The organism is Actinomadura rugatobispora, from assembly GCF_055379765.1.
This window is the reverse complement of sequence record NZ_AP029191.1, coordinates 2858088-2915758: the sequence shown is the minus strand read 5'-3', so window position 1 is coordinate 2915758 and position 57671 is coordinate 2858088. Positions and strand designations below refer to the sequence as shown.

The following is a 57671-nucleotide window of genomic DNA, read 5'->3' as shown; positions in this document are numbered from 1 at the left end:
CGGTTCCGTCGCGCCCTGCCATGCCCGACCGCCTTCCGTAGCCGTCCGTGCCCATCCTATGACTCGGCGCGTTCTCCCTGGTCGGAGAGGGGGACGCTGGACGCCCGCCGCACCAGTTCGGGGGCCAGCCGGCGGGACCGGGCGGGCCTGCCCTCGATCAGCTTGACGATGGCGGCCGCGGCGCCGCGTCCCATCTCCCGCATCGGCGACCGGACGGTGGTGAGCGACACCGGGAGGTCGGCGGCGATGGACACGTCGTTGTACCCGACCACCGAGACGTCCTCGCCGACCCGCAGGCCGGCCTCGCGGATCGCGCCCATCGCGCCGATGGCGGCGAAGTCGTTCACCGCGTAGATGGCGGTCGGCCGCGGGTCGAGGGCGAGCAGCGCCTCGGCCATGCGCCGTCCGCCCTCGGCGTCGAACGGCGAGTGCAGCACGTGGTCGTCGGGGACGGGCACGCCCGCGGCCGCGTACACCTCGCGGAACCCCCGGGTGCGCTCGATGCCGGTGGAGGCGTACGGCCGCCCGGCGATGACGCCGACCCGGCGGTGCCCCAGCTCCAGCAGGTGCCGCCCGGCCAGCCGGCCGCCGTCGAGGTCGTCGCAGGTGACGGAGGTGACGCCGGGGAGCCGCCGGGACGTGAGGACCACCTTGGCGCCGCTGTCGACCAGCCCGTGCACCAGGCCGGAGTCGGTCCGGGCGTCGCCCAGGATGAGGCCGTCCACCCGCATGCCCAGCAGCGTCTCGGTGCGCAGCCGCTGGGTCTCGATGTCGTCGCCGCTGTTGGCGACCACGGCCTGGTATCCGGCCGCGGCGGCGCCCTCCTCGATGCCCTCGTAGATCGTGGCCAGCACCAGGTCGGTGAGCCGCGGCACCACCACGCCGATCATGCGGGACCGGCCGGTGCGCAGGCTGGTGGCCGCCGGGTGGGGGAGGTAGCCGAGGTCGGCGGCCACCCGCCTGATCCGCTCGGCGGTCTCCTCGCCCACTCCCTCGCTGCCCCGCAGGGCGCGCGAGACGGTCGTGGTGTGCACGCCGGCGGCGCGCGCCACGTCGGACAGGCGCGGTCGGTCGGCCAAGTGGATCTCCTCCGGGTCGGGTCCCTCCACATTGTGGCGGACGGGCGGGTCGCCGGTGTTAAACCGCCGCATTCTCGGGAACCGGGGCTTGACGTGCGCCGATGCGGACCCCACTATGTACGCAATCGTTAGCGCAAACGTTAGCGGAGGTTGCGTGCGTCATCTGATCCTGCTGGGCACCGGGGGCACCATCGCCACCACGGACGGGCCCGGCGGCCGCCGGGTCGGCGTCCCCACGGCCGAGCTGCTCGCGGCGTCCACCGCCGTCTGGGCGGATCCGGCCGTGCGGGTCGAGGTGCGCGAGGTGCGCCGCACCGTCAGCTTCGCCGCCACCGTCGCCGACGCGCTGGCCCTGGCCGCCACCGTGCGCGAGCTGGGCGCCGCCGCCGACGGCGTCGTCATCACGCACGGCACCGACACCATGGAGGAAGTGGCCTTCCTGCTGGGCCTGGCGCACGGCTCGGACGTCCCCGTCGTGCTCACCGGCGCGCAGCGGCCCTACGGCCACCCCGGCGCCGACGGGCCCCGCAACCTCGCCGCCGCGCTCCGCTGGGCCGCCTCGCCCGCCGCCCGCGGCACCGGCGTCACCGTGGCCTTCGACGACCGGGTGTGGCCCGCCGCCGGGGTGCGCAAGGTCAGCAGCCTCGCGCTCGCCGCCTTCGCCGCCCCCGGGCGCGGCCCGGTCGCGCACGTGGACGAGGCGGGCGTCCGGCCGCACGCCGTCCCGCCCCGCCCCGCGCCGCTGCTCACCGGCCGCCACGACGACCTGCCCCGCGTGGACGTCGTCCCCCAGTACCTCGGCGCCGACGCCACCGCCGTGCACGCCGCCCGGCGGGCGGGCGCGCGCGGCCTGGTCGTCGCCGGGTTCGGCGTCGGGAACGCCACCCCCGAGGTCGTCCGCGCCTGCCTCGACCTGCTCCGCGAGGGCGTCCCGGTGGCGGTCGCCAGCCGGGTCGGGGAGGGCCCCGTGCTCGGCCTCTACGCGGGGGCGAGCGCCGAGCTGTCGGCGGCCGGGGCCCTGTTCGCGGGCGACCTGTCGCCCTGGCAGGCCCGGCTGCTGCTCGCCGCCGCCCTCGCCGCCGAGCCCGGCGCGGGCCCGGCGGAGGCGGCCCGCCGCTGCCGCGCCTGGCTCGCCGAGGCCGGGGCGCTCAGCCCGTCCGGCACCAGCACCTACACCTACACCGGCACCGGCACCGGCACCGCCGGGGTGCCCGGCCCCGTCCGAGAAGTCTGAGAGGGAGACAATGGCAAAGGAAATCCTGGTCGCGTACGGAGTGGACGTCGACGCGGTCGGCGGCTGGCTCGGCTCGTACGGCGGGGAGGACTCCCCCTGCGACATCTCCCGCGGGCTGTTCGCCGGCGAGGTCGGCGTGCCGCGCCTGCTGGAGCTGTTCCGCCGCCACGAGCTGCCCACCACCTGGTTCTGGCCGGGCCACTCGATCGAGACCTTCCCCGAGCAGTTCGACGCCTGCGTCGCCGCCGGGCACGAGATCGGCGCGCACGGCTACAGCCACGAGAACCCGATCGCGATGAGCCGGGAGCAGGAGGCCGCCGTCCTGGATCGTTCCATCGAGCTGATCGAGGACCGCGCGGGCCGCCGCCCCACCGGCTACGTCGCGCCCTGGTGGGAGTTCTCCCCGGTCACCAACGAGCTGCTGCTGGAGCGCGGCGTCAAGTACGACCACTCGCTCATGCACCGCGACTTCGAGCCGTACTACATCCGGGTCGGCGACTCCTGGACGAAGATCGACTACGACCGTCCGGCCGGCGCGTGGATGAAGCCGCTGGAGCGCGGCGAGGAGACCGCGCTGATCGAGATCCCCGCCTCCTGGTACCTCGACGACCTGCCGCCGATGATGTTCATCAAGGCCAGCCCGAACAGCCACGGGTTCGTCAACCCGCGCGACCTCGAGCAGATGTGGATCGACCAGTTCGACTGGATCCACCGCGAGTCCGAGTACGCGGTGTTCACCATGACGATCCACCCGGACGTCTCGGGACGTCCGCAGACCCTGCTCATGCACGAGCGGATCATCGAGCACATCAACCGGCACGACGCCGTCCGCTGGGTCGGCTTCGACGAGATCGCCGACGACTTCGCCCGGCGCAACCCGCGCTGACCGCCACCGGTGCGGGCGCCCCGCGCCCGCACCGCACCCGCCGTACCTGATCACGACGGCCCCAGCCTCCCCCCCGCAGTCCCTTTCCTTCTTTCACCCCTGAAGGCTGACCATGTCTGGAAACTCCGCGCCCTTCCCCCCTGGCGGCGCACCGCTCGCCCCGGCGGCCGTCCGCCGCGTCTCGATCGTCTGCTTCCTCGCCTGGGTGTTCAGCGTGTTCGACTACACCCTCTTCGGCACCCTGCTGCCCGCCATCTCCGACGACTACGGCTGGGACTCCGGCACCGCCACCGCCGTGACCACCTGGATCACCATCGGCACGTTCGTGGTCTCGCTGTGCGTCGGCCCCATGCTCGACCGCTGGGGACGCCGCCGCGCCCTGGCCGTCACCACCGCCGGCGCCGCGGTCGCCTCCGGCCTCACCGCGCTGGCCGGCGGCAAGGTCTCCATGGTCCTCATCCGGGCGCTGTCCGGCCTCGGCTACTCCGAGGAGGTCGTCAACAGCGTCTACCTGAACGAGGTCTACGGGAACAACCGGCGGCGCGGGTTCATGTACAGCTTCGTCCAGAGCGGCTGGCCGGTCGGCGCGCTGCTGGCCGCGCTGGTCTCGGCGCTGCTGCTGGACACCATCGGCTGGCACGGGGTGTTCCTGTTCGCCACGTTCCCCGCCGTGGTGATCGTGCTGCTGGTGCGCAAGCTCCCCGAGTCGCCGACCTTCGTCAACCTGACCCGGATCCGCGAGCTGCGCGCCGAGGGGCGCGCCGGCGAGGCGGCCGAACTGGCCCGGCACGCCGGCGTCGAGACCGGCGAGACCGGGCGGCTGCGCGACATCTTCACCCCCGAGCTGCGGCGCCACACGATCTGCCTGTCGGCGGCCTGGCTGCTGAACTGGATGGGCATCCAGGTCTTCTCCGTGCTCGGGACGACCGTGCTCACCGACTCCAAGGGCGTCTCGTTCGACAGCGCGCTGCTGGTGCTGATCCTCGGCAACGCGGCGGGCTTCGCCGGGTACATCGCGCACGGTTACGTCGGCGACCGCATCGGCCGCCGCCTGACGATCACCATCGGCTGGCTGATCGGCGGCGTGGTGATGACGGTGATGCTGATCGGCCCGTCGTCGGCGGCGTTCGTGATCCCCGCGTACGCGCTCGGCCTGTTCTTCCTGCTCGGCCCGTACGCCGCGCTGCTGTTCTACATGGGCGAGTCCTACCCCGCGAAGGTCCGCGGCATCGGCCCCAACACCGCGCACATCATGGGCCCCATCGGGGCGATCGCCGGATCGGCCGTGCTGTCGGTGCTGCTGAGCGCCGTCCTGCCGATGTCGGTGGCCGCCTTCTTCGCCGGCGCCGTCGGCATCCTCGGGTCCGGCCTGGCCATGCTCGGCACCCGCCGCGTCGACCAGGACGGCTCCGGCGCCGCGTCCGGCGGGCCCGTCCCGTCCCAGAACCCGCACGACCTGAGGAGCACCCTGTGAGCGAACCGGCCAAGGCGGCCGTCATCAGCGGCGGCGCCAGCGGGATCGGCCGCGCGCTCGCGGTCGCCTACGCGAGGGCGGGCGTGGCCAGCGTCATCGGCTACCACCCCGGCGACCCGCACGACCCGCGGGCCGCGGTGGACGAGGTGACCGCCGCCGGGGGACGGGCCGTCGCCGTCCCGGCCGACGTGCGCGACTCCGCCGCCGTGGACGGCCTCGTCCGGACCGCCGTCGACACCTTCGGCCGCCTCGACATGGCCGTGGCGGCGGCGGGCGTGCTGCGCCGCGCCCCGCTCGCCGAGCTCACCGACGACCGCTGGGACGAGATGCTCGGCGTCGACCTCACCGGCGTGCTGCGCGTCTTCCGCTCCGCCGCGGCGGTCATGGGCGAGGGCGGCGCCATGGTCGCGGTGTCGTCCATCGCGGGCGGCGTGTACGGCTGGGACGACCACGCGCACTACGCGGCGGCCAAGGCGGGCGTGCTCGGACTCGTCCGTTCCCTGGGCGTGGAGCTGGCGCCGCGCGGCATCCGCGTGAACGCCGTCATCCCCGGCCTGATCGAGACGCCGCAGTCGCTGGACGCGGAGAACTCGCTCGGGCCGGAGGGGCTGCGCGCCGCCGCCCGGGTCATCCCCGCCGGGCGGGTCGGGAGCCCCGAGGAGGTCGCCGACGTGATCAGGTTCCTGACCTCCGACGAGGCGGGCTACGTCACCGGCCAGCAGCTCCTGGTGGACGGCGGCCTCACCGTCCGGTTCCCCGACTGACCGAGGAGAGCGACATGACAGCCACTCCCGTCCTCGCCGGACGGCGCGCCCTGATCACCGGCGCGGCCAGCGGGATCGGCGCCGCGATCGCGCGGGCCTACGCCGAGGCGGGCGCCGCGCTCGCCCTCGCCGACCTGGACGCGGCCGGGCTGGAGGCGGTCGCCGACGGTCTGCCCGGCGGCACCGCCGTCACCCGGCACGCCCTGGACGTCACCGACGACGGCGCCGTCCGGGAGACGGTCGCGGCGGCGATCTCCGCGCACGGCGGCCTCGACGTCCTGGTCAACGGCGCCGGGATCCTCAGCGAGGTGCCGCTGGTGGAGATGGACACCGCCACCTGGGACCGGATGCTGGAGGTCGACCTGCGCAGCGTGTTCCTCTGCTGCCGGCACACCGTCCCGCACATGATCGAGGCGGGCGGGGGCCGCGTCGTCAACATCGCCTCCCAGCTGGGCCAGAAGGGCGGCGAGGGGCTCACCCACTACTCGGCGGCCAAGGCCGGCGTGATCGGCTTCACCAAGGCGCTCGCGCTGGAGGTGTCGCGGCACGGCGTGCTCGTCAACGCGATCGCGCCCGGCCCCATCGAGACGCCGCTGATCGGCGGCCTCAGCGCCGAGTGGAAGGCCGCCAAGGGCGCGGAGCTGCCGCTGGGACGGTTCGGGCGGCCCGAGGAGGTCGCGCCCACCGCCGTCCTGCTGGCCTCCGACCCCGGCGGCAACCTCTACACGGGGCAGACGCTCGGGCCCAACAGCGGCGACGTGATGCTGTAGGCACCGATGTGCGGAGCCTGCGGCACGGCCGCGACGTGGACCGAACGGATCGCCCCGCTCGACCAGGGCGGGGCGGTCCGCCGGGCGCGCGCCCTGAACGCCCTGCTCGCCGTCGGCCCGCCGCGGCTGCGCCGGGTGAAGGCGTCACCATGGCCGGGCGGCGGGTGGCGGCTGCACGCCCCGGACGGGTGGCACTTCGCCCGCTCGCTGGACGAGGCGATCGGCCTGCTGGCCCGCCGCTACGGGCCGCTCGTGGCGCCCGACCCCGGCGACGCCTCGACCGAGGCCCCGCTGCCGGAGGCGGTGCCGGGCCACGCCCTGGTGGTGTGGGCGGTCGCCGTTCGGCACGCGGGCCTCACCGCGACCGTGCGCACGCTGGACGTGAACCTCGCGATCGACCCGTCCGGGGTGCACGCCACCGCCGTGCGGCCCGGCGCACCGGACGCGGGCGTGCTGCGTTCGGGACGGGCGGCCCGCTCCCTCGCGCGGCACCTGGAGATTGCCTGCGCCTGACCTGCCCGGGTTCGCGCGGCTCAGGGCTTGCGGGCCACCGCGCAGTACGCGTCCACCGGCTCGATCGTCCCGACCTCCACCTCGTCCGGCCGCCACTGCGTCAGCGGCACCAGCCCCGGATCGACCATCTCCAGCCCCTCGAAACATTGGGCGAGCCGCTCCGGGGAACGCAGGTTGTAGGCGATGGGCGCATTGGCGTTGTAACCGTCGGTGCCGACGCGCATTCCCTCACTGGTGTCGGTGGCGTCCCAGAGCACCAGATAACTGCCCGAAGGTGCCGCGTCCATGACCCGCCGGACGATCGAGAGCACCTCGTCGAAATCGGGGGCGAAACCCAGCACGCCCATGAACATGGCGGCCAGCGGCTCGTTGAAGTTCAGCACGTTCCTGGCGTCGGCGATGATCTGGTCGGGCTGGTGGTAATCGGCGTTGACATAGGTGGTCACGCCCTCGGGACTGGTGTTCACCAGCAGCGCGCGGGCGTGCGCCAGCACCAGCGGGTCGTTGTCCACGTACACGACCTTCGACTCGGGCGCGACGCCCTGCGCGACCTCGTGGGTGTTCTGCATGGTGGGCAGGCCGGTGCCGATGTCGAGGAACTGGCGGACGCCCGCCTCCGCCGCCAGATGCCGTACGGCGCGCACCAGGAACCCGCGCGACTTCACCGCCATGTCGACGATCTGCGGGTAGGTCGCGGTAACGGCGTCACCGGCGACGCGGTCGGCCTCGTAGTTGTCCTTGCCGCCCAGCCAGTAGTTCCAGACCCGCGCCGCGTGCGCCACGTCCGAGCGGATCTCGGGAATCGACGCGAACTGCGAAGCGGGAGGCCGTTCTGTCATGGGGTCGGACTCCAAGTCGGGGTCGGCAGTCCATACGGACCTGGGAATGGTGTGATCGCATACTAGCGGCGGACTTTCCCGGAACCGGACGACGAACGCGCCGATTTTCCGACTCCGCGGTTTTCGTCCGGGCCTCCGCCCGGATCCCCGCCGGACCTCGGCCGGAGCGGCTCCGAAGTGCTATTTTCCGAGGGGGTCGGCCGGGAAATTGGTCCCTGATTCATGCTGAATGTCCGTGTCCCGCCGGTACCGAAGCGCCGGAGCTGGAGGAGCAGATGCGCGAGGTCGCCTTCTCGGTGCTGGGCCCGGTCGAGGTGACGATCGGCGGGAGCGCGGTGCCCCTCGGCGGCGGGCGGCAGCGCGCGCTGCTGGTCGCGCTGGTCCTCGACACCGGCCGGGTGGTGTCGGTGGAGCGGCTGGTGGACGAGCTGTGGGGCGACCTCCCGCCGGGGTCCGCCCGGACCCAGGTGCACACGCTGGTCCACCGGGTGCGGCGCGCCCTGGGCGAGGCGGGCTCCCTCATCGAGACCTGCCCGCCCGGCTACGTGCTGCGCGCGGGCCCGGCGCGAGTGGACGTCACCGCGTTCACCGAGCTGGTCGCCCGCGCCCGCGACGACGTCCGGCGGGGGCACCCGGACGAGGCGGCCGCCGCCTTCCGCGAGGCGCTCGGGCTGTGGCGCGGCCGGGCCCTGGACGGCGCGAACGCGGCGTTCGTCCTCCGCGAGGCCGCCCGCCTGGAGGAGCTGCGGCTGGCCGCGTACGAGGAATGCCTTGGCGTGGAGCTCGCCCTCGGCCGGCACGGCGCCGCCGCCGCCGAACTGGCCGCGCTGGTCGCCGAGCACCCCCTCCGCGAGGAGCTGCGCGCCCTGCTGATGCTGGCCCTCCACCGCTGCGGACGGCGGTCGGAGGCGCTGGAGTCCTACCGCCAGGGGCGCGCCCTGCTGGTCGAGGAGACCGGGCTCGAACCGACCGAACGGCTGCGCCGCGTCCACGACGCCGTGCTCCGGGACGATCCGGCCCTGCGCGCCGCCGAGCCGGACCCGCCCCCGACACGTCCGGAGCGTCCACCGCCACCAGCGCCTGCGCCGCCCCCGGCTCCGCGGAGAACGAGCAGCGTACGGCTCCGCCTCGCCGCGGCCGGCGTCGCGCTGACGCTGGCGGTCAGCCTGAGCGGCTCGTCGGTCACCGACCGCCACCGCGCCGAGGCCGGCACGCCCGACCGGCAGTGGGTCCCGGGGCCCGCGTGGGTGAACGACCCGCCCAAGCCGGTCCCCGCGACGTTCTTCGGCACGAGCGTCGGCACCAACAGCGGCGCCATGCCCGGCTTCCGCACCGGGGCCGTCCGGTTCTGGGACAGCCGCACCCGCTGGGCCAACGTCGAGCCGCGCCCCGGGGCGTTCGACTGGGCCAACCTCGACCGCATGGTCGACGGCGCCGAGGGCGCCCGGCTCCCGATGCTCTACACCATGGGCATCACGCCGTCCTGGGCGGCGCCCGACGGCCCCCGGAGCGCCTACGACGACGACTCCAGGACCGCGCCGCCCCGCGACCTGGCCCACTGGGACCGCTACGTCCGCGCCGTGGCGTCCCGCTACAAGGGACGCATCGGCGCCTACGAACTCTGGGACTACGCCAACACGCCCCACCACTACACCGGCGACCTGCCCACCCTGGCCGAGATGACGCGGCGCGCCTCCGCCATCATCCGGCGGGAGGACCCGCGGGCCACGGTCGTGTGCCCGTCCATAGGGGAGCTGTGGGAGGCCGAAGGGCTCCGCTACATCGCCCGGTTCGCGTCCCTGAAGGGCTACCGCCACTGCGACGCGGTGGCCGTCAAGCTGCACCCGCGCGACCCGGGCGGACGGCCGGAGGAGATGACCGAGCAGGCGACCCTCGTCTACAACGCCCTGCACGACGAGGGCGTCCACCTGCCGATGTGGGTCACCGGCCCCGGCCACTCCGGCCCGACGGACGCCTCGCTCGGGGAGGAGGACGCCAACAACTTCGCGGTGCGGTTCTACCTGGCGGGCCTCTACGCCCGCTACGCCCGCATGTACTTCTACAGCTGGGGCGTCCGGAACCTGCCCCTGGTGCTCCAGGTGGAGGGCAGCCCCCCGACCCGCGCCGCGTTGTTCGTCGAACAGCTGCAGGAGTGGCTGGACGGCGCCCGCATCCGGTCGTGCGGGCAGGGCCGCGTGGACGGCCTGCCCGAGGGCGTCCGGCAGTGCCGCTTCCGGCTCGCCGGTGGAGAGGAGGGCGCGGTGCGGTGGGCGATCAAGGGCGGCGCCGAGATGCGGCTGGAGCACGGCGCGTACCGCGCGGACCACCTCGACGGCCGGGTCGCGGCGGTGCACGGCGGGGTGAAGCTGCCGCTCACCGAGCGTCCCGTCCTGGTGCGCTTCCGCGCCGTGCGGCCCGCCGACCCGTGATGACAGGCGCCGCATAGCGGTCGGACAGCCCGCTCGGGCCAGGCGCCCCGGGCCGTCCAGCCGGGCCAGGCCGTCGAGGTCAACGGCAGCCCCGTCATCGTCCGCTACCGGACGGCGTAATGGACATGAAGACCATGGGAGGGAAGGGCCGCCGGAGAATCTCGCGGCGGGCGGCATAGGGAGTACGGGGCTCCGGTGTCTATTGGGGTGACATCGGAAGGAGGCGCCGTGAACCGAGAAGCCCGCGAGAGCTTCACCGCGTTCGTCGCGGCGCGGTCCGGCACCCTCATCCGGACGGCGTACGTGCTCACCGGCGACCAGCACGCGGCCGAGGAGCTGCTGCAGTCGGCGCTGGCCAAGACGGCGGCGCGGTGGCGCCACGTCCACGACAACCCCGAGGCGTACGTGCGCCGCGTGCTCTACAACGAGCAGGTCAACCGCTGGCGGCGGCGGGGCCGGGAGGCGATCGTGGCCGAGCCGCCCGACATACCGGTGGACGACGGCAGCCGCGAGGTCGACCTGCGCGTGACGCTGGAGCAGGCCCTGCTCGCGCTGCCTCCGCGCAAGCGCGCCGTGCTGGTGCTGCGCTACTACGAGGACCTGCCTGAGAGCGAGGTCGCGCAGATCCTCGGCTGCTCGGTCGGGACGGTCCGCAGCCAGGCCCACCGCGCCCTCGCCCGGCTGCGCGAGCTGGCCCCCGACCTCGCCGCCCACCTCGAGTTCACGGGAGCGTGAGATGACCGACGACATGCTCAAGGACGCGCTGGGCCGCATCGCCGACCGGGCCGAGCCCGTGGACGGCCTCGCCGAACGCGCGCTGCGCGCCGCCGACCGCCGCCGCCGGACCCGCGCCACGGCCGGTGCCGCGCTCGCGCTGGCCGTGGCCGTCGCCGTGCCCGTCACTTTCACGCAGGCCACCGGCTCCGGGGAGAAGGCCCCCGCCCTGAACACCACCCGGCCGGACAAGACCTCGCAGGGCCTCCCGGAGAACTCGCCCGAGGAACTGAACACCGCCCGCCGCTGCCTGCGGAACGGGGTCCCCAGGGGAATGGGGGGCGAGCACCGTCCCGAGTACGGCAGCGCGAGCGACTTCCGCTTGCTGGTGAAGTCACCGGTGGACAAGGGAGATTACCTGGCCGAGGTGGCGAGCGAGGCGGGCTTCGTGCTGTGCGCCACCAGCGAGAGGGCGGGGAATGTCGAGGTGCCGATCTTCCATGCCTGGCCAGGACGGACCTCCGGTGGCCTGTGGACGTTCGGCGCCCCGTTCCGCGTCGACGCGATACGGCAGGTGTCGCCCAGCGCGTGGGATGCGTACGCGCTCAGTGTCGTCCTCGTGGGCCGCGCGAAGCCCGGCGTGGCACGCGTGAGGATCGCCTGGGAGAACGGGCGCACGTCCGAGGCCACCGTGGACAACGGGTTCTTCCTCGGTCACACGCCCACCAAAGTGGTCCCGACCAAGGGCGAGGGCGACGCGATGTCGCGCGGTGCGATGAGTCCCGTGACGATCCGGGTCGCAACGGTGACCGGGTACGACTCGGCGGGCCGCGCCGTGCACACGTGGCGGCCCGAGAGCAAGGGCGAGGCCGGGGGCTTCGCGCCCGCCGACTGCCATGACGGCCTCACCAATCCGCCCCCGTCCCTCTGCTCGGACTGACTGCGACCGACCAATACTGGCAATTCGGGCAGCACCTTTTGAGAATATCGTTTAAGGAGAAGTCCGCCCTTTTGATGTCGGTTAGGGTTTACCTGTGGATCTGGGGCTGGTCCAGCGATGGTATTCCGTCGGCTCGGACGTTGTGGTGCATCTGATCGGGGGGCGGTCCACCCGCGGCCGGCTTGAGGCGATCGACGCCGACAGCCTGGTGCTGGTGACCGAAAAAGGACCCTCGCTTCTTCTGGCGACGTCGATCGAGCAGATCGAACTCGCGGACGCGTCGGTGGCGGTCGCGGCGCCGCCGCCCGCCGTCCCGGCCGCCGCGCGGGCGCCCGCCCCGCCCCCCGAACCCGAACCGGTCGTGCTGTCGGCCGACTGGGAGCGGCTGCCGGAGGAGTTCGCGGTCGACGCCGAGCAGGCCGAGCTGACCGCGCCCGTCTTCGCCCGCGACACCGCGATCCCGCTCTCCTACGGCATCGTCCAGGAGGTCGACGGGCATCTCAACCGCGTGCGCAACCGGCTCGCGTCGTCCAGCACGCTGAACGAGCCCGGCCGCGCCATCCAGGCGATCCGCGACCTGGTCACGGCGAGCGGGCGATGCGGGTACGCGCCCGCCGCGCACCTGGCCGCGCTGCTGCTCCTCGAACGCAGCGGCACGGAGGCGTCCCGGCGGCAGGCCGCGGAGTGGATGGCCGGAGCGGCCCGGTACGGCGGGCGCTACGCCTGGGACCTGGCCGTGCTGCGTATGCGCGCGGGCGAGCACGAGGCGGCCGCGGCGGTCCTCGGCGACGCGCTGCGCCTGAGCCCCGCCCAGCAGGCCGACGACCAGCCGCTGGGCCTCTTCCTCGCGCTGGTGCTGGACGTCGGCGACCTCTCCCTGCCCGCGTCGGTGCTCGCGGCGGCGCGGACCGGCGCCGCCGAACGCGCGGTCGCGGTACGGGCCGGCCTGTACCTGGTGTGGCGGCTGGCCACCGACCGGGCGTACGACCTGGAGCCGCTCCTGTACAAGACCGGCCCGGACGCCGACGACCTCGCGCGGGTGCTCGACGCCCTCGAACCGGGCGCGGCCGAACGGTACCGTCCCGAGGCGCAGGCCCCTCGCGGAGGCGTTGCTCCGCGCGTCCCGGCGCGTCCCGGCATGCCCGTCCCGCCGCCGGGGCCGGGGCGCACGCCCGCGCCGCCGGCGCCGTCCGAGACGGCCGCACGGCTCGTACCGGAACCCGAGTCGGCCCGGCCCGCGCCCGCCGCCTCGCGGCCAGGCTCGGCGGAGGAGACCGAGGACGAGACCGCGATCAGCCCCAAGGACCCGCGCCTGCACGTGTTCGCCGCCCGCCGCCAGCTCGACCTCGGCAGGTTCGCGGACGCGCTGAAGATCGCGCAGCGGGCGCTGGCCGACCACCCCGAGCATGCCGAGCTGCTGGAGATCGTCGACGTGGCGCGGCGCGAGAAGGCCCCCGCGCCGCGTCCCGCCACGGCGCCCGGCCGGCCGTCCAAGCCCCAGTCCGCCCGCGACCGGGGGTCGCTGTACGCGCGGGCGCAGCGCGCCGACACCCAGGAGAAGGACCCGGCCAAGGCCGAGGAGCTGTACCGCCAGGCGATCGCCAAGGGCGGCGACAACGAGCGCGCGGTGCGCTCCCTGGCCTGGCTGCTGCACCGGCAGAAGCGCAGCGAGGAGGCGCTGACGCTGCTCCGCGACGCCGACCACGAGGTGCAGGAGCACCTCCCGCACCAGAACATGATCATCACCATCGTCAGCGACCTCGGCCGGTGGGACGAGGCGGCGCTGCTGCTGGAGGCGCTGCTGGAGGGCGACCACTCCAAGCAGACCCGCACCGGGCTGCTCAAGCGGCTGATCGTGGCGTACCGGAAGCTGCGGGACGCGCGCAGCGCCAAGGACGCGGCCGAGCGGCTGCTCAAGCACGGCCCCCGCAACCCCGAGTTCCGCGACATCTGGGAGGAGCTGGAGAAGGCCGAGCGCACCGGCATGTGGGACAAGATCGACGTGCTGCTCGCCAAGAGCGACTGGAGCCCCGAGCAGCCCGGTTCGATCAGCCCCATCCTGCTGCTGCACCTGGACCGCTGCGAGTACGCGGGCGTCAACCCGCTGCGCGTCCAGGAGGGCACGCTCAGCGAGAAGGACGTGCACGGCCTGGAGGCGCTGATCCGCAAGCTCGGCTCGCGGCGCTCGGCCGACCGGGCCGCCTACAACCTGTCGGCCGCGCGGATCCTGCGCGACCTCAACCAGACCGACGACGACCTGTTCCGCCGGTCGCTGCGCGGTTTCGGCGCGGCGATGGGCGACCTGTGCGCCGCCGAGCGCCGGCACGGGGACGTGACCCGCACCTACTACGCGCAGGCGGTGGCCCTCGGCCCCTGGGACGAGATGGGCAGGCTCAAGGTCATCCAGTTCGTCCTGTCCTACCTGGACCCCGACTGGCAGCAGCCGCAGGAGAAGCCCCCGTTCGAGAAGGTCGTGGAATGGGTGCTGGAGAACGAGAGCCTGCGCCGCCCGCTGCTGCTCGGGCTGCTCAACCTGGCCGGCGGGTCCGACCCGGTGCGCAAGGAGATCGTGTCGCGCACGTTCCTGGTCGCCGAGATCCGCCGGGTGCTGTTCGACGAGGTGTGCGCCTACCTCGGCCGGGAGGCGGGCAGCTGCACCCGGGACGTGTACGTCACCGTCTGGCAGGAGGCGCTGCGCACGCTCCGCCAGCAGAACGACGAGCAGCGCAAGTCGCTGCAGCTTCCGCTGGACCGCAGCGAGCCGCTCGGCACGCTGGCCGAGGACCAGCAGCAGCTGGAGCAGGCGCGCACACTGGCCCCGACGACGCCGCTGGACATCGACCGGCTGAAGACCGTCGCCACCACGCTGGGCGACATCCGCGGCTACCTGGAGCAGACCTCCTACCTGGAGCAGGAGCGGCTGGAGTCCAAGATCCGCACCGCGGTGCGGGAGCTGGTCGCGGAGATCGAGGAGTACCCGACCCGGCTCTCCCTGGAGTACCTCGTACCGCTGCTGCGGAAGCTGGACGCCGCGATCACGGCGCACTTCGACGAGGTGGGGCGCGCCGCCGAGCCCAGCGAACTGGAGGTCGACCAGGTCCTGCCCAGCTACGCGCCCGACGCCGCGTCCACCATCCAGGTGCAGCTCAGCGTGAAGAACCTGCCGCGCCGCAGCCCGGCCGTGGACGTGATGCTGCGCGTGCTGGACAACCCCGACGACTACCGGCGCGTCCCGGAGCCCATCCAGGTCGCGCACAGCCTCCGGGACGAGCAGACCGAGAGCTGCACGGTGCCGCTGGTGGTGACGCCGTACGCGGTCGGGGAGCGGCTGGTGACGCTGCGCTACCGGCTGGAGTTCACCGTCCGGTCCGACCGGCGCGTCGTCACCGAGCCCGACACGCTGTCGCTGCGGCTGAACGACCCGCAGGACTGGAAGCCGATCCCCAACCCGTACTCGGAGGGCTCCCCGGTCGAGGACGTGGAGATGTTCTACGGCCGGGAGGAGCTGATCCAGACCCTGGTGGACGCGCTGGAGCGGCCCGACGCCAAGTGCGTGGTCATCTACGGCCAGAAGCGCGTCGGGAAGTCCTCGGTGCTCCACCACCTGCAGCAGGCCCTCGAACCGCCGGTGCTGGCGGCCAAGTTCAGCCTGCTGGAGCTGGCCACCAACCTCGACCACGCCCGCTTCCTCTACAAGATCGCCGACGCGTTCTTCCGGCAGCTGGAGGACCACGAGGAGGAGGGCCGGCCCGCCCTGGACCTGCCGCGCCCCGTGCTGCGCGACTTCATCGACAGCGGCGACCCGCAGATCTACTTCGACGACTACATGCGCGGGATCCAGCGCGGGATGCGGCGCAGCGAGGCCTACCGCGACTGGCGGATGGTGCTGCTCCTGGACGAGTTCACCGTGCTGTACTCGGCGATCGAGCGCGGCGGCCTGCCCCGCGAGTTCATGAAGGCGTGGAAGGCGATGCTGGAGAGCAAGCTGTTCAGCAGCGCCGTCGTCGGCAACGACCTGATGCCGCGGTTCCTGAAGGCGTTCCCGAACGAGTTCCAGGTGGCCCGCCAGGAGCCGGTGTCGTACCTGGACATCGGGCCCGCCGAGGCGCTGATCACCAAGCCGGTCCGGCTGGAGAACCAGGAGAACCGCTACCGGGGCGACTCCGTGCAGCGCATCCTCGAACTCACCGCGCGCAGCCCGTACTACATCCAGCTGTTCTGCAACCGCCTCATCCAGCACATGAACGCCGAGCGGCAACTCCTCATCGGCCCCGCCGACGTCGACCGGGTCGCCACCGCGCTGGTCAGCGGCGACCAGGCCCTCCTGCAGGAGCAGTTCGACAACCTGCTCACCCCGGGCGACGCCGATGTCAGCGACCTGCCGGGGGACACCGTCATGGCGGTGCTGAACGTCTGCCTCACCGGCCGCCGCCGCGACCTGCACCTGGACGGCCGCAAGGCGCGCGACCTGCCGGAGGGGCCGCGGGTCCTGGACGACCTCGTGCGGCGGAACGTGATCGTCCAGGAGGCCGAGGACCGCTACCGCATCCGGGTGGGGCTGTTCGCCGAGTGGCTGTGGCACAGGAAGGCGTAGCGGACATGACCGACAGCCGTGCGGGCAACCCGTTCGCCACGGTCGGGCACATCGTGCACGGCGACGCGCACGTCGGCCGGGCCGGGGCGATCGGGACGCTGCGGGAACGCGTGCTGGCGCAGCCGACCGCCGCGGCCACCGCCATCATCGGGCCGCCGCGGATCGGCAAGTCCAGCCTGGCCTACCACCTGTTCATGCGGCCCGAGGTCCAGGCCGAGCATCCGCGCCTGCTGCCCGTCTGGATGAACGTGAGCGTGCAGGGCGGGGCGCACCGGCTGTTCCGCCGCCTCGTCGAGGACGTCTGGGACCTGGTGTGCGAACGCGTGCCGGACACCGACGCGCGGATCGCCCGCGCCTACGAGCGCGCCCTCGCCCCGGACCTGGACTGGGCGGAGCTGCAGAGCGAGGCGCGCGAGTTCCTCCGGCTGGTGCGGCGGCGGGGCTGGCGGGTGGTGCTGGTCCTGGACGAGTTCGACGCCGCCCGCGAGGCGTTCAAGTCCCAGCCGGGCACCTTCCAGGCCCTCCGCGAGCTGGCCTACAACCTGGACTGCAACGTCGGCCTGGTCACCACCTCGCGCCGGGAGCTGCGCGAGATCGTCGACATGGCCGACCCGGACGAGTCCACCTTCCCGGGCATCTTCCGTTCGATCTTCCTGGTCTGCTTCGACCGTCCCGAACTGGAGGAGCTGGTCGCCCGCCTGCCCGTCCCCGGCGACCTGGCGGGCCGCCTGGAGGAGCTCACCGGCGGCCACCCGTACCTGGCGAGCGTCCTGCTGGAACGCGTCTTCGAGGCGCACCCGGACGGCCCGCCGCCCGGCGACATCCCGACGCTGAACGGCCCCATGCCCCCGGAGTTCCAGTACTACTACCGCGACCTGGAGGAACTCCTGCGCGCGGACGGCAAGCTCCGCGACATGCTGGAGGTCGTCTTCGGCCCCCAGCTCGTGGTGACCCCGAACGACGCGCTGAGCCTGCAGCAGCGCGGCCTCGTCCGGGTGCGGGACGACTCCTACGGCGCCTTCTCCGACCACTTCCAGCAGTACCTCGCCCTGCTGAGCCGCGACGTGGCCGACTGGGACAACTGGATGAGCGTGGAGCGCGGCCTCCGCGACCTCATCGAGCGCTCCTTCGAGGACCGCTACGGCCCCGACTGGCCGGACGAACTCCGCAAGACCCGCCCCAAGCTCACCGCGATGCTCGACAAGTGCGGCCAGCTCATGGACCGCGAGGTCGCCTCCTTCGGCTCCCGCGCCTCCACCCGCCTCCTCGACTTCACCTACCCGCGCGACCTCTACGACCTGATGGCCTCGCACTGGGACATCTTCGGCAAGGTCATCAACAAGGACAAGAGCTACTGGAGCGAGCGCTTCTCCCTGCTCGCCAAGGTCCGCAACCCCATGGTCCACAACAGGATGTCCGTGGTCACCCCCATGGACCAGCGCAAGTTCAAGCTCTACTGCGACGAACTGAGAGAACTCCTCAACCCCTAGAGCAGTCCGGCGAGCTTGTAGAGGACCAGGGAGCCGGCGACGGCCACGTTGAGGCTCTGGCCGGTGCCGACCATGGGGATCTCCACCGCCAGATCGAGCAGGTCGAGGGCCTCGGGCGGGATGCCGTGCTGCTCGTGGCCCAGCACCGCGACCGTACGCGTACGGGCGGCGGGGAGGTCGGCCAGGCGGACGGCCTCGTCGGCGAGTTCGACGCCGACGACCTGGGTGTCCTCGGCGCGCTGGTGCTCCAGCCAGGAGAGCGGGTCGTTCACCCAGTGCACGCAGGACGGACGGCGGAGCGTGTTGCCCCGTTCCAGGGCTTCGGGCACCCAGGGGAAACGCGGCACGGCCAGGCAGGCGCCCACCGCGTCGCAGGTGCGCAGCAGGGTGCCGAGATTGGCGCCGTGCAGCGGCCACAGCGGGGCGGCGATCAGATGATCCCAGCAGGAGTGCGCGCGGCGCCGACGGGTGCGGCGGAGTTCGCGGCGCGGCCTGGTGCGGATCTTGCCGGGGTTTCCTGCCCCGGTACGGGTCGTCACCGGGACGGGGCGGTCAAGCCCCCCTTGCACGAGAGAGAGTTCATGGAGCAGCGCACTTCTCGGTGTGAGCGGACCATCGCCGGTACGGATTTCGCCCCATTTTACGGCCTGGCGGACCAAAGGGGCCAGGGCCCGCCCCGCTGATCACAGCGGCTCGTCCACGACCAGCATGTCGGCCACGAAACATGCCACGCCGCCCCGCTCGTCCCGGCCGATCCACGTCGGGTACGAGCCGTCGCCGAATCCGGACCGGAACGCGATGAGGTTGGCGCCCGTGCCGGGATCGGTGAACTCGTGCGCCGGCCCGGTCTCGTCCCCCGAGAAGGTCTCCTCCCACGCCTCCTCGACGATCTCCGCCAGCGAGGGGAGGGCCGCCGCGTCCACGAAGCAGCCGAGCCCCGCGTCGACGCCGAAGCCGAAGAACTCGCCCTCGCCGAGCGTCCGGGGATCCTGCCCGTCGCGCAGCGCGAGCTCCCAGCTCGCGACGGGCTGCTCGCTGATCTCCAGCCTGGCCGCCGCGACGATCGCGGCCTCCGGGGGGTCGTCGAGCCGGAGCCGGGACAGCACCAGGTCGTACTCGCCCGGCGAGACCGCCGTGGTGAACGGCGCGACATCGGAGTCCAGCCAGCCGGGATCGGCGGCGGCGACCTTCCCGGACGAGAACCGCCCCGCCCCGGCCCGCCACACCTCGACGGTGACCTCCTCGCCGGTCGTCAACCGGTGGCGCGTGCCCTCGGTGAACAGGAGGTCGATCCGCCCCGGCCGCAGTGGCCGCGGCGGGTGCCAGGGCCGCTCCTCCGGGGGAAGCCCCTCGCCCTCCACCCCGGGCACCTCGCGCAGGACCACTTCCCCGGAAAGCTCCCCGCGAATGGCCAGGAACCCGGCGAGCGCTCCCCAGTCGCCGAACTCGGGGACGTCCATCCAGTAGTCGTCCGGTGAGACCTCGCGGCCGGTGTCCGTCCGCCCGCCGCGACTGCCGGACGGCTCGTGCTGCAACCACAGCTGCCCGTCCAGCCTGACCACCCAGGTGCGCCGCTCCGCGACGTCGTCGAACTCGGGCCGCCCCGCGTCCGCGTACACCCACTGGCGCAGCCGCTTGATGAAGAGGCGGCCCTCGGCGAGGACGCGTCCCTCGGCGACGAAGTCGCGCCGCCCCTCCTCGTCCAGGAGCCAGGTCGCGCAGTAGTGGGCGCCCCACGCGATCTCGATGACCGCGACGGGCCGTCCCGCACTCGACAGCAGCACCGCGTACTGCTCGCCCGCATGATCACGGCCGCGCGCGACCTCCGGGGACAGCGCCCCGACCGCCGCACGGGCGCCCGGATCCCACCCCTCGTGGTAGGAGACCTCAAGCTCATCCACCATGTTCGCCTCCTAGAGAGCCAGTGGTTCGCCGTCCATCCAGCGGGCGAGCGCGTCGCGGTCGACCAGGACCAGCGTGCCGTCCGCCTCGTCCAGCGCGTGCCGCGTGAACGTGCTGTTGGTGACCAGCACCCCGACATGACCCCGATACGTCGAATGCACGGCCCCGATGAGGTTGCGCACGCGGTCGGCGCCGACCGTCTTCTGCTGCCGCTTGCACTGCACGGCGACCTTGACACCGTCGCCGGTCAGCGCCGTCACGTCGACGCCCCGGTCACCGGCCCGGCCGACCACCTGGACGGCCCGGAACCCGTCCCTGCGCAGCAGCTCGGCCGTGAGCTCCTCGAACTGCGCGCCGGTCATCACGTCCACCCGTTCCAGATGGGCGAGCTCGCGCAACCGCTCCGCCCGCCGCCTCCTCTCGCGCCGCTCCATCACCAGCAGCACGGCCCCGCCCGCCGCCAGCAGCAGCGCGACGGTCAGGACGCCCACGATCCACGGCCAGTACTCGGCCACCAAGGGAGCGACCACGAACACGACGGTCATGGCCAGCGCACCGGCGACCAGCGCGCCCCCGGCGACAACGACGACATGCGGCCCGCTCCGGGCGGGCGGAGGAGCTGCCATCAAGAACCTCCGTTGACTGCGACCTGACCCGAGAATGACACCCCCCTCTGACATTCCGGTCGCTCTTCCAGGATTTCCCCCCTCAGCCAAGGGATTGGCGCAAGGAGGACGGCCGCACACTTCGGCCTACGTGCCGATCTCCTGCTTCCCGACGCCGACCCACTGGCCGACATCGCGCCACACAAACCGCGCCGTAGGCTCGGTGCTCGATGGACGGTGGACGCATGTCGGGTCGCGCCATCAGCGATCGCGTCGTCCTCTGCGGCGAACGGGCGGGCGTCCCCGGCCTGAACGGGCACAGCCTGCGTTCGGGGTTGGCCGTTTCGTCCAGGTGGAGTGAGCCGGAGCAGACCCGAGATCGCACGCTCGGCCCCCACCTTCGCGCCCTGGCCACCATCGCGAGGCTTGATTCGGAGGCTGCGCGGACGAGGTAGGCAGGCCCGGTGACGCGCTTCACAGTCGGCTCCTGTCAGGAATCGGGGCGCTGTCTCGCTCAAGGGGCAACGAACCAGACAGGAGCAACGCCATGAAGCACCGCATCCTCGTCCTCGGCGCCGGATACGCCGGGGCGTACGCCGCCGGGAACCTGGCCCGCCGCCTCTCTCCCGCCGACACCGAGATCACCGTCGTCAACGCCGAGCCCGACTTCGTCGAGCGGATGCGCCTCCACCAGCTCGCGGCGGGCCAGCGGCTCAGGACCCAGAAGCTCGCCGACATGTTCGCCGGGACCGGGGTGCGGCTGCGCCTGGCGCGCGTCACCTCCGTCGACCCCGAGGGAAAGACCGTCGCCATGACCGGCGGGGACGAACTCGCCTACGACACGCTCCTCTACTCGCTCGGCAGCCGGGTCGCCGACCACGGTGTCCCCGGCGTGGCCGAGCACGCCTTCAACGTTGCCGGGCGGCCTTCGGCGCTGCGTCTGCGCGAGCGCCTGGACAGCCTGGACGAAGGCGGGACCGTGCTGGTCGTCGGCGAGGGGCTGACCGGCATCGAGACCGCCACCGAGCTCGCCGAGTCACGGCCCGGTCTCTCGGTCGCGCTCGCCGCCCGCGGCGAGCTGGGCGCCTGGCTCTCACCCGGGGCCCGCCGCCACCTGCGCCAGGCGTTCGACCGGCTCGGCATCACGGTCCACGAGCACACCAGCATCGAGGCCGTCGAGCCGACGCGGGCGGTCGGCGCCGACGGCACCTTGTTCCCGGCCGAGGCGACCGTATGGACGGCCGGGTTCGCCGTCGACTCCATCGCGGCCGCCGCCGGCCTGAAGGTCGCCGAGACCGGTCAGATCGTCGTCGACCGCACCATGCGCTCGGTCTCGCACCCGGACGTCTACGCCGCGGGCGACAGCGTCCACGCGATCGGCGAGAACGGCCGGCGACTGCCGATGTCGTGCGCGTCGGCCGGCTACACCGGCGTCCAGGCGTTCGAGGCGATCGTGGGACGCCTGACCGGCGACCGGGTCTCGAACACCAAGCTGGTCTACGTCGGCAACCACATCAGCCTCGGGAGGCGGGACGGGATCCTCCAGATGGTCGACGGTGAGGCGCGATCGAAATCCTGGTACGTGGGCGGCAGGAAGGCCGCCCGTGTCAAGGCGGGCATCCTCAAGGGCGCCCGCTTGGGCGTGGCGCACCCGACCTTCGGCATGCCCAAGCGCAAGCGCCGCCTGGCCGCGGCACCCGAGAGGGTCGCCGCATAGGTTGGTCCTGATGGACAGCACCGCCATCGAACGGTTCGAGGCCAGCCGGGACCGGCTGGCCTCGCTCGCGTACCGTCTGCTCGGCTCGGCCGCCGACGCCGAGGACGCCGTGCAGGACGCGTTCCTGCGCTGGCAGGCCGCCGACCGGGAGCTGGTCGAGGTGCCGGAGGCCTGGCTGACCAAGATCGTCACGAACCTGTGCCTCGACCGGCTCCGCTCGGCGCAGGCACGCCGCGAGCGCGCGGTCGGCGCCTGGCTGCCCGAGCCGCTCCTGGAGGGCGACCCGATGCTCGGCCCGGCCGACACCTTCGAGCAGCGCGAATCGGTGTCGCTGGCCGTGCTGACCCTCATGGAGCGCCTCTCGCCGGTCGAACGGGCCGTCTACGTCCTGCGCGAGGCCTTCTCCTACGGCCATGCGGAGATCGCCGGGATCCTCGACATCACCGAGTCGTCGAGCCAGCAGCACGCCCACCGGGCCCGGCGCCGTGTCGCGGGCGCGCGCCGCGGCGGCGAAGTCGACCTCGCGTCCGCGCGCGAGGTCGTCGAGGAGTTCCTCGCCGCCGCCTCGTCGGGGCGCACCGAACGGCTGGTGGCGCTGCTCACCGATGACGCGACCGCGATCTCCGACGGCGCCGGACTGGCCAGGACGCTGCTGCGGTACGGGACCCCCGAACGCGTCGCCGTCGTCGCGCGGGCCGGGTTCACACCCACTCCCGCCAAGCGGCGGCTGGTCGGCGGTGCCCTCGCGATGCACTTCGGGCTGGTCAACGGCTCCCCGGCCATCCTCGCCGTGCTCGGCGACCAGGTCGTCGGCGCCGCGGCGTTCGAGATCAGCGGCGGCAAGGTCGCGACCGTCCGCGGCTTCGCCGCCCCGTCCCGCCTCGCCCGCCTCACCGAGACCTGGCGGCAGCACGAACCCGACGCGCCGATCATCGCCGAGTGGTGACCGCCGATTTGCTGAGCGCGTTCACAGGTTGGGGAGGGGTGTGCGTTCGTGGGGGCGGGGGAGGAGGGAGAGGAGGTAGGGGGGGCCAGAAGTCGTCGCGGTCGGAGATCATCAGTTTTCCGTTCCGGCGTAGGAGCCAGGTGATTTCTCCGGCGAAAGTCAGGAGAGCCGGGCCGTCGAATCGGTCGAGGATGGTCGTGGCCAGGCGGATCATGTCCCGGCGTTGCCGGGCGCCGTCTTCGAGCATGTCCAGGCGGAAGAGGACGTGGACGGTCGGGGTGAAGCCGAATTGCTCTTCGACGGGGTCGGGGAACGGGAGCGGGGACCGTTCGCCGGCCATCACCAGGAGTCCGCTGGGCAGGCGGGTCTGGGGCAGGACGCGGGCGACGCGGTCCGCGGGCTCGGGGCAGGCCAGTTCCAGCGCGTAGTCGATGGCCATGTGACGACCTCGCTTGCAGATGTGGGGCCCGCGGCTTTCGGTCAGTGCTACCGGGTGTTCTCCAGGTAGCGCAAGACGGCGGCGACGCGGCGGTCGGTGCGGTCGGCCGGGGCCAGGTCGAGCTTGGCGAAGATGTTGCGGATGTGCTTGTGGACGGCCCCGTCGGTGATGAAGAGGCGTTCGGCGATGGCGCTGTTGCCCAGCCCTTCGGCCATGACGGCGAGTACTTCCCGTTCGCGGGGGCTGAGGCGTTCGAGGGCGGTGTCGGGGCGGGTGCGGGTGAGGAGTTGCGCGACGACGTCGGGGTCGACGGCGGTGCCGCCCGCGGCCACGCGGTGCAGGGCGTCGATGAACTGCTCGACGCGGCCGACGCGTTCCTTGAGCAGGTAGCCGAGCCCGTCGGCGCCGCCGGAGAGCAGCTCGGTGGCGAACGCCTGCTCGACGTAGGCGGACAGCACGAGCACGGCCAGCCCCGGACGGCGGCGCCGGGCCTCGACGGCGGCGACGATGCCCTCGTCGGTGTGCGTCGGCGGCATCCGGACGTCCACGATCGCGACATCGGGTCCGTGCTCGTCGACGGCCTTCAGGAAGGCGTCCGGGCCGTCGGTGGCGGCGACCACGTCCAGCGACTCCGCGCGCAGCAGCAGCGCGAGGCCCTCGCGCAGCAGCAGGTCGTCCTCGGCGATCACGATCCGCATGGCAGCTCCACCTGGAGTGTCGTCGGCCCACCGGCCGGGCTGGTCAGGGTGAGGCGGCCGTCGTGCGCCTCGATCCGGCGGCGGATCCCGGTGATCCCGGAGCCGTGGCCCTCGTCGGCGCCGCCGGCGCCGTCGTCGTCGATCCGCAGGTGCAGCCGGTGGTCGTGCTGCCGGACGGTCACGGCGGCGTGCCGGGCGCGGCTGTGCTTGGCGATGTTGGTGAGCGCCTCGGCGACCACGAAGTAGGCGGTGGCCTCGACGGACGCGGCGCACCGGCCGGGCATGTCGACGTCGACGCGGCAGGGCACGGCGCAGTCGGCGGCGAGTCCGGCGAGGGCGCCGGTGAGGCCGCGGTCGTCCAGGACGGGCGGCAGGATGCCGCGCACGACCGTGCGGAGTTCGGCGAGCGCCTGCTCGGCGGCGGCCTGGGCGCGTTCGAGCATGGCGTCGGCGGTGGCGGGGTCGCGGGCGAGGGCGCGGCGGGTCGCGCCCAGCATGACGGTGACGGCGACGAGCCGGTTCTGGGTGCCGTCGTGCAGGGAGCGTTCGATGCGCCGCAGTTCGGTGGCGTGGGCGTCGAGCGCGGCGGCGCGGGTGGCCGACAGCTGCGCGATCCGGAGGGAGAGGTCGGTGTCGGAGGCGGAGGCCAGGAGCCGCCGTCCGGGCCAGGCCTGGAGGCGGGCCAGGACCGGGCTCAGGGCGACGAGCGCGGCCGCCCAGACCAGCCCCATCGGCACCACCAGCAGGGCGCCGGTGAAGTCGTGCACCAGCCACCATTCGGGTGACCGCTCCACGGGGCCGCCCGGGATCAGCCACCAGTACAGGGGGAAGGCGAGGTCGCGCATGACCCACAGCGGGAGGGACGCGCCGAAGACGCCGAGGAGCAGCCCGCAGGTGCCGTGGGCGGCGACCCAGCCCAGCTCGCGCCGGACGGCGGGGTCGGCGAGGGCGTCGCGCGCCCGGGGCGGCATCGGCGCGGGGCCGATGATCTCCGGGCCCCACCGCGACAGCCGGGCGCGTTCGCGTTCGGCGACGAGGCGCACCCCGCGCAGCGTGACGGGGAGCAGCAGGCGGCCCACGCCGATCAGGCAGGTCAGCGCGACCACGATCGCCCAGACCAGCGCGATCAGCGCCAGGACGGCGGTGCCGAGCCCGCCGACGATGTGCTCCAGCGCGTCCAGGGTGATCCGGGCGCGGGCCCGCACCCGCCGGCCGGTGTGGGTCGACATCCGCACCTCCTCGGCCAGGACGATAGGGCGCCGCGATGATCAGTGTCAGGCCGTCGCCGGAGGAGTACAGCCTGCTGTACCACGGGCGGAGGCCCGGACGGGCTCCGGGCCTCCGCCGCCGTGTCACCGGCTGGTGGGCTGGACGTTCCAGGAGTTGTCGCCCTGCAGCGTGGCGGTCACGTCGTAGACGTTGTTCGCGTAGTCCACCTCGGCGACGTTGGTGATGGTCTCGAGGTCCAGGATCTGGCCCTCGGTGAAGGTGCCGGCGGCCACCCAGTAGTTCGGGTGGGGCTGGAAGACCAGCTCCAGGTTGGGCTGCGCCTGCACCAGGTAGGTGCCGTTGCCGGACATTCCGATGCCGACGCCGGCGGTGTTCGCGGGCACCTCGGGCCCCTGCTTGATGTAAAGGCCGTTGCTGCTCGCGCCGGCCTTCCGCTCGAAGGTGAACGCCCCCTCGGTGTAGTCGAGGCCCACCGTGTTCAGCGCCGGGTCGGCCGGGTCGGCGTCCCAGGTCTGGGAGTCGTCGAAGATGACCCCCGGCACCAGCGTCCCGGGCTCGTTCCAGACGAACGAGTAGTCGATCGTCCAGCGGAAGGTGAGCTGGGTGGTCGGGTGCGCCGACTGGGCGAACCAGGCCAGCGAGAAGACGTCGCGCACGGTCGTGTCCGGCATCCGCTGGAACACGCAGAAGTCGAAGAAATTGGCCGACTGGTTGTCGACGCGCAGCACGTACTCGGTCATGGGATTCCTTCCAGATGATGAGGCCGGTCGTTCCGGCCGGGCGCCCGAATTCCTTTGCGGCGCCCTCTGCCGGACACTTCACCAAGGCCGTGTCACCGGTGCGTCACCGAATCGGTCCGCTCGGTGGTGATTCGTGATGGCGGCGGTAAAGGCGGCGGAAAAGCCGGCGTCCTAACGGCGGCGCTCCCCGTGCAGGATCTCCATGAGGGACAGCGGCGGGGTGACCCCGAGTTCGGTCTCCAGGAGATGCGCGTAGTGCCGGTAGCGTTCGACGGCCTGACTGTGGTTCCCCTCCGCCATGAGGGCCCGGATGAGGAGCCAGTGGGCGCTGTCGCGGAGATATTCGGCCTTGATCGCCCGTGCCGCGAGCGCGACCGCGTCGCCGGGGCGTCCGTCGGCCAGCAGCCTGTGCCCGGCCTCCTCCAGCGCCCGCACGCGCAGCCGGCGGTACGACTCCCGGTAGGGATCGACCCATTCCTCGAACCAGTACGGAAGCACGTCCCGGTCCAGGAGCCGCATTTCCTGCGCCCTTTCCGGCATGAGCCGTTCCTGGCCCGCCAGCACCCGGCGGGCCAGGTGCGCGCCCTGGCGCTGGTCCACCGAGACGGCGGGATCGATGCACATGCCGTTCCCGGCGGAACCGATCAGCACCGGGCCGATGCGCCTGATGCGCCAAAGACTGGTCCGCAGGTTGCCCCGCGCCCGCACCGGATCGCTGTCGGGCCACAGCGCGCTCACGACCGCATTCCGCGAGACGGGGGCGTCGGCGCACGCCACATAGGCCAGCAGCCGCTGCTCGGCCGGCGGGATGTTCACCGGACGTCCGTCCATTAAAAGGGCGAAGTCGCCCAGCAGTTCGAGACGGGCGGGAGCCGGCCCAGCGGCGGGTCCGGACGCCATTGCGAGGTGAATGGCCATGATGCTCCTCCTGTTCGGTTCCACGGCGCGGCGAAGCGGCGGAGCACAAAGTCATGCCGCCGGCTCCGAATAATGGCATTCGTCATCATCCGGGCTCGCCGAACGCTCCGGCCGGGTCATTCGAGCGTTCGGCAGGAACGTCCCAGCAGCATCCGGATAGGGCGTCACCGCCGCGTCACCGCGCGGTTCATTTGACGAACAAGCGAGCAATGATCTTGCAGTTATGGCTTTGCCGAATTAGCTGGACATGAAGTGATTTCACGGCGGCGGGCACGGCCATTCCGTGCCGTCCGGAGCGGTGACGGTCCGGTGACGGCCCGTTGCTGCGATGGCCGGGCGAGAAATTCTCCACGGCCGGACCGCCGAAAAGCCGCCGATCGCGCAGGGCGCACGGCGGCGAATCGAAAGGGCCGGCCGGACACAGAAGACGGAGACGAACACCCATGGCATCGAAAGCCCAGCTGCGGGCGGCGCACCACCAGATCAGCCGGCACATGGCCGGATCCGGCGCCGCCGACCTGCCGGTCCACACCTGTTACGTCGACGCGACCGCGCACACGGTCGTCGTGGGAATGCCGCATTCGGCGCTGCCGTCCGCGCCGGACCTGCGCGACACCCTGGACATCGACCCGGACGTGCCGCTGACGTTCGTCGCGGCCGAGCCCGCCGTGCGGCACGCCGGCAAGAGGCAGCCCAACTCGCCTCTGGTCGGCGGCCTGCTCATCTCGACCGACGGCGAGGGGACGCTCACCGTCGTGGGGAACATGAACGGCAGCAAGGGCTTCCTCACCGCCGGCCACGTGGTCGGGAAGACCGGGGTCCCGGTCTTCCAGCCCTACGAGAGCAACGACTACAACTACTTCGCGGGTACCGCGAGCAAGGTGAGCGACGTGGACGGGGGGACGACCGACTGCGCGTTCGTCGAGAGCCCGTCGGACCTCGGCGTGCGGCAGATCTGGAAGGCGGCGGACGCCTACTACCAGATCACCGACACCGGCGATCCCGCGGTGGGCGCGAAGGTCTACATGCAGGGCTCCCAGAAGCCCGACGAGCAGTCCGGCGTCGTGGCGCAGACCGGGGTCACCGTCACCTTCGACGACGGCACCACGAAGGTGAACCAGTGCTTCGGGACCTACACCGGCATCCCCGGCGACAGCGGTGCCCCGGTCTACGCCAAGACCGGCGGCGGCGACCAGGACGTCACGCTGCTGGGCATGCACATCGGCGGCCAGTCGGTCGACCTGCGCGGCATCCTGGACGACGTGAGCCCGCCGACCGGTCAGGGGGGTGACTACTCGATCTTCACCCCGTGGAACAGCATCGCCAATGACCTGCAGGTGATCCTGGACATCTGACCGCCGGCGGACGTCCGGTGAGGGGGACGTCCAGCGCGGGGGAGGCCCGAGGCCCCGGGCCTTCCCCGCGCCCTCATGCGGTCGGGGGGTCCCCGGCCAGGTCGGCGGGCTCCTCGTCGAACCAGCAGAACACCGGCGGGCCGGGGTACGGCATCAGCAGCCCGTACTCCCCGGCCTCCTCCGGTTCCGGCGTCTCGAACGCCGCCGGGTCGGGGAGCCGGCGGAAGTCGACGTCCATGGCACGTCCAGGCCCGGCCTCAGACCGTGCTCGGGACGTCGAGCCAGGTGATGAGCGACCGGCGGGCGTCCAGCAGCCGCATCTTGAGGGCGGTCGGCACGATCGGCCCGCCCGGCAGGTCGAGGGGCAGGTCGAGGGCGGTCCCGCCGGCGTGCCCGGTGGACAGCGGCCACCGGTAGACGTTGCGGGGCCAGTCGCACAGCTGGTCCACCGTCCAGGAGAACCAGGTGTCGAACGCCGTCCGGTCGGCGCGGGGGTCGAGGGCGCCCAGGTCGGCGATCCCCAGGCCGCGCATCCGCGCCCGCAGCCAGTCGACGGTGTCGGCGCCGGTCATGTCCGTCGTGGTCACCGTCTCCGCGATCCGCCGCACCATCCAGCTCCAGGGCACGAAGTGCCGGTACTCGCCCGTGGCCGCGCCGTCCCCGAAGCAGTCGACCGCGGTCCTCGACAGCTCGCTGAGGCGGGTCCGCCGGTAGTCGACGAGCATGATCGTCTCCTCCAGCCAGTTCCGGGAGGCCCGCGCGTCACCGGGATCCTCCCAGTCCGCCAGATCCAGGTACGTGTACGGACGTGCCGCCATCCTCGCCCCGCTTTCCTCCCCGTCCGGGCAGGCGGACGGGGAGCCGAACAGACACCGTCATGGTCGAGAGCCGCCGCGGACGGCCTTGACCACGCCCGCGACGGCTTCACCGCCCACCCCACCGGTTCGCCGTCACCATCCCGTCACCGCGAGCACGGCCAGAGGGCGGCCGGAGCGCGGCAGTACAGCCTGCTGTACCGAGGGTGACGCGATGGCTGGATCGTCCGTGCGGGGCCGCGCTCCTAGCGTTGTGGCACATCAACGGCAGTCCGACGAAGCAGGAGCGTCCCGTGGCGGATCCCTATCGAATCTCCGATGCGAGCGAGAAGCCCGAAGCGGCCGGCGGTGGTGGCGGGGTGCTGCGGCCGGTGCTGTGGCTGGTGCTGGCGATCAGCCTGGCCGCCAACGTGCTGACCTCGTCGATCGGCGAGAACGTGCTGATCGGGAGCGTGTTCGGGGCGTGCGCCCTGGCCTCCGGCATCACGCTGATCGTCCACCACTACAAGCACCGCCGCCGGTGAGCAGGACCGCCGCCGAGCAGGCGCACCCGCAGGCGTCCCAGGGGACGCCCGCCGTCGCGCTGGAACAGGTCTCCAAGGTCTACCCGGGCGGAGTGCGGGCGCTCCACGAGGTGTCCCTCACCGTCGAGCGAGGCACGTTCCTCGCCGTGATGGGGCCGTCCGGGTCGGGCAAGAGCACGCTGATGCACTGCGCCGCGGGCCTGGACGCGCCCACAGGCGGGAGCGTCTTCATCGACGGCACCGCGATCGGCGGGCTGAACGAGACCCGCCGCACCGAGCTGCGCCGCGAACGCGTCGGGTTCGTGTTCCAGTCCTACAACCTGGTGCCCTCGCTCAGCATCGCCGACAACATCACGCTGCCGCTGCGGCTGGCGGGCAGGGCGCCGGACCGGGACTGGGTCCGGACGCTGGTCGAACGGGTCGGGCTGGCCGGACGCCTCGACCACCGTCCCGCCGAGCTGTCCGGCGGCCAGCAGCAGCGGGCCGCGATCGCGCGGGCGCTGGTCACCAGGCCCGCGGTCGTGTTCGCCGACGAGCCGACCGGCGCGCTCGACCTGCGCACCGCCCGCGAGGTGCTCGCCCTGCTGCGCGACCTGGTCGGCGGCCTCGGCCAGACGGTGGTGATGGTCACCCACGACCCGGCCGCCGCCGCGCGCGCCGACCGGGCGCTGGTCATGGCCGACGGGCGCGTCGTCGACACCCTCGAATCCCCCACCGCGGCCGGCCTGGCCCACCGCATCACGACACTGGAACTGGAGTAGGCGATGCTGCACCTGGCGCTGCGCATGGCCCGCCACAGGATCGCCGCGCTGCTGGCCATCGCGTGCGCCACCCTGGGCGGCGGCGCGTTCGTCACCGGCATCGGAGTGCTGGCCGAGTCGGGGCTGCGCTCGCACGCCCCGGCCGACCGGCTCGCCCGCGCCGACGTGGTGGTCTCGGCCCCGCAGACCTACAAGCCGGAGGGCGACCTCCCGATCGCGCTGCCCGAGCGGGCGCGGGTTCCGGGCGCCCTGGCCGGACGGCTCGCCGCACTGCCCGGCGTGACCGCGGCGGTCGGCGACATCGGCTTCCCCGCCGCCGTCGTCGACGGGCGCGGCGGGCTCGTACCGGCCGGGGACCCGCGCACCGCGGGCCACGGCTGGTCCTCGACCGCGCTGCTGGACGGCCCGCGCGTCACCGGCACGGCCCCCGCCGGACCGGACGAGGTCGCCGTGGACGCCCGCACCGCCGCCGCTGCGGGCGTGGCCCCGGGCGGACGACTGCACGTGGTCGCGGCCGGGCGCCGCGCCGCGTACCGCGTCTCCGCGGTCGTCGCGACCTCCGGGAACGGAGGCGGGGACGCGAGCGGAATCTACTTCGCCGACTCCACCGCGCAGCGGCTCGCCGGACGCGACCGCGGCGCGCCTCCCGCGCAGGCCGGCGCCGTCGACCTGATCGCGCTGCGCACCGCCCCGGGCGCCCGCGCGCGGGTCGAGACGGCGGTCCGCGGCATCGCGCGGCAGCACGGGCTCACCGTGTCCACCGGGGCGGCCCGCGGCGACGCCGAGACCCCCGAGGCGATGGCCGCCCGCAACGTCCTGCCGGTGCTGGCGGGCTCCCTCGGCGGGGTCACCCTGCTGATCGTCGGGTTCATCGTCGGCGGCGCGCTGGCGGTGTCGATCGGGGCGCAGCGCCGCGACCTCGCCCTGCTGCGCGCCGTCGGCGCGACCCCCAAGCAGGTCCGGAGGCTGGCCGCGGCCCAGGCGCTGATCGTCACGGCGGTCACGCTGGTCCCCGGCATCCCCCTCGGCTACCTGCTGGCCGAACGGCTCCGGCGGCTGCTGGCGTCGTCCGGGATGCTCGCCCCGGAACTGCCGCTGACCCTCAGCCCCCTTCCGGCGGTGGCGGCCGCGCTGCTGATGCTCGCCGTCGTCCAGGTGGCCGCCTGGAGTTCGGCGCTGCGGGCGTCCCGGATGCCCGCCACCGAAGCCGTCGCCGAGTCGCGCAGCGAACCCCGCACCCCGTCCGCGCGCCGCGGCTTCTTCGGGCTCCTGCTGCTCGCCGCCGCCAACGTCGTCGCGGTCGCGCCCCTGCTGGCACGGTCGCAGGCCGGGGCGGCGGTGACCGCCCTCGCCGGCATCCTCGCCGCGATCGGGCTCGGCCTGGCCGGGCCCGTGCTCGTCCGCCGGCTCGGCGACGCGCTCGCGCGCAGGCTGCCGCCGCGCGCCGCCGCGCCGACCTGGCTGGCCGTGGCCAACAGCCGCGGGTACGCGCTGCGCGTCGCCGGAGCCGTCACCACCCTCGCCATGGCCGTGGTCTTCACCCTCACCTACGCCCTCACCCAGACCACCGTGCTGTCGGCCACGAACGAGGACGTCCGGGCAGGCACCCGGGCGCAGCTCAGCCTGAGCGCGCCCGGACTCGGGGGCCTGCCCGCAGACCTGCCCGCCGCCGTCGCCGCCACCCCCGGCGTGCGGGCCGCGGCCCCGGTCACCACCACCACGGTCCTGTGGTCGTACCGGATGCTGGGCGACGAGGTCGTCGACAGCCGCTCCGCGCTCGTGCTGACCCCGGCCGCGCCCTCCGTGCTCGACCTGGACGTGCGCGAAGGCGACCTGGCCGACCTCACCGGCGCCACCGTCGCGGTCGACTCCGACGCCGCAAAGTCGCGCGGCGCGCGGGTGGGGAGCACGGTCAGCCTCGTCCTCGGCGACGGCGCCCGCGTCAACGCCCGGGTCGTCGCCGTCTACGGCCGCGGACTCGGCTTCGGCCCCGTCGCGGTCTCCCGCGACCTCGCCGCCGGGCACACCACCACGGGACTCGACCAGACCCTCATGGTCCGCACCGACGGGACGGCGGCGGCGCAGCGCGGCCTGGCCGCGCTCGCCGCGACCCGTCCCGGCCTGGCGATCGACGACAACGGCCGGGGCGGGGCGAACGACCTCGACACGATCCCGCCCGAGCTGTGGATCAACGTCGCCGTGCTCGCGGTGCTCCTCGGCTACCTGCTCCTCGGCATCGCCAACAAGCTCATCGCCACCACCGTCCAGCGTCGCCACGAGATCGCCGCGCTCCAGCTGATCGGCGCGACCCCGGGCCAGATACGCTCGATGATGCGCCGGGAGGCCGCGCTCATCTGCGGCGTGGCCCTGGGCGCGGGCGTCCTGCTGTCGGCCGTCCCGCTCGCGCTCCTGTCGGCCGGATTCCTGCACCGCCCGTGGCCGGCCGGGCCGCCCTGGCTGCTCCCGGCCGTCGCGGCGGTGGTCGCCGCGATCGCCTTCGCGACCATGGAGATCCCGACCCGCCGGGCGCTGCGCGTCCCGCCCGCGCAGGCCCTCACCCGCGGCTGACCGGCGGTTCCTGGTGCCTTCCGGAATTCCTGGAAGGCACCAGGAATGCGTGGAAGGCACCAGGACGTGCGGTGATCGGGTCCATGGTCGCGTGTTCGGCCACGCTGGAGTTCATGAGCCGAGGACGCAGCCACCAGTCCGTCTCGTACGCCGAGCTCGCGATCGACCGCTTCCGGAACTGGCCGCTGAAGGCATGCCGCTCCGACTGCCCGCCCGGCCGCGCCCTGGCCCTGCCGGGACTGCAGATCGTCCACTTCCACCAGGGGGACCTGGCCGAGGTCTTCCTCACCAAGCAGCTCATCTGCCGCCTCACCGCCACCCTGACCGGCTCCGGCCGCGTCGACATCGCCCAGGACAGCGACTGGATCCAGGTGCATCTGGACACCGAGGGCGACCTGTTCCTCCTGGAGTCGCTGGTCAGCCTCGCCATCCAGGCCAGCGACCCGGCCCGCCGGCAGCTCCGCTCGGCCCACGCGGACTGCCCCCACGCCAAACCCGTCAGGACGGCCGGCGCCCGGCTGCGCTCGATGCGGTGCTCGCCCAGAACGAGCGCCACCTCGTCCTGACCTGCGATCCCAGGACTCCCGCGCGTTGCCATGCTCCCCATAGGTGACGTTGCGTCTACCTCGTAGCGAGAGAACCGCGTCGCGCCCGCCTGTTGCCGACGATCACGCCTTCCCAGCAAGCTCTTAGTGGCAAATCGGCTACTAAGCGTGACTTTCTCGGGGTCGCGTGGGAAGCGGGTGGGCATGGGCGAAAGCCCGGACGGGTTCGGTGACGGGGGAGGGGCCGGCCGCGGGGGCGGGGCCGGCGGCGGGAACGGGTTCGGCGGCCGGAACGGATCCGGCGGCGGGGCGGTCGCGATCGTCGGGGTGGGCTGCCGCCTGCCCGGGGGCATCGCCGACCTGGACGGGCTGTGGACGGCGCTGGAGCGGGGCGACGACCTGGTCGGCCGGGTGCCGCCGGACCGGTTCGACGCCGACCTGTTCGTCGACGAGCGCGTCCCGCGGGTGAGCAGGAGCTACACCCGGGCGGGCGGATTCCTGGACCTCGACCTCGCCGCCTTCGACGCCGCCTACTTCGGGATCTCGCCGAAGGAGGCCGCGGCGATGGACCCGCAGCAGCGGCTCCTGCTGGAGATGGCGGTCGAGGCGCTGGACGACGCGGGCATCGACCCGGCCGCCCTGGCCGGCTCCGACACCGGCGTGTTCGTGGGCATCTCCGATCCCGCCTACGGCACGCTGCAACTGCTGGAGCCGGGCGGCGCCAACCCGTACACGATGTCGGGCGGGACGCTGTCGATCGCGTCCAACCGGCTCTCGCACGTCTTCGACCTGCGCGGCCCGAGCATGAGCATCGACACCGCGTGCTCGTCGTCGCTGCTGGCGGTGGAGCGCGGCTGGCGGACGCTCGTCGAGGGCCGCAGCCGGGTGGTGCTGGCCGGCGGCGTGAACGTGCTGCTCAGCCCCGGCCCGTACATCGGGTTCAGCCAGGCGTCGATGCTGTCGCCGACCGGCCGGTGCCGGGCGTTCTCGGCCGAGGCGGACGGGTTCGTCCGGGCCGAGGGCGGTGGCGTGGTGGTGCTCAAGCGGCTCGGGGACGCGGTCGCCGACGGCGACCGGATCCACGCGGTGATCGTGGGGGCCGGCACCAACAACGACGGCCGCACCATCGGCCTGTCGCTGCCCAACCCCGAGGCCCAGGAAGACCTGCTGCGGCAGGTCTACGCCCAGGCCGGGGTGGCCCCCGACGACGTCGTGTACGTCGAGGCGCACGGCACCGGGACCCTGGTGGGCGACCCGGCCGAGTGCCGGTCGCTGGGCCGGGCCCTGGGGCAGGGGCGCACGCGCGGGCCGCTCCCGATCGGGTCGGTGAAGAGCAACCTCGGGCATCTGGAACCGGCGTCGGGCATGCCGGGCCTGTTCAAGGCCCTGCTGGTGCTCAGGCACAAGACGGTTCCGGCGTCGTTGCACGCGGACACGCTCAACCCCGACATCGACTTCGAGGGGCTGGGCCTGTGCGTGGCCACGCGCCCGGTGCCGCTCCAGGAGACCGGCGGACGCTCCGTGGTCGGCGTCAACTCGTTCGGATTCGGGGGCGCGAACGTCCACCTCGCCCTGGCCGCACCACCGCCCTCGGCGGGCGGCGCGGCCGAGTCGGGGGAAACGGCGGCGGGGTTGCCGGTGGTGGTGTCGGCCCGCACCCGTCCCGCGCTGCAGGAAGCCATGGCGGCGGCAGCCGGGGCGCTGGCGTCCACCGACGAGCGGGACTTCTACGACGTCGCGTACACCGCCTCGCGGCGGCGCGGCACGCACGCCCACCGCGCCGTGGTCGTGGCCGATACGCCCGCCGCCGCGGCCCGGGCCCTGACCGGCACCGGATCGGTCGCGGTGGGGGAGGCGGTCGAGCACGGCCGGGTCGCGCTGGTCTTCTCCGGCAACGGTTCGCAGTGGGCGGGGATGGGCGCCGACCTGCTGGAGGACGAGACGTTCCGCGCGGCGGTCGCGGCGGTGGACGCCGAACTGGCGCCGCTGCTGGGCTGGTCGGTGCGGGAGGAGCTGGAGGCGCCCGCCGAGCGGTGGCGGCTGGCGGAGACGGAGGTCGCCCAGCCGCTGCTGTTCGCCGTGCAGGTGGGCGTGGCCGCGATGCTCAGGGCGTCCGGCGTGCGCCCCGCCGCCGTGCTGGGCCACAGCGTGGGCGAGGTCGCCGCCGCGTACACCGCCGGGGCGCTGTCGGCGGCGCAGGCGGCCAGGGTGATCGCCGAGCGCGGCAACGCTCAGGCGCTCACGCGGGGGCATGGGCGGATGGCCGCGGTCAGGCTCCCCGAGTCCGCCGCCCGGCAGCTGCTGCGCGCCTACCCGGGGGTGGAGATCTCCGCGGTCAACAGCGACCGCGACATCACCGTGGCCGGTCCCGCGGACTCGTTGAAGCGGCTCGGCGAGGACATGGCCGCACGCGAGGTCTTCTTCCGCGAGCTCGACCTGGACTACGCCTTCCACAGCGCGGCCATGGATCCGGTCCGCGAGGGCCTGGCGGCGGGGCTGGCCGGGCTGGAACCGGAGCCGGGCAGGATCCCGCTGGTGTCGACGGTGACCGGAGCGGTGGTGCAGGGGACGGAGCTGGACGCGGCGTACTGGTGGCGGAACGTGCGCCGGCCCGTGCGGTTCGCGGCCGCCGTCGAGCACGTCATCGACGCGGGCTGCGATGTGCTGCTGGAAGTCGGCCCGCATCCGGTCCTGCGCTCCTACCTGCGCCGCATCAGCGGCAACGCCCGCACGCGCGGCGCCGTGGGAGCGACGCTGCGGCGCGGCGAGCCCGGCCGCGCGTGCATGCGCGACGCGGTCGCGCACCTCATCGCGGTCGACGCCCGCATCGACTGGGACGACCACTTCCCCCGGCCGGGCGCGGTGCGGCCGCTGCCCGCCTATCCCTGGCAGCGGGAGCGGCACTGGATCGGGCAGCCCAGCGCCTGGGTGCCCAGGATGGGGGTCGCGGCCCTCCAGCATCCGCTGCTGGGCGAGCGGATGCCGTCGCCGCGGCCGATGTGGGGCGGCGAGCTCGACCCGGGCCGGGTGCCCTGGCTGAACGACCACCGCGCCGGCGGCGTCCCCGTCATGCCCGCCACCGGCTACCTGGAGATGATGATCGCGGCCGGACGGCTGGCGCTGCCCGAGGCGGCCGAGGCGGTGGAGGTCGACCGGGTCGACATCTCCCGGGCGCTGGTGCTGACCCCGGCGACCGAGAACGAGCCGGTGTGCTCCGGCCTCGGCCTTGACCCCGAGACCGGTCTGGTCACGGTGGCGAGCGCCGAGGACAGGACCAAGCAGCCCCGCGAGAACTGCCGGGGCCGGGTGCGGGCCCTGCTGCGCCCCGCCCCGCCGCCGGTGGACGTGGCCGGGCTGCGCGCCCGCGTCGCCGCCCCCGTCGACGTCGCCGACTACTACGCCCGCGCCGCCGAGGGGAACATGGCGTGGGGGCCGCACTTCCAGGTCCTGACCGGCCTGTGGCAGGGGAACGGGGAGGTCCTGGGCGAGTACTCCTGCCCGGCCCAGGAGGACGACCGCTACCAGGCGCATCCGGTGGTGCTGGACAGCGCGCTGCAGGCCGGGGTGCTGTGGCTGGTGGAGGAACTGCGCTCGGGCACCGGGTACATGCCCGCGTCCATCGGCTCGGTCCGGTTGTGGGGACGGCCCGCGGCCGAAGGGCTGCTGCACGTCCGGGAACGTTCGCGCACCGCGGAGGAGGTCTGCTGGGACATCACCATCACCGACCTCCAGGGCCGCGTCTCCGTGGAGATGCGCGAATGCCGGCTGCGCCGCCTCCGCGGCTCGCTCAGCGCACCGCTGGCCCGCTACGAGACGGTGCTGCGCGCCGCGCCGCGAGGCGGCCAGGTCGCGGGTGGACGGCGCGCGGCCGACCCCGTCGAACCCGCTGAGATCCTGGCCGGAGCCGCCGGGCCGATCGACCGGCTGCGATCGGCGTGGCACGAGCTGGACTACGGGCGGTTCGCGACACTGGCCGAGAAGACCTTCGCCCACGCGCTCGCCCACGCCCTGGCCCGCGCGCTCGGCGCGCTCGACACGGCCGAGACCTTCACCCCGGAGCAACTGGCGGAGATCTGCCACGAGCCCCACCACCGGCTGATGCTGCACCAGGCGCTCCCGCTGCTGGAACGGCACGGACTTCTGGAACGGGCGAGCGGCACGCACCTGCGCTGGGCGACGCCGCCGGAGGACGCGGACGAACTGCACCGGGATCTGGTCTGGCAGGGCACCGGCTTCGCCGCCCACGGCACGCTGGCGGTACGGGTCGGCAGGCATCTGCCCGACCTGCTGAGCGGGCGGCGCACGGCGGCCGACCTGCTGTCCGGCGGCGGAGGGGCCGACCTGCTGGAGCAGTTCCACGAGATCGGGCCCGTGTCGCTGTTCGTCAACAGGATCGTGCGGGCGCTGGTGGAGGAGATCGTCCGGGAGTGGCCCGCGGACCGTCCGCTGCGCGTCCTGGAGGTGGGCGCCGGAAGCGGGGGGACGACCGCCGCGGTGCTGCCGGTCCTGCCCGCCGACCGGGTCCGCTACACCGTCACCGACGCTGCCGAGACGGCCCTGGCCAAGCTCCGGCAGCGGTTCTCCGACAGCGATGTCGTCGACCACGTCCGGCTGGACCTCGACCGCGACCCCGGCGGGCAGGGCCTGCCCCTGGGCTGCTTCGACCTCGTGATCGCGGTCGACGCCCTGCATCTGGCCGAGGACGTCACCGCCTCGCTGCGGCACCTGTCGGCGCTCCTGGCCCCGGGCGGCCGGCTGCTGGCCGCCGAGCCGCACCGGGCCGGGCCGCTGCTGCCCATCCTGGGGATGCTGGAGGAGTTCTGGCGGTTCCGCGACCGCGACCTGCGCCCGCGTTCGCCGCTGCTGTCCCGCGACCAGTGGCCGGCGGTGCTGGCGGAGGCGGGGTTCACCGGCGTCGTCCAGACCGGTGACGATCGCGAGCCCGGTCGCGACGACTTCTCGGTCATGCTCGCCTCCGCGTCCGCCACGCCGGTGCCGGACGAACCGCGCCTTGAGGAAACGGGTATCGACGCGCCGGAGCCGGACGGCCGCGACGCCTGGATCATCGCCGCCGAGGACGACGACGGCCTGGCCGCCAGGCTCGAAGCGGTGCTGAGCGAGCGCGGCGCGCACGCCGGCCGGTCGCCCCTCGGTGCCGATCCCGATCACTGGGTGTCCCGCGTGCCGTCGGACGTCCGCACCGTCACCTTCGCCGTCCTCCTGGGCGGGGAAGATCCCGGCGGTCCGGAGGCGGTCGTCGAGCAGATCACCCGGCGGGCCGCCGCGCTGCGCGGCATCGTGCTCGCGTGCGAGCAGCTGCCGCAGGATCTGCCGGTCTCGCTGTGGCTGGTCGCGCGCCCGTGCGGCGCCCTGCCCGAACCCGACCTGCCCGATGTGGAGACGTACCCGCAGGACGCGGCCACCTGGGGTTCCGTGCGATCGCTGGGCAACGAGCACCCGCGGCTGGCGGTACGGCGCGTGTGCCTGCATCCCACCGGTGACGCGGCCCTCGACGCCGATCGCCTGGCGGCGGAGCTCCTGGAGCCGGACGAGGAGGACGAGATCCTCCTCACCGGCCGGGGCCGCTTCGTCCCGCGCCTGCGGGAGGCGCCGCCCGCGACCGTCACCATGTCCGGAGCCTCCCCGGACGCCTCCTCGGACGTCTCGCCGGACGCGCCGTCCGGCGGCGACCTCTGCTACCGGCTCGCGGTGCACGATCCCGGACTGTCGTACGGCCTGGCCTGGCACCAGACCCGCAGGCCGGTGCCGGAGCCCGGCCAGGTGGCGATCGAGGTGCGGGCGGCCGGGGTCAACTTCCGCGACGTGATGCGCGCGGTGAACATGCTGCCCACCGAGGCGATCGAGGCGGTCTTCGGGTGGCACGAGCTCGGCCTGGAATGCGCCGGGATCGTCACCGCCGTCGGCCCCGGCGTCACCGGCCTCCAGCCGGGCGACCGCGTCGTCACGGCCGGGCCGGTCGGGTTCGGCGACCACACCGTCGCCGACGCCTGGGCGGCCGGGCGGATCCCCGACGGCCACACCTTCGCCCAGGCCGCGACGCTGCCCATGGGGCTGGCCACCGCGTTCCACTCGCTCGTCCACTGCGCGCGGGTGAGGGCCGGGGAGATCGTCCTGGTGCACGGCGGCGCGGGCAGCGTCGGGCTGGCCGTGCTGCACATCGCCCGGCGCCTCGGCGTGCGGGTGATCGCCACGGCCGGCACGCCCGCCAAGCGGGACCTGCTGCGCGCCCTGGGCGCCGAGCACGTGCTGGACTCGCGCAGCCTGGAGTTCGCCGAGCGGGTGCGGGACCTGACCGCGGGCCGCGGCGTGGACGTCGTGATCAACTCGCTGGCGGGCGAGGCCGTCAGCCGGGGCTTGGAGACGCTGCGGCACGGGGGCCGGTTCATCGAGCTGGGCAAGCGCGACATTTACGAGAACCAGCCCCTGCTGCTGCGGCCGTTCGGCGACAACCTCTCCTACTTCGGCGTGGACGTGGGCACCCTGATGTGGAAGGACCCCGAGCGGGCCGCCGAGGACATGGGCGTATGGCTCGACCTCTACCGCTCCGGGGAGATGGCCGCGCTGCCCCACACCGTCTACCCGGCGGCGCGCGTGGACGAGGCGTTCGCGCTGATGCGCCACTCGCGGCACATCGGCAAGGTCGTCGTCTCCTTCGACCCGCGCGACGAACCGGTCGCCGTCCGGCCGGAACGCACCGCCCCGACGCTCGACCCCGACGGCACCTACCTGGTCACCGGAGGGCTGAGCGGGTTCGGCGCGGTGACGGCCCGCCGGCTGGCCGGTCTCGGAGCGCGCCATCTGGCCCTGGTCGGCCGCCGGGGCGCGGACACGCCCGAGGCGTCCGGCCTGCTGGCGGACCTGCGCGGCGAGGGCGTCTCGGTGAGCGTCCACGCCGCCGACGCCGCCGACCGCGCCGCCATGGGCCGGATCCTCGACGACCTCGACGCCGGAGGCCACCCGGTGCGCGGGATCGTCCACGCGGCGATGCACCTGGACGACGCCCCGCTCACCGAACTGCCCGACGAGCGGATCCGCGCCGTCCTGCACCCCAAGGTCGCCGGCGCGATGGTGCTGGACGACCTCACCCGCGACCGCCCGCTGGACCTGTTCGTCATGTACTCGTCCATCGCCGCGCTCGGCAACATCGGCCAGTCGTCCTACGCCGCCGCCAACCTGTACCTGGAGGCGCTGGCACGCCACCGCCGCCGCCATGGCCGCCCGGCGCTCACGATCGCCCTGGGCCCGCTGGCGGAGACCGGCGTCCTGGCGCGCGGCGGCGAGGGGCAGGCGCAGGCGCGGGCGCTGGCGGTGTTCGGCGGCGAGACGATGCGTCCCGCGCAGGCCCTCGCCGCCGTCGAGGACATGGTGACCGAGGGGGCCGGGGCGGCGCTGGTGGGCCGCTTCGACTGGGCCCGCCTCAGCCGTGCCCTGCCCGCCCTGCGGCGGCCGATGACGGCGGCGCTGCTGCCCGCCGGTCTGGAGGAGCAGGAGGCCGGGCAGGCGCAGCTGCTGGAGATGCTCGCCCGGATGGACGGCGAGGGGGTGCGGGCCTTCCTCGTCGAGCAGATCACCCAGGGGCTGTCGGAGGTCCTGCTCGTGCCCGCCGACCAGATCGCCCCCGACCGCCGGTTGGACGAGTACGGGATGGACTCCCTCATGGCCGCCGAGCTGCTGGCCTCGGTGCGGGCGCGGTACGGCATCGACATCCCGCCCATGGAGCTGCTGCGCAGCGGCGGGACCGTCGCCGACATCGCCCAGGTCGTCCTGCTGCGCCTCGGCCTCTCGACGGGCGACACCGCGCCGCGCGTCCCCGCGCCCCGCGCTTCCGCGCCCCAGGCGCCCGAGTCACCGGGCGGCCCCGCCTCCCAGGGAGCCGCGTTCGGCGAAGGCGGGGCGGAGAGCCCGTCGGCCGACGCCGATTCCTTCGCAGGTCAGGCCGGGTGACCCGGTCTGCGAAGAGCCGTGACCTCATCCCCCGCCATCCCCGTCACACCCCTCCCCCCGCACCGCATCTGGAGTTCGACGTGAGCACGACCTACACCCGGCTGGCCGCCGTCGCCGCCCATCTGCCGGAGACCACGCTGACGACCGCCGAGCTGGAGGAGCGGCTGGCCGAGCGCAACCCCGGGCTGGACCTGCCGCGCGGCCTGATCCTCGACGGCAGCGGGGTGCGGCGGCGGCATGTCGCCGACCCGTCCGACCGGCCGTCCGACCTGGCCGCCGCCGCGGGCCGCAAGCTCCTGGACGAGCACGGCGTCCACCCCGGCGACCTGGACCTGATCATCTACGCGGGGGTGTCCTCCGACCTCGTGGAGCCCGCCACGGGACACGTGGTCGCGGCCAAGCTGGGCGCCGACTGCCCGGTCTTCGACGTGCGCAACGCCTGCAACAGCGTGCTGAACGCGATCGAGGTGGCCGACACGCTGATCGGCGGCGGCCGGTACCGGCGGGTGCTGATCTGCTGCGGCGAGCTGCCGAGCGCCATCACCCCGTGGACCGTCGGCGGCACCGAGGAGTTCTTCACCGTCGCGGCCAGCTACACCGTCTCCGACGCCGGCGCCGCGCTGCTGCTGGAGGCCGGCGGCTCCCCGGGCGTGCTCGCCCACGCCTTCACCGCCTACTCGGCGGCGTGGGAGGCCGCGGTGGTCCCGGTCCTGGACTTCAACAGCGATCCGCTGGCCGGTCCGCCGCGGCTCGGCCCCCTCGTCGTCAGCGGCGTCAAGCTGCTGGGGGGCTTCGAGAAGATCGACTCCACGGTCTTCCACAAGCCCCTCGCGGACCTGGGGCTGACCTGGGACGACATGGCGGCGATCTGCGTCCACCAGGCCTCGCTGCCGATGCTGTGGAAGTTCTGCGACCACGTGGGGATCCCGCCGGGCAAGGTCGTCGTCACCATCGCCCAGCACGGCAACATGGTCGCCGCCACCCTGCCCGTGCAGCTGGCGATGGCGGTGGAGTCGGGCCGGGTCCGGCGCGGCGACCTGGTCGCCATGATCGGGCTGGCCAGCGGGGTCAGCGCCGGCATCGCCGTGGTCCGGTGGTGAGCCGATGACCTCCCTCACCCCGTCCGGGGGCCTGGGCCGGAGCCGGGACGTCCCGGTGAGCCCGCTCGCGCTCCGCGCCGTCCAGTGGGTCCGTGACCAGCCCGAAGAGGTCCTGTGCCGGCTCGCCGGGCGCGCGCCGCGGGAGACGACGTTCGCCGAGATGGCGGTGCTGGCCGACCGGACCGCGGCGGCGCTGGCGCGGGCGGGCGTGCGCGCGGGGACGCGCACGGCGGTGATGGTGCCGCCCGGCCCGGAGCTGTGGGCGGCGCTCCTGGCTTTGGCGCGGCTGCGCGCCGTGCCGGTGCTGGTGGATCCGGGCTTGCCGTTCGCCGCGGTGCGCCGCTGCCTGGACCGGGCCCGGCCCGAGGCGTTCATCGGGATTCCGCTGGCGCAGGCGGCGCGGCTGGCGCTCGGCTGGGGGCGGAGCAGCGCCCGCATCGTGGTGACCGTCGGCCCCGGGCGGCTGTGGTGGGGGCGCACCATCGACGGGCTGCGCGCCGCCGCGGCCGATGACGCCTGCTCGTGGCCGGTGCCCGTCCTGGACGATCTGGCGCTGATCGGCTTCACGTCCGGTTCGACCGGGCCGCCCAAGGGGGTGCCGCTGCGGCACCGGCACCTGGTCGCGCAGCTCGAAGGGCTGGACACGCTGGGCGCGCTCGGGCCGGGGGTGGTGATGCTGTCGCCGTTCGTGCCCTTCGCGCTCGGGGCGACGGCGTTCGGCGCGACCGCGCTCATTCCCGACATCGATCCGCGGCGTCCGGGCCGCGCGAAGCCTGCCGTGCTGGCCGCCGACATCCGGCGGCACCGGGTGACGGCGATGTTCGCGCCGCCCGCGCTGTTGGACCGGCTGGCTCGGCACTGCTCGGCGCGCGGCATCGTCCTGGACTCCCTCCGGCACGTGCTGGTCGCCGGTGCGCCGCTGCCGATCGGCACGCGCGAGCGGATGCGCGCGGCGCTGGACGACGGGGCGCGGCTGGTGTCGGTCTACGGGGCGACCGAATGCCTGCCGGTGGCCGCGATCGAGAGCCGTGACCTGGCCCGCACCGCCGAGGCCACGGCCGCCGGGGAGGGGACGTGCCTGGGTGTCCCGCTGCCCGGCGCCGAGGTCCGCGTCATCGGGGTCACCGACGAGCCGATCGCGCGCTGGAGTCCGGATCTGGAGGTGCCGCCCGGCACCGTCGGCGAGATCACCGTGGCCGGGCCCGCCGTCGGAGACCCCTACCTGGACGACCCCGGCGCGACCGCGCTCGCCCGTATCGCCGACGGCGACCGGGTCTGGCACCGCATGGGCGACCTGGGCCGCGTGGACGGCGAGGGCCGGCTGTGGTTCGCCGGGCGCAAGTCCGAACGCGTCCGTACCGGCGGCGGCGACCTCTACACCGACCAGGTCGAGCCGATCTTCGACGCCCTCCCCGGCATCGCCCGCACCGCCCTGGTCGGCGTCGGCGCGGCGTCGGCGCAGCGCCCGGTGCTGGTCGTGCAGCCCGAGCCGGGGGCCACCCGCGCCCAGCGCATCCGCCTCGCGATCAGGATCCGGGCCGCGGCCGCCCGGTACCCGCACACCGCCGGCATCCGCGACGTGCTGTTCCGCCGCCGCCTCCCGGTCGACGCCCGGCACGAGAGCAAGATCCGCCGGGGCGAGCTGGCCGGCTGGGCCGCCCGCCGCCTGGGCACGGGCCGGCTGATCGGGGGAGGGCGATGAAGGTCCTGGTGACGGGCGGCAGCGGGTTCCTCGGCAAGGCGATCTGCCGGAGGCTGGCCGCCCGCGGCGACACCGTCCACTCCCTGCACCGCCACCACAGCCCCGCGCTGGACGCCCTGGGCGTCACCCAGCACCTGGGCGACATCCGCGACCGCGCCGCCGTGCACGCCGCGGTCGACTGGTGCGACGCGGTCGTGCACTGCGCGGCCAAGGCCGACATGGCGGGACGGCCCCGCGACTTCGAGCAGGTCAACGTGGACGGCACCCGGCACGTGCTGAGCGCGTGCGCCCGCGTCGGGGCCCGCCTGGTCCACACGTCCTCGCCCAGCGTCGTGCACGATGGCCGCGACCTGGAGGGCGTGGACGAGTCGGCGCCCTACGCCCGCCGGTTCCTGGCGGCCTATCCGCGTACCAAGGCCGTCGCCGAAGGGCTGGTGCTGGGGGCCGCGGGCCACCTGATCCCCGCCGTGGCGCTGCGCCCGCACCTGATCTGGGGTCCGGGCGACCCGCACTTCCTGCCCCGGTTCGCGGCCCGGCGCCGCAGGCTGTGGATGCTGGGCCGCACCGACAAGCTCATCGACACCACCTACATCGACAACGCCGCCGACGCGCACCTGCTCGCCCTGGACCGGCTGGAACCGGGGTCGCCCCTGACCGGGCGGGCCTACTTCATCTCCCAGGGGCGGCCGTGCACGACCGCCCACTGGACCAACGCCCTCCTGGGCGCGGCCGGGCTGCCCCCGGTGCGGCGGCGCATGCCGGTCCGCGCCGCCTGGGCGGCCGCGGCGCTGCTGGAGCTGGCGTGCCGCGCGCCGGGCGTGCCGGTGGAGCCGCCGCTGACCCGGTTCCTGGTCGGCCAGGCCAGCACCGCGCACTGGTTCGACATCTCCGCCGCCCGCCGCGACCTGGGCTACCGGCCACGCGTGAGCATGGACGAGGGCCTGGCGCGGCTCACCGACCACCTCGCCCGGCAACCGGATCGGACCGCCCTGTGACCCGCACCCGTTTCCCCGGCTACCCCTTCACCTCCCGCTGGTACGAGCACCCGGCGCCGCGGGGGCAGCGGCAGCACTACCTCGACGAGGGCGTCGGCCCGCCCGTGCTGTTCTTGCACGGCAACCCCTCGTGGAGTTACATGTGGCGGCGTCCCGTGCTGGCCCTGCGCGACCGGTTCCGCTGCGTCGCCCCCGACCATCTCGGCATGGGGCTGTCCGATGCCCCCGCCGACGACCGGCACCCCTTCACCCTGTCCGCGCGCATCGACGACCTGGACGCCCTCGTCGGGCACCTCATCGCCGACCGCGGCGCCCCCGGCCGGGGCTGGACGCTGGTGATGCACGACTGGGGCGGGCCGATCGGCATGGGCTGGGCGGCCCGCCACCCCGAGCGGGTCTCGCGGCTGGTCGTGCTCAACACCGCCGCCTTCCCCAACCCGCACGGTGCCCGGGTCCGTCCGGTGCTGCGGTTCCCGTTCTGGCTGCTGCGCGACACCCGCGCGGGGCGGCGCCTGTTCCTGCGGCACAACGCGTTCGCCCGGCTGGCCACGCTCCCGCCGTACGGGGTCCGCCGCCCGATGCCGCGGGCCGTCCGTGCCTCGTTCCTGGCCCCGACCGCGCGGCCTCAGACGCGCCGCTCCATCCAGCGGTTCGTGCAGGACATCCCGCTGCGTCCCGGGGACGTGTCCTGGCCGACCTTGTACCGCATCGGCCAGAAGCTGGACGGCTTCTCCCACCTGCCCACTCTGATCGCGTGGGGGTTGCGCGATCCGGTTCTGGATCCCGCGATGCTGGAGGAGTGGCGCCGTCGCTTTCCCGCCGCCCGGACGCACATCTACCGCGACGCGGGCCACTACCTCCTGGAGGACACCGACGATCGGTTCCTGGTCGCGTTGCGCGCGTTCCTGCTGGACTACGGCGCCTGACCGGACTGGCGGGCTTGACCGGACTGGCGGGCCTGGCGGGCCTGGCGGGCGCCGGGAGGGCGCCAGGCGAATCCGAGCGACGCCCCGACGATCGCCAGCAGCGACCCGAGGAGCAGGCCGCCGAGGTTGGCCAGGACGAACGCCGTCAGCGCCGCCATGGCCGCCAGCACGGCGATCATCGTCCGCTGCCCGGCCGCCAGCCACAGGCCCGGCCCCATCGCCATGATGAAGCAGCCGATCAGGAAGCTGGAGTAGCCGCCGGGCCCGGACTGCACGAGCACGCCGACCGGCGCCACCGGCACCAGCATGATCTCCGCGCCCGCGGTCAGCAGCAGGCACCCGGCCGCGAACGGCCGCCCGCGCGTCCAGCCCCGCAGCCCTGCCAGCGGCGCCCGGCGCCGGCTAGAAGCACTCATCGACATCGCGTCCCAGCGCCGCCCGCAGCCCGCTCACCTGGAAGGAGCCGCCGGTCGTCATCCATGTGCCGGCCTTGACGTCGCGGACCGTGAAGCCGAGCGACTGCAGGCCGTAGGCGCCGGGCGCACCCGCGTGGCCGGGCACCGCGTCCAACGAACCGGCGTCCCGGTTGAGCTGGAGCGACCCGAAGTCAACGTCGGCGTCGATGGTCGTCGCGGAGATCACCAGACGGTCCACCTGGGAGGCCGGTTCGCCGGGCCGCGCGTGCAGGCGCAGCACGTAGCGGCCCAGCGGGGTCCGCACCACCGTCGAATGGCACAGCCCCTCCACCCGCGCGGTGCGCATCGCCAGCACCATCACCGGATGCCTGCGCCCGTCCACCGACGTCACCACGGCCGGGTAGAGCGCGAAGCCGTTGCCGGAGATCTCGTCGGCCGCGACCTTCGCCTGGCGTCCCGACACCGCGAACGACGCCGGCAGCGCCCCCTGCGCCATGCCCACCGCGAGGACGGTCAGCGCGCCCAGCGACGGGACGAACAGCAGGGCGAAGCGGCGCCACCGGATCCGCCCGCACAACGCCTCGCGCCACCGGCCGGCCATCGCCCGCATAACACCCGCCTCACCCGTCAGGCCCCGCACCGCAGTGCCACACAGGGTAATCAGTCTGTCACGCTTTCGTCGAGTCGTGTGGTTCGGTCGCGGAGATACCGGCCTGGGGGAGATGGGAGGCCCGCGCCTTCAGCAGGTGGACGAGGTGCCGGACGTGCGCGGTCAGGTGGCGGGTGCGGGCGTGCTGGGCGACCAGCAGGACGTCCGGGCTCTCGATGTCCAGCGGGCGGCGGGTGATGATGCCGCTGCGTTCGAGCGGGTCGTCGGCGATGCTGTAGTCGGGCAGCAGCGTGACGCCCAGCCCTTCGGCGACCATCACCTTGCCCATCTCGGCGCCGTCCACGGAGTAGGCGAAGGCGGGCTCGCGGCCGTTCAGCAGGCGGTGCACGTAGCGGTGCATGAGGTAGCCCGCGCGCATCGCGACGAACGGCTCGGCGAGCATCCGCTCCAGCGGGACGGCGTCCAGCCGGGCGAGGGGGCCGTCGGCGCGGCAGCAGACCACGGCCCGGCCGCGCAGCAGCTCGACCGTCGCCAGGTCGGGCGGGGCGTCGTCGCCGTCGATGAGGTTGACCAGGCCGAGGTCGAGGCCGCCGCCGCGCAGCGCGTCGTGGATGTCGGGCTGCTGGGCGGTGACCAGCTCGACCTGCGTCTCGGGGTGCGCGGCGCGGAACGCGCTCATCGCGGGCGTGACCAGTGGGACGGTGGCGGCGTTCACGGTGCCGACGCGGATCATCCGCCGGGTCCTGACCTGGTCGCCGGCCGCCGCGCGCAGCCGGTGCACCGCGTCCAGCACCTCGGTGATCCGGGGCAGCAGCTCGCGCCCGCCGGCGCTGATCCGGGCGCCCGCCCGGTGCCGTTCGAGGAGCGTGACGCCGAGCTCGCGCTCCAGGTTGCCGATGGTCTGGCTGAGCGCCGGCTGCGACATGTGCAGCGCCTCGCTGGCGCGGCGCATCGAGCCCAGCCGGGTGACGGCCGCGACGCATTCCAGCTGTTCGATCCGCATCGGGTCCTCCGCGAAGCGTGCGTGCAAGGTTCGCCCTATCACCCCGTCGGCAACGCCACATTGACCTGGGGCGGGACGGCACGCAGAATCCTAACTATATTTGTAGGAAATATCGATAAGTCGACGAGGATAAGGACGTCCCTGCCGTGTCGCTCACGTTCCACTGGTTCCTGCCCACCTACGGCGATTCCCGCTTCATCGTCGGCGGCGGCCACGGCGGGCCCGCCGGCGCCGCGTCCGGCGACCGGCGCGCCTCGATCGGCTACCTGTCCTCGATCGTGCGCGCCGCCGAGGAGCTCGGCTTCACCGGCGCGCTCACCCCGGCCGGGGCCTGGTGCGAGGACGCCTGGCTGACCACCGCGATGCTGGCGCGCGAGTCCGAGCGGCTGGCGTTCCTGGTCGCGTTCCGCCCCGGGCTGATCAGCCCGACGCTCGCCGCCCAGATGGCCGCCACGTTCTCCCTGCACGCGCCGGGACGGCTGCTGCTCAACGTCGTCACCGGGGGCGAGGCCCACGAGCAGCGCGCCTACGGCGACCACCTGTCCAAGGAGGAGCGGTACGCCCGCTGCGCGGAGTTCCTGTCGGTCGTGCGGCGGCTGTGGGACGGCGAGACCGTCACCCACCGCGGCACGCACCTCGACATCGACGCCGCGCGCCTGCCGACCCTGCCCGACCCCGTCCCGCCGCTGTACTTCGGCGGCTCGTCCGCCGCGGCCGGGCGGGTCGCCGCCGAGTACACCGACGTGTACCTGACCTGGGGCGAGCCGCCGGACGCGGTGGCGCGCAAGATCGAGTGGATCCGCGGGCTGGCGGCGGCGCACGGCCGCAAGCCGCGCTTCGGGATCCGGCTGCACGTCATCACCCGCGACACCGCCGAGGAGGCGTGGGGGCAGGCGGGCCGGCTCGTCGAGGCGCTCGGCGAGGACACCGTCGCCGCCGCCCAGGCGTCCCTGGCCCGCAGCGAGTCCACCGGCCAGGCGCGCATGCGCGAGCTGCACGAGCGGGGCCGCGCCGACGGCTCCTGGCGCGACCCGCACTCCCTTGAGGTGGCGCCGAACCTGTGGGCCGGCGTCGGCCTGGTCCGCGGCGGCGCGGGCACCGCCCTGGTCGGGAGCCACGCCGAGGTGGCCGAGCGGATCGCCGAGTACGCCGCGCTCGGCATCGACGAGTTCGTCCTGTCCGGTTACCCGCACCTTGAGGAGCTGTACTGGTTCGGCGAGGGCGTGCTGCCGCACCTCGCCCGGCGCGGCCTGTTCCACGAGGTCGCGGGGGCGGGCGCCGGCCACACCGCCTTCCTGCCGAAGGAGACCGAGCGCCGCTGACCGCTCACCCGACCCGATGTCCGGGCCCCGCCGCCGGCTCCGCACCCGGGTCCGCTCCCGGGGCCGCGCCCAGGTCGCGGGCCCAGCGGAGCAGCTCGGCGCGCACCGGGACCTGGACGTCGGTGATCGTGACGAGGGTGGCGGTGGCGCCCCACGGCTCGATCGCCGCGTTGAGGCGCTCCAGCAGCTCGGGATCGCCGTCGCTGATCATCCGCGGCAGCGCCTCCAGATCCCGGGCCGCGATCACCGACCGCAGCGCGATCTCGGCGACCGCGCGGTCGGCCGCGGACGGCGTCCGGGCGGCCAGCGCGTACCGGACGGGGTCCGCGGCGCCCACCATCGCCAGCGCCTTGACCTGGACCGGGACGCCGTCCCGGGTGGTGCCCCGGAACCACACGTCCAGCGGCGCCGCGCGCATCGAGACGCGCACGCCCCGGTCGGCGATCGGCGCCAGGTAGCGCAGGCCGGGGCCGTGCGCGCCGCGCACCTTCCCGAAGCGCAGCACCACCAGCCGCTCGCCCTCGGCGACCCGGCGGATCCCCGCCGCCGCGGCGACGACCACCAGGAGCCCGGCCAGGAGGAGCAGCATTCCGGCGCGGGCTCCCAGGGAGTTCTGCACGTCCATCGGCCGACCTCCGTTCCGTCCGTCGCCTTCCAGCCTGCCCGGTGGAACGTCCCCCGGAAATGGGGCGCAGTGCCCATCCCCGCGGGGGGTCACTATGCAGGGAACCGTCCATGACCTGGGCCTTTCCGCCCGGATCGGCGGGGCGCCGATGGACAAACCCGGGTCCGATGCGGTGACGTGGAGCCATGAGCACAGCGAAGACCGAGCGAGACGGCGGGCACGGCGGACCGTCCAGGGCCTGGTGGCCGGGCGGCGGGCGCGGCACCCCGGCCTCCGCGCTGTACTGGCGCATCCTGGGCATGAACGGGCTGATCTTCGCCGTCGGCACCACCGTGCTCGCGCTGTCGCCCGCCACGGTGTCCTCGCCCGTGCTGCTGGGCGAGCTGCCCGTCCTGACGGTCGGCCTGGCGCTGATGGTGCTGGTGAACGCCTTCCTGCTGCGGGCCAGCCTGACGCCCCTGGACGGCCTCACCACGCTGATGACGCGGGTCGACTCGCTCAGCTCCGGCGACCGGCTGGCGCCCAGCGGCAACGGCGACCTGTCCCACCTGATCGGCACGTTCAACGCGATGCTCGACCGGCTGGAGGCCGACCGCAGCTCCAGCGCCGCCCTCGTGCTCGGGGCGCAGGAGTCCGAACGGCGCCGCATCGCCCAGGAGCTCCACGACGAGATCGGGCAGAGCCTGACCGTGGTGCTGCTGGAGCTGAAGTCGGTCATGGACCGCGCGCCCGGCGACCTGTCGCGGGAACTGCGGGGCGTCCAGGAGGTGGTGCGGTCGAGCCTGGACGAGGTGCGGCAGGTGGCCCGGCGGCTGCGGCCCGGGGTGCTGGAGGACCTCGGGCTGACCAGCGCCCTGGCCGCCCTGGCCGGCGACTTCTCCGGCACCGGCGGGCTGCGCGTGACCCGCTGCCTGCGGGCCGGGCTGCCCGAGCTGGACCCCGACGCCGAACTCGTGATCTACCGCGTCGCGCAGGAGAGCCTCACCAACGTCGTCCGGCACGCCCGGGCCGGGCACGCCGAGGTCTCGCTGACCGGCGGCGGCGACGGCTCGGTGGTGCTGCGGGTGGTGGACGACGGCTGCGGCCCGCCCGAGGGCGCGGGCGCGGGCATCCACGGCATGCGCGAGCGCGCGATGCTCATCGGGGCGCGGCTGACGATCGGCGCGGCGGAGGGCGGCGGCACGGAGGTCCGCCTGGTCGTCCCGCCCGCCGCGCGGCCCGGCGGACCGCCCCGCCGGCACGCCGCCGCGGACCTCCCCTGACGCGGGCCGGCGCCGGCTGATCAGGGCTCGACGAGCCCGACGCGGATGGCGTACTTGGTCAGCTCCAGCCGGTCGCGCATGCCGAGCTTGCCCAGGATGTTGGCGCGGTGCCGGTCGACGGTCTTGACGCTGATGGTGAGCGTCTCGGCGATCTGCTTGGACGAGTAGCCCTCGGCGACCAGCTTGATGATCTCCTCCTCGCGCGGGGTGAGGATGCTGTCGGGCAGGTTCTCGAAGTCGCGCCCGAGGTACTCGCGGATCAGGGCGGTGACGGCGCCGGGGTACAGGTACGGCTCGCCGCGCATGGCGCCCCGGCACGCGTCCAGCAGGTCGCGGTCGGCGACCGACTTGAGGACGTAGCCGCACGCCCCCGCCTTCAGGGACTCGAAGAAGTACTGCTCGTTGTCGTACATCGACAGGATCAGGATGCGCACCGAGGGGGTGCGCCTGCTGATCTCCCGGGCCGCCTGGATGCCGGTCATCCGCGGCATCGCGATGTCCAGCACGGCCAGGTCGATGTCCGTGGTGGCGCACTCCCGCACGGCCTCGGCCCCGTCGGCGGCCTCGGCCACCACGGTGAGATCGGGTTCGGCGTCCAGGATCAGGCGCAGCCCCCGCCGCACCAGGGCGTGGTCGTCGGCCAGCAGGATCCGGGTGGGGCCGCGGTCGCCTGTCTGCACAGATCCACCTCCGCTCGATGCCGTCATCCTATGCGCCGCCCGCCGCTCCGGACCCCCGCGGCAAGCCTCTGAACTGCGGCTACATAGTGCCTCCCGGTGAATATGGGTGCCGGACCCGATAGTGGCGGCCCTCGCCGCGCCGAAGACTGGACGGAGATCACGATGTGGAGGGAGACGTCATGGCGCACGCGAGAAGAAGCTCGCCCTGGAGTGCTGCGCACGCCTCCGAACGAGGGCTCGGACGACGGCCCGACCGCTTCCGGGTCGCCGCCGGCCGCCACGGGGCGTGATGAGGCTTTTCCAGTGCGGAACGGGGTTCCCGCGCGTCGCCGCGGAAGGGGATCCCGAAGGGGCCGGCCGGAACGGACGGAGAGGACATGTCGCCTCAGAAGGTGATATCGGAGAGGGTCCGCAAGGACATGCAAGCTCGCGACATCGCGGTACAGGTTCCCACCGTGACCATGGACGACCCGGTCACCCAGGCGGTCCGGGTGATGGCGCTCGGCCGCCTGCCGGGGCTGATCGTGGTCGACGCGCGGCGGCGCCCGCGCGTCGTCCTGCCGGGCACCCAGGTGCTGAGGCTCACGGTGCCGCGCGCCTACCAGGAGGATCCGGCGCTGACCCGGATCGTGGACGAGGCGCACGCCGACATCTTCTGGCACGAGCTGGGCGACCTGACCGTGGGGGACTGCCTGCCCACGCCGGTCGCCCGCCCGGTGACCGTCCCCGCCACCGCGACGCTGCTGCAGGTGGCGGCGCTCATGGCGCGCCAGCGCAGCCCGCTGGTGGCGGTGGTGGACGAGGCCGGGATCCTGACCGGAGCGATCACGCTGGACCGGTTGCTGGCCAGCCTGACGCTCGCCGGACCGGGCGCCTAGCGGGGCGTTCCGGCCCGCCGGTGTGCCGGGTGGGGGATCCGGCGCGCCGTTACGGGCGGCCCGCGGGGGGCCGCCCCGGGCGGGCCCTGCCGTCGGGACGGCGGCGATGAGCGCGGTGGCCGCACTGGCCGTCTTCGTGGTGGCGTTCTTCTTCATCGCCACGGAGAAGGCGAACAAGGTCAAGGTCGTGCTCATCGCCGCCGGGGCGATGACGGTGCTCGGGTTCACCCCCGGCGCCGAGGTGTTCTTCTCCGAGCACGAGGGCATCGACTGGAACGTCATCTTCCTGCTGCTCGGGATGATGATCATCGTCGGGATCATCAAGCAGACCGGGCTCTTCGACTTCCTGGCGATCTGGGCGGCCAAGCGCTCCCGCGGGCGGCCGTACCGGCTGATGGTGATGCTGATGATCATCACCGCGGTGGCGTCGCCGTTCCTGGACAACGTCACCACGATCATGCTGGTGGCCCCGGTGACCGTGGTGGTCTGCGACCGGCTGCGGATCGCGGCCCAGCCCTACCTGATCGCCGAGGTGCTGGCGTCCAACATCGGCGGGGCGGCGACCCTCATCGGGGACCCGCCCAACATCATCATCGGGAGCCGGGCGGGGCTGTCGTTCAACGACTTCCTCGTCCACATGGCGCCGATCGTGGTCGTCACGTTCATCGTCTTCGTCCTGCTGACCCGGGTGCTGTTCCGCAAGGCGCTGCGCCACGCCCCCGAGCACATGGACGAGGTGATGGCGCTCCAGGAGCGCCGCGCGATCACCGACCCGCGGCTGCTCGCGCGCTGCCTGGCGGTGCTCGCCCTGGTGGTGGCGGGTTTCGCGCTGCACTCGGTGATCCACGTGGAGCCCTCGATCGTGGCGCTGGTCGGCGCCGGCGTGATGATCCTGGTCACCCGCACCGAGGTCTCCGACGTCCTGCACGAGGTGGAGTGGCCGACGCTGGTCTTCTTCGTGGGCCTGTTCGTCATGGTGTCGGGGCTGGTCCACACGGGCGTCATCGAGAACATCGGCGAGTGGGCCGTGGACACGGTCGGCGACGACTACTTCATGGCGGCGACCGGGCTGCTGTTCGGATCGGCGGTGCTGGGCGCGTTCTTCGACAACATCCCCTACGTGGCGACCATGGCGCCGATCGTCGAGGGGGTCGTGGCGCAGGCGCCCGACCCGGCCACCGGGGAGGCGCTGTGGTGGGCGTTCGCGCTGGGCGCCGACTTCGGCGGGAACGGCACGGCCGTGGCCGCCAGCGCCAACGTGGTGGCGATCGGCATCGCGGCCAGGACGGGGCACCCGATCTCGTTCTGGCAGTTCACCCGCTACGGCATCGTCATCACGGCCCTGACCACGGTGATGGCCTGGGTCTACGTGGCGCTGCGGTACTTCATGTGAGGACGGGCCGGCGTCACGGGTGGTCCAGCCAGCGGCGCCGGCCGGTCACGGCGGTCAGGGTGAGCGGGATCGCTGCCAGGGAGGCGATCCCGAACAGCAGCGTGTACCGCTCGTGCTCGGCGAGCGGTCCCGCCACCGCCGAGGCGGCCGAGCTGCCGACGAACAGCGCGGCGGCGAAGAACGCGACCGCCGTGCCGCGCGCCCGCGGCACCACGGAGGTGGCCCACGTCTGGAGGGAGGAGTGCATGAACGACCAGCCGCCGCCCAGCAGCAGCGCGGTGACGACGACGGTGACGATCTCGACCCGGCCGGCGACGACGCCGTACCCGACGCAGATCTGCGCGCCGCCCACGGCGATCAGCGCCCACCCCGGGACCCGGCTGGTCAATGCCTTCACCAGCCGGGTGAACGCGACCACGCCCAGCCCGTAGGCGGCGGTGGCCAGCCCGGCGACGGCGCTGTCGACGCCCCGCGACTGCAGCGCCGCGGCCAGCAGCGTCATCGTCCCGAGCAGCACGGCGCCCTCCACGAACGCAAGCCCGAACACCAGGAGGGCCCAGCGGTTGCGCAGCACCGCGCGCAGGTGCTCGCCCATCCCGGCGGCGGCATGGCGCGGCGGCTCCGGCAGCGAGCGCAGCCCGAACGAGCACACCGCCGCGCACACCGCGGGCATCGCGAACACCATGCGCCAGTCCAGCACGTGGGCCAGCACGCCGCCGACGGCCGTGGCCAGCGCCGTCCCGAGCGCCGAGACGGCCATCAGGTCCGACAGCGCCCGCTGGCGCTGCCCGCCGGGCACGGTGTCGCCGACGTAGGTCAGCGAGGTCGGGATCACGGCGCCGAAGCAGGCCCCGGCGACGACCCGGGCCGCGATCAGCACCGTCATGGTGGGCGCGATCGTGGACAGCGCCCCGGCCACGGCGGCGGCGAGCAGCGTCACGCGCATGAGGCGGACGCGGCCGAACCGGTCCGACAGCAGTCCCCACAGCGGCTGGGACAGCCCGTAGGCCAGGAAGTAGCCGCTCGCGGCCGCGACGGCGGTGCCGAGCGGCACCCCCATCCCGGACGCGATGAGCACCAGCATGGGCGTGATCGCGAACCGGTCGAAGGTGCTGACGAACGCCGCCGCCGACAACGCGAGCGGCGGGCGGGACAGAGACGGGGGCGGGGGCGGCGGGGGGTCCTGGTGGGGCATCGGCATTCCTCGTCGGGGGCGACCCTCCATGGTCCCGCGTCCCGCCGACCGGCGGTCGGGCAGGTCCCCGGTACCGCCCCAGCCGGTCCCGCCCCGGGCGCGCACTACTAAGGATCTTCGTAAGCGATCGCCGACCATGGAAGGGATGGGTGTGGTGCGCCGCTCCCTCGGTCCAGAACGTCCCCTGTGTCGAAGATCAACGCGGGGGCGGCGTTCTTTCCGGGACGACCGATTAAGTACTAGGTCATGTAGTAGTTTGTCGTCGGTCAAGGCCCGGGAAGCCCGAGGAGGACGCTGTGCATCGGAAGCCGGTACGCGCCGCGGCGGCGGCGGCCGTCGTCGTCGCGGGACTGCTGACGGCCGCCGGTCCGGTCCGGGCGGCGCCCGCGCCGGACCCGGAGAAGCTGGGACGCCAGGCCGAGATCCTCACCGAGCAGTACAACGGCAAGCGCCTGGCGCTGAAGAAGGCCCGCCTGGCCCAGCGGGCCGCGGAACGGCAGGCGCGGCAGGCCGGCGCCGACTACGAGACCGTGCGCCGCAAGGCCGGGGTGCTGGCCGCCTCGCAGTACATGACCCCGGGCGCGGAGTCGGAGGTCTCCCTGTTCATCGGGGACGAGCCCCAGGTGGCCTTGGACCGGTCGGCGGCTTCCAGCTACCTGGCCGCGCAGCAGGTCCAGCAGCTGCGCGAGCTCGCGCTCACCCGGATGCGCTACGAGCGCAGCGCCGGAGCCGCCCGCGAGCGCACCGCCGAGATCCAGAAGCTCACCAAGGACCTGGCCGGGAAGAAGGCCAGGATCGAGAAGCTGATCAGCAAGATCCCCGCCTCGCGCGCGCGGACGGGAGGGGCGCCGCCCCGGTCGTCGTCGGCCTCGGGCAGGGCCGGGACCGTGGTGAACGCCGCACTGTCGCGCGTGGGCACCCCCTACGTGTACGGGGCCGCAGGGCCGAACTCCTTCGACTGCTCGGGCCTGATGCTGTGGTCCTACGCCAAGGTCGGCATGAACCTTCCGCACTACACCGGCGCGCAGTACAACATGGGCACGCGCGTCTCCCGCGGCCAGGTGCGTCCCGGCGACATCCTCTTCTTCTACCCGGACCTGGGCCACAACGGCATGTACATCGGCGGGAACAAGATGGTGCACGCCCCCCGCTCGGGCAAGAACGTCGAGGTCGTGGATCTCGCCGCGTACTGGTGGGGACAGTTCACCGGCGCCACCCGCCTGCTCTGACTCAGGCGGGGTCGCGGGGCGGGACGACCTTGAGGGCCGTGTGGAGCGCCTCGGACTCCTCGGCGGAGAGGTCGGAGAGGAAGTGCACCAGCGCCGCGGCCTGGTTGTCGCTGGTGGCGAGCGCCTCCCGCATGAGCTTGGCGGTGTAGCCCTCGCGCGAGGAGACCGGCTCGTAGAGGTAGGCGCGGCCCTGCCGCTTCCGCCGCAGCCAGCCCTTCGTGTGCAGGTTGTCCATCACGGTCATGACCGTGGTGTAGGCGATGCTCCGGGTCTGCTGGAGGTCTTCGAGAACCTGCCGGACGTTGGCGGGATGGCCGTAGGACCACATCCGGTCCATCACCACGGCCTCGAGCTCGCCGAAACGCTGTCCGGCCATCCGCCACCGCCCCTCCGGCATCGCCGCGTCCCGCCGTCCCGCCACCCCGCGGTAACCAGTACTACTACCGATAGTAGCAGCGGGGGCCGTTGCCCCTTCGGGTCCGCGCGCCGGGCAGAATGTGGGGGCGAAGTGGGGTGATCACGTGGTCGGACTGGCGGGTTCGCTGGAGCGCGCCGTGATGGAGGCGCTGTGGGCGGCGCCCCGGCCGCTGCGCGTCCGCGAGCTGCTGGAACGGCTGAACGAGGGAGCGGCGAAGCCGCTGGCCTACAACACCGTGCAGACCGTGGCGGAGCGGCTCTCCCGCAAGGGCATGCTGGCGAAGATCCCCGACGGCCAGGCCTTCCGCTACGGCCCGACGCGCGACCGGGAGGCGTACGTGGCCGACCTCATGCTGGACGCCCTGACCGGCACCACCGATCACGGCGCGGTCCTGGCCCGCTTCGCCGAAGGCGTCGCCGACGAGGACGCCCGGCGGCTGCTGGAAGCGCTGCGCCACCGGGGC

General features: G+C 73.7%; 49 protein-coding genes (2 of these 49 cut by a window edge). 29 read left to right on the top strand and 20 right to left on the bottom strand.

All coding sequences use genetic code 11. The features are described from left to right. Together ACZ466_RS12005 and ACZ466_RS12000 are read right to left on the bottom strand one after the other, a co-directional pair. A protein-coding gene (locus ACZ466_RS12005; RefSeq protein ID WP_378279816.1) for an amidohydrolase crosses the window boundary here: on the bottom strand, positions 1–22 show its 5' end (the start). It extends 1232 nt beyond the left edge of the window; only the first 22 of its 1254 coding nucleotides appear in the window; the start codon lies at positions 20–22; the stop codon falls past the left edge of the window. A gap of 34 nt (positions 23–56) precedes the next feature. Continuing rightward, positions 57–1079, bottom strand: coding sequence for a LacI family DNA-binding transcriptional regulator (locus tag ACZ466_RS12000; RefSeq protein WP_378279815.1), 1023 nt, complete (start codon positions 1077–1079; stop codon positions 57–59). 154 nt (positions 1080–1233) lie between these two features. Between ACZ466_RS12000 and ACZ466_RS11995 the strand changes: the two genes are divergently transcribed. From ACZ466_RS11995 to ACZ466_RS11970, 6 genes are all read left to right on the top strand, one after another. Beyond that, entirely contained in the window at positions 1234–2313 is a 1080-nt protein-coding gene (locus tag ACZ466_RS11995) for an asparaginase (protein WP_378279813.1), read from the top strand. A gap of 10 nt (positions 2314–2323) precedes the next feature. Further along, on the top strand, positions 2324–3199 hold the full coding sequence (locus ACZ466_RS11990) for a polysaccharide deacetylase family protein (RefSeq protein ID WP_378279811.1): 876 nt from the start codon (positions 2324–2326) through the stop codon (positions 3197–3199). Between the two features lie 112 nt (positions 3200–3311). Further along, the gene (locus ACZ466_RS11985) at positions 3312–4673 is read left to right on the top strand and encodes an MFS transporter (RefSeq protein ID WP_378279809.1); all 1362 of its coding nucleotides are present in this window, start codon (positions 3312–3314) and stop codon (positions 4671–4673) included. Next, positions 4670–5437, top strand: a complete 768-nt coding sequence (locus tag ACZ466_RS11980) for an SDR family NAD(P)-dependent oxidoreductase (protein ID WP_378279807.1) — start codon at positions 4670–4672, stop codon at positions 5435–5437. Before ACZ466_RS11985 ends, ACZ466_RS11980 begins: the two co-directional genes overlap by 4 nt. A gap of 14 nt (positions 5438–5451) precedes the next feature. Continuing rightward, the gene (locus ACZ466_RS11975) at positions 5452–6207 is read left to right on the top strand and encodes an SDR family NAD(P)-dependent oxidoreductase (RefSeq protein ID WP_378279805.1); all 756 of its coding nucleotides are present in this window, start codon (positions 5452–5454) and stop codon (positions 6205–6207) included. 6 nt (positions 6208–6213) lie between these two features. Continuing rightward, entirely contained in the window at positions 6214–6720 is a 507-nt protein-coding gene (locus ACZ466_RS11970; protein WP_378279803.1) for a hypothetical protein, read from the top strand. A gap of 20 nt (positions 6721–6740) precedes the next feature. On the opposite strand, the gene ACZ466_RS11965 is transcribed toward ACZ466_RS11970, so the two are convergent. Continuing rightward, complete coding sequence (locus ACZ466_RS11965) at positions 6741–7559, bottom strand: SAM-dependent methyltransferase (RefSeq protein WP_378279801.1); 819 nt, start codon at positions 7557–7559, stop codon at positions 6741–6743. Positions 7560–7834: 275 nt separating this feature from the next. On the opposite strand from ACZ466_RS11965, the gene ACZ466_RS11960 reads away from it, so the two are divergent. The 5 genes from ACZ466_RS11960 (at position 7835) to ACZ466_RS11940 (ending at position 17726) form a co-directional block, all read left to right on the top strand. Then, complete coding sequence (locus ACZ466_RS11960) at positions 7835–9988, top strand: BTAD domain-containing putative transcriptional regulator (RefSeq protein ID WP_378279799.1); 2154 nt, start codon at positions 7835–7837, stop codon at positions 9986–9988. Positions 9989–10216: 228 nt separating this feature from the next. Further along, complete coding sequence (locus ACZ466_RS11955; protein ID WP_378279797.1) at positions 10217–10723, top strand: SigE family RNA polymerase sigma factor; 507 nt, start codon at positions 10217–10219, stop codon at positions 10721–10723. A 1-nt stretch (position 10724) separates the two neighbouring features. Continuing rightward, positions 10725–11642 (top strand): hypothetical protein, encoded by a 918-nt coding sequence (locus ACZ466_RS11950; protein ID WP_378279795.1) that lies wholly within the window; start codon positions 10725–10727, stop codon positions 11640–11642. A 145-nt stretch (positions 11643–11787) separates the two neighbouring features. Then, positions 11788–16236: a tetratricopeptide repeat protein gene (locus ACZ466_RS11945; RefSeq protein ID WP_378279793.1), complete on the top strand. Its 4449-nt coding sequence runs from the start codon at positions 11788–11790 to the stop codon at positions 16234–16236. Between the two features lie 5 nt (positions 16237–16241). Continuing rightward, the gene (locus ACZ466_RS11940; RefSeq protein ID WP_378279791.1) at positions 16242–17726 is read left to right on the top strand and encodes an AAA family ATPase; all 1485 of its coding nucleotides are present in this window, start codon (positions 16242–16244) and stop codon (positions 17724–17726) included. Here ACZ466_RS11940 and ACZ466_RS11935 read toward each other — a convergent pair. The 3 genes from ACZ466_RS11935 to ACZ466_RS11925 form a co-directional block, all read right to left on the bottom strand. Beyond that, on the bottom strand, positions 17723–18295 hold the full coding sequence (locus tag ACZ466_RS11935; protein WP_378279789.1) for a TrmH family RNA methyltransferase: 573 nt from the start codon (positions 18293–18295) through the stop codon (positions 17723–17725). The genes ACZ466_RS11940 and ACZ466_RS11935 overlap by 4 nt on opposite strands. Positions 18296–18409: 114 nt before the next feature. Beyond that, complete coding sequence (locus ACZ466_RS11930; RefSeq protein WP_378279787.1) at positions 18410–19630, bottom strand: DUF4241 domain-containing protein; 1221 nt, start codon at positions 19628–19630, stop codon at positions 18410–18412. A 9-nt stretch (positions 19631–19639) separates the two neighbouring features. Beyond that, entirely contained in the window at positions 19640–20254 is a 615-nt protein-coding gene (locus ACZ466_RS11925) for a restriction endonuclease (RefSeq protein WP_378279785.1), read from the bottom strand. A 526-nt stretch (positions 20255–20780) separates the two neighbouring features. On the opposite strand from ACZ466_RS11925, the gene ACZ466_RS11920 reads away from it, so the two are divergent. After that, positions 20781–21950: an NAD(P)/FAD-dependent oxidoreductase gene (locus ACZ466_RS11920; protein WP_378279783.1), complete on the top strand. Its 1170-nt coding sequence runs from the start codon at positions 20781–20783 to the stop codon at positions 21948–21950. Between the two features lie 10 nt (positions 21951–21960). Then, positions 21961–22896 (top strand): sigma-70 family RNA polymerase sigma factor, encoded by a 936-nt coding sequence (locus ACZ466_RS11915; RefSeq protein ID WP_378279781.1) that lies wholly within the window; start codon positions 21961–21963, stop codon positions 22894–22896. Here ACZ466_RS11915 and ACZ466_RS11910 read toward each other — a convergent pair. From ACZ466_RS11910 to ACZ466_RS11890, 5 genes are all read right to left on the bottom strand, one after another. Further along, a complete protein-coding gene (locus tag ACZ466_RS11910) occupies positions 22880–23335 on the bottom strand; it encodes a SitI3 family protein (protein ID WP_378279779.1) in 456 nt (151 codons plus the stop codon). The genes ACZ466_RS11915 and ACZ466_RS11910 overlap by 17 nt on opposite strands. Positions 23336–23382: 47 nt before the next feature. Further along, the gene (locus ACZ466_RS11905) at positions 23383–24033 is read right to left on the bottom strand and encodes a response regulator (RefSeq protein ID WP_378279777.1); all 651 of its coding nucleotides are present in this window, start codon (positions 24031–24033) and stop codon (positions 23383–23385) included. Beyond that, a complete protein-coding gene (locus tag ACZ466_RS11900; RefSeq protein ID WP_378279775.1) occupies positions 24021–25262 on the bottom strand; it encodes a sensor histidine kinase in 1242 nt (413 codons plus the stop codon). Before ACZ466_RS11900 ends, ACZ466_RS11905 begins: the two co-directional genes overlap by 13 nt. Before the next feature lie 123 nt (positions 25263–25385). Further along, a complete protein-coding gene (locus ACZ466_RS11895; protein WP_378279773.1) occupies positions 25386–26003 on the bottom strand; it encodes a hypothetical protein in 618 nt (205 codons plus the stop codon). A 171-nt stretch (positions 26004–26174) separates the two neighbouring features. Beyond that, entirely contained in the window at positions 26175–26819 is a 645-nt protein-coding gene (locus ACZ466_RS11890) for an AfsR/SARP family transcriptional regulator (protein ID WP_464043444.1), read from the bottom strand. Positions 26820–27364: 545 nt separating this feature from the next. Between ACZ466_RS11890 and ACZ466_RS11885 the strand changes: the two genes are divergently transcribed. Then, entirely contained in the window at positions 27365–28276 is a 912-nt protein-coding gene (locus ACZ466_RS11885) for a chymotrypsin family serine protease (protein WP_378279769.1), read from the top strand. Between the two features lie 73 nt (positions 28277–28349). Here ACZ466_RS11885 and ACZ466_RS11880 read toward each other — a convergent pair whose 3' ends face one another. Together ACZ466_RS11880 and ACZ466_RS11875 are read right to left on the bottom strand one after the other, a co-directional pair. Then, positions 28350–28514 carry a hypothetical protein gene (locus tag ACZ466_RS11880; RefSeq protein WP_378279768.1) on the bottom strand — a complete coding sequence of 55 codons (165 nt, stop codon included), beginning with the start codon at positions 28512–28514 and terminating at the stop codon, positions 28350–28352. 19 nt (positions 28515–28533) lie between these two features. Continuing rightward, positions 28534–29094, bottom strand: coding sequence for a hypothetical protein (locus ACZ466_RS11875; protein WP_378279766.1), 561 nt, complete (start codon positions 29092–29094; stop codon positions 28534–28536). A 290-nt stretch (positions 29095–29384) separates the two neighbouring features. On the opposite strand from ACZ466_RS11875, the gene ACZ466_RS11870 reads away from it, so the two are divergent. From ACZ466_RS11870 to ACZ466_RS11830, 9 genes are all read left to right on the top strand, one after another. After that, a complete protein-coding gene (locus tag ACZ466_RS11870) occupies positions 29385–29615 on the top strand; it encodes a hypothetical protein (RefSeq protein WP_378279764.1) in 231 nt (76 codons plus the stop codon). Beyond that, a complete protein-coding gene (locus tag ACZ466_RS11865) occupies positions 29612–30376 on the top strand; it encodes an ABC transporter ATP-binding protein (RefSeq protein ID WP_378279762.1) in 765 nt (254 codons plus the stop codon). Before ACZ466_RS11870 ends, ACZ466_RS11865 begins: the two co-directional genes overlap by 4 nt. Positions 30377–30379: 3 nt before the next feature. After that, positions 30380–32944 (top strand): FtsX-like permease family protein, encoded by a 2565-nt coding sequence (locus ACZ466_RS11860; protein WP_378279760.1) that lies wholly within the window; start codon positions 30380–30382, stop codon positions 32942–32944. A 113-nt stretch (positions 32945–33057) separates the two neighbouring features. Then, positions 33058–33510, top strand: coding sequence for a luciferase domain-containing protein (locus ACZ466_RS11855; RefSeq protein ID WP_378279759.1), 453 nt, complete (start codon positions 33058–33060; stop codon positions 33508–33510). 183 nt (positions 33511–33693) lie between these two features. Next, a complete protein-coding gene (locus ACZ466_RS11850) occupies positions 33694–41454 on the top strand; it encodes an SDR family NAD(P)-dependent oxidoreductase (RefSeq protein ID WP_378279756.1) in 7761 nt (2586 codons plus the stop codon). Between the two features lie 80 nt (positions 41455–41534). Further along, positions 41535–42554 (top strand): 3-oxoacyl-ACP synthase III family protein, encoded by a 1020-nt coding sequence (locus ACZ466_RS11845; protein WP_378279754.1) that lies wholly within the window; start codon positions 41535–41537, stop codon positions 42552–42554. A gap of 4 nt (positions 42555–42558) precedes the next feature. Then, entirely contained in the window at positions 42559–44256 is a 1698-nt protein-coding gene (locus tag ACZ466_RS11840; RefSeq protein ID WP_378279752.1) for a fatty acid CoA ligase family protein, read from the top strand. Next, positions 44253–45251 (top strand): NAD-dependent epimerase/dehydratase family protein, encoded by a 999-nt coding sequence (locus tag ACZ466_RS11835; RefSeq protein WP_378279750.1) that lies wholly within the window; start codon positions 44253–44255, stop codon positions 45249–45251. Before ACZ466_RS11840 ends, ACZ466_RS11835 begins: the two co-directional genes overlap by 4 nt. Continuing rightward, positions 45248–46177, top strand: coding sequence for an alpha/beta fold hydrolase (locus ACZ466_RS11830; RefSeq protein WP_378279748.1), 930 nt, complete (start codon positions 45248–45250; stop codon positions 46175–46177). Before ACZ466_RS11835 ends, ACZ466_RS11830 begins: the two co-directional genes overlap by 4 nt. Here the strand turns inward: ACZ466_RS11830 and ACZ466_RS11825 are convergent. The 3 genes from ACZ466_RS11825 to ACZ466_RS11815 all read right to left on the bottom strand — a co-directional run bounded on the left by ACZ466_RS11825 (position 46165) and on the right by ACZ466_RS11815 (position 48206). Next, positions 46165–46593, bottom strand: coding sequence for a DUF6114 domain-containing protein (locus ACZ466_RS11825; RefSeq protein WP_378279746.1), 429 nt, complete (start codon positions 46591–46593; stop codon positions 46165–46167). The genes ACZ466_RS11830 and ACZ466_RS11825 overlap by 13 nt on opposite strands. Beyond that, positions 46580–47194 carry a DUF6230 family protein gene (locus tag ACZ466_RS11820; protein WP_378279744.1) on the bottom strand — a complete coding sequence of 205 codons (615 nt, stop codon included), beginning with the start codon at positions 47192–47194 and terminating at the stop codon, positions 46580–46582. Before ACZ466_RS11820 ends, ACZ466_RS11825 begins: the two co-directional genes overlap by 14 nt. A gap of 67 nt (positions 47195–47261) precedes the next feature. Beyond that, positions 47262–48206, bottom strand: coding sequence for a LysR family transcriptional regulator (locus ACZ466_RS11815; RefSeq protein WP_378279742.1), 945 nt, complete (start codon positions 48204–48206; stop codon positions 47262–47264). A gap of 146 nt (positions 48207–48352) precedes the next feature. Here ACZ466_RS11815 and ACZ466_RS11810 point away from each other — a divergent pair, with 146 nt between their 5' ends. Then, entirely contained in the window at positions 48353–49528 is a 1176-nt protein-coding gene (locus ACZ466_RS11810) for an LLM class flavin-dependent oxidoreductase (protein ID WP_378279740.1), read from the top strand. 4 nt (positions 49529–49532) lie between these two features. On the opposite strand, the gene ACZ466_RS11805 is transcribed toward ACZ466_RS11810, so the two are convergent. Beyond that, entirely contained in the window at positions 49533–50153 is a 621-nt protein-coding gene (locus tag ACZ466_RS11805) for an SPFH domain-containing protein (RefSeq protein WP_378279738.1), read from the bottom strand. 185 nt (positions 50154–50338) lie between these two features. Between ACZ466_RS11805 and ACZ466_RS11800 the strand changes: the two genes are divergently transcribed. Further along, on the top strand, positions 50339–51415 hold the full coding sequence (locus ACZ466_RS11800) for a HAMP domain-containing sensor histidine kinase (RefSeq protein ID WP_378279736.1): 1077 nt from the start codon (positions 50339–50341) through the stop codon (positions 51413–51415). A 20-nt stretch (positions 51416–51435) separates the two neighbouring features. Here the strand turns inward: ACZ466_RS11800 and ACZ466_RS11795 are convergent, their stop codons facing one another. Continuing rightward, positions 51436–52095 (bottom strand): response regulator, encoded by a 660-nt coding sequence (locus ACZ466_RS11795; RefSeq protein WP_378279735.1) that lies wholly within the window; start codon positions 52093–52095, stop codon positions 51436–51438. Between the two features lie 461 nt (positions 52096–52556). Here ACZ466_RS11795 and ACZ466_RS11790 point away from each other — a divergent pair, with 461 nt between their 5' ends. Together ACZ466_RS11790 and ACZ466_RS11785 are read left to right on the top strand one after the other, a co-directional pair. Then, positions 52557–52973 (top strand): CBS domain-containing protein, encoded by a 417-nt coding sequence (locus ACZ466_RS11790; RefSeq protein WP_464044015.1) that lies wholly within the window; start codon positions 52557–52559, stop codon positions 52971–52973. 106 nt (positions 52974–53079) lie between these two features. After that, positions 53080–54366 (top strand): ArsB/NhaD family transporter, encoded by a 1287-nt coding sequence (locus tag ACZ466_RS11785; protein ID WP_378279731.1) that lies wholly within the window; start codon positions 53080–53082, stop codon positions 54364–54366. Between the two features lie 13 nt (positions 54367–54379). On the opposite strand, the gene ACZ466_RS11780 is transcribed toward ACZ466_RS11785, so the two are convergent. Continuing rightward, a complete protein-coding gene (locus tag ACZ466_RS11780; protein WP_378279729.1) occupies positions 54380–55561 on the bottom strand; it encodes an MFS transporter in 1182 nt (393 codons plus the stop codon). Positions 55562–55857: 296 nt separating this feature from the next. On the opposite strand from ACZ466_RS11780, the gene ACZ466_RS11775 reads away from it, so the two are divergent. Further along, positions 55858–56790: a C40 family peptidase gene (locus ACZ466_RS11775; RefSeq protein ID WP_378279728.1), complete on the top strand. Its 933-nt coding sequence runs from the start codon at positions 55858–55860 to the stop codon at positions 56788–56790. A gap of 1 nt (position 56791) precedes the next feature. On the opposite strand, the gene ACZ466_RS11770 is transcribed toward ACZ466_RS11775, so the two are convergent. Beyond that, on the bottom strand, positions 56792–57166 hold the full coding sequence (locus ACZ466_RS11770; protein ID WP_378279726.1) for a BlaI/MecI/CopY family transcriptional regulator: 375 nt from the start codon (positions 57164–57166) through the stop codon (positions 56792–56794). A gap of 145 nt (positions 57167–57311) precedes the next feature. On the opposite strand from ACZ466_RS11770, the gene ACZ466_RS11765 reads away from it, so the two are divergent. Beyond that, positions 57312–57671, top strand: the 5' portion of a protein-coding gene (locus ACZ466_RS11765) for a BlaI/MecI/CopY family transcriptional regulator (RefSeq protein ID WP_378279724.1). It continues 21 nt past the right edge of the window; the window shows 360 of its 381 coding nt (coding positions 1–360); its start codon is at positions 57312–57314; its stop codon lies off the right edge, out of view.

Excerpts from the sequence above, each read along its gene's own strand:
- ACZ466_RS11990 (WP_378279811.1), top strand. The coding sequence starts at position 2,324 with ATGGCAAAGGAAATCCTGGTCGCGTACGGAGTGGACGTCGACGCGGTC.
- ACZ466_RS11985 (WP_378279809.1), top strand. The coding sequence starts at position 3,312 with ATGTCTGGAAACTCCGCGCCCTTCCCCCCTGGCGGCGCACCGCTCGCC.
- ACZ466_RS11975 (WP_378279805.1), top strand. The coding sequence starts at position 5,452 with ATGACAGCCACTCCCGTCCTCGCCGGACGGCGCGCCCTGATCACCGGC.
- ACZ466_RS11970 (WP_378279803.1), top strand. The coding sequence starts at position 6,214 with ATGTGCGGAGCCTGCGGCACGGCCGCGACGTGGACCGAACGGATCGCC.
- ACZ466_RS11965 (WP_378279801.1), bottom strand. The coding sequence starts at position 7,559 with ATGACAGAACGGCCTCCCGCTTCGCAGTTCGCGTCGATTCCCGAGATC.
- ACZ466_RS11960 (WP_378279799.1), top strand. The coding sequence starts at position 7,835 with ATGCGCGAGGTCGCCTTCTCGGTGCTGGGCCCGGTCGAGGTGACGATC.
- ACZ466_RS11950 (WP_378279795.1), top strand. The coding sequence starts at position 10,725 with ATGACCGACGACATGCTCAAGGACGCGCTGGGCCGCATCGCCGACCGG.
- ACZ466_RS11940 (WP_378279791.1), top strand. The coding sequence starts at position 16,242 with ATGACCGACAGCCGTGCGGGCAACCCGTTCGCCACGGTCGGGCACATC.
- ACZ466_RS11930 (WP_378279787.1), bottom strand. The coding sequence starts at position 19,630 with ATGGTGGATGAGCTTGAGGTCTCCTACCACGAGGGGTGGGATCCGGGC.
- ACZ466_RS11925 (WP_378279785.1), bottom strand. The coding sequence starts at position 20,254 with ATGGCAGCTCCTCCGCCCGCCCGGAGCGGGCCGCATGTCGTCGTTGTC.
- ACZ466_RS11920 (WP_378279783.1), top strand. The coding sequence starts at position 20,781 with ATGAAGCACCGCATCCTCGTCCTCGGCGCCGGATACGCCGGGGCGTAC.
- ACZ466_RS11915 (WP_378279781.1), top strand. The coding sequence starts at position 21,961 with ATGGACAGCACCGCCATCGAACGGTTCGAGGCCAGCCGGGACCGGCTG.
- ACZ466_RS11910 (WP_378279779.1), bottom strand. The coding sequence starts at position 23,335 with ATGGCCATCGACTACGCGCTGGAACTGGCCTGCCCCGAGCCCGCGGAC.
- ACZ466_RS11905 (WP_378279777.1), bottom strand. The coding sequence starts at position 24,033 with ATGCGGATCGTGATCGCCGAGGACGACCTGCTGCTGCGCGAGGGCCTC.
- ACZ466_RS11900 (WP_378279775.1), bottom strand. The coding sequence starts at position 25,262 with ATGTCGACCCACACCGGCCGGCGGGTGCGGGCCCGCGCCCGGATCACC.
- ACZ466_RS11895 (WP_378279773.1), bottom strand. The coding sequence starts at position 26,003 with ATGACCGAGTACGTGCTGCGCGTCGACAACCAGTCGGCCAATTTCTTC.
- ACZ466_RS11885 (WP_378279769.1), top strand. The coding sequence starts at position 27,365 with ATGGCATCGAAAGCCCAGCTGCGGGCGGCGCACCACCAGATCAGCCGG.
- ACZ466_RS11880 (WP_378279768.1), bottom strand. The coding sequence starts at position 28,514 with ATGGACGTCGACTTCCGCCGGCTCCCCGACCCGGCGGCGTTCGAGACG.
- ACZ466_RS11875 (WP_378279766.1), bottom strand. The coding sequence starts at position 29,094 with ATGGCGGCACGTCCGTACACGTACCTGGATCTGGCGGACTGGGAGGAT.
- ACZ466_RS11860 (WP_378279760.1), top strand. The coding sequence starts at position 30,380 with ATGCTGCACCTGGCGCTGCGCATGGCCCGCCACAGGATCGCCGCGCTG.
- ACZ466_RS11855 (WP_378279759.1), top strand. The coding sequence starts at position 33,058 with ATGAGCCGAGGACGCAGCCACCAGTCCGTCTCGTACGCCGAGCTCGCG.
- ACZ466_RS11850 (WP_378279756.1), top strand. The coding sequence starts at position 33,694 with ATGGGCGAAAGCCCGGACGGGTTCGGTGACGGGGGAGGGGCCGGCCGC.
- ACZ466_RS11840 (WP_378279752.1), top strand. The coding sequence starts at position 42,559 with ATGACCTCCCTCACCCCGTCCGGGGGCCTGGGCCGGAGCCGGGACGTC.
- ACZ466_RS11835 (WP_378279750.1), top strand. The coding sequence starts at position 44,253 with ATGAAGGTCCTGGTGACGGGCGGCAGCGGGTTCCTCGGCAAGGCGATC.
- ACZ466_RS11825 (WP_378279746.1), bottom strand. The coding sequence starts at position 46,593 with ATGAGTGCTTCTAGCCGGCGCCGGGCGCCGCTGGCAGGGCTGCGGGGC.
- ACZ466_RS11820 (WP_378279744.1), bottom strand. The coding sequence starts at position 47,194 with ATGGCCGGCCGGTGGCGCGAGGCGTTGTGCGGGCGGATCCGGTGGCGC.
- ACZ466_RS11815 (WP_378279742.1), bottom strand. The coding sequence starts at position 48,206 with ATGCGGATCGAACAGCTGGAATGCGTCGCGGCCGTCACCCGGCTGGGC.
- ACZ466_RS11805 (WP_378279738.1), bottom strand. The coding sequence starts at position 50,153 with ATGGACGTGCAGAACTCCCTGGGAGCCCGCGCCGGAATGCTGCTCCTC.
- ACZ466_RS11800 (WP_378279736.1), top strand. The coding sequence starts at position 50,339 with ATGAGCACAGCGAAGACCGAGCGAGACGGCGGGCACGGCGGACCGTCC.
- ACZ466_RS11790 (WP_464044015.1), top strand. The coding sequence starts at position 52,557 with ATGGACGACCCGGTCACCCAGGCGGTCCGGGTGATGGCGCTCGGCCGC.
- ACZ466_RS11785 (WP_378279731.1), top strand. The coding sequence starts at position 53,080 with ATGAGCGCGGTGGCCGCACTGGCCGTCTTCGTGGTGGCGTTCTTCTTC.
- ACZ466_RS11780 (WP_378279729.1), bottom strand. The coding sequence starts at position 55,561 with ATGCCCCACCAGGACCCCCCGCCGCCCCCGCCCCCGTCTCTGTCCCGC.
- ACZ466_RS11770 (WP_378279726.1), bottom strand. The coding sequence starts at position 57,166 with ATGGCCGGACAGCGTTTCGGCGAGCTCGAGGCCGTGGTGATGGACCGG.